General features: G+C 63.7%; 39 protein-coding genes and 1 pseudogene (2 of these 40 only partly in view). 17 read left to right on the top strand and 23 right to left on the bottom strand.

What is annotated here, in order from left to right; translation table 11 throughout:
* Positions 1–335, top strand: the 3' end of a protein-coding gene (locus X730_RS152200) for a M23 family metallopeptidase (RefSeq protein WP_023686664.1). Its footprint begins 1,636 nt before the window's first position; only the last 335 of its 1,971 coding nucleotides appear in the window; its start codon lies beyond the left edge, outside the window; its stop codon occupies positions 333–335.
* Between the two features lie 172 nt (positions 336–507).
* Here X730_RS152200 and X730_RS152205 read toward each other — a convergent pair whose 3' ends face one another.
* The 9 genes from X730_RS152205 to X730_RS152245 all read right to left on the bottom strand — a co-directional run bounded on the left by X730_RS152205 (position 508) and on the right by X730_RS152245 (position 14,088).
* Positions 508–2,067, bottom strand: a complete 1,560-nt coding sequence (locus X730_RS152205; protein ID WP_023686665.1) for an MFS transporter — start codon at positions 2,065–2,067, stop codon at positions 508–510.
* Positions 2,068–2,168: 101 nt separating this feature from the next.
* The gene (locus X730_RS152210; protein ID WP_023701438.1) at positions 2,169–3,686 is read right to left on the bottom strand and encodes a L,D-transpeptidase family protein; all 1,518 of its coding nucleotides are present in this window, start codon (positions 3,684–3,686) and stop codon (positions 2,169–2,171) included.
* Positions 3,687–3,978: 292 nt separating this feature from the next.
* Positions 3,979–4,335, bottom strand: a complete 357-nt coding sequence (locus tag X730_RS152215) for an MmcQ/YjbR family DNA-binding protein (RefSeq protein WP_023685771.1) — start codon at positions 4,333–4,335, stop codon at positions 3,979–3,981.
* A 71-nt stretch (positions 4,336–4,406) separates the two neighbouring features.
* The gene (clpB, locus tag X730_RS152220; RefSeq protein WP_023672968.1) at positions 4,407–7,013 is read right to left on the bottom strand and encodes an ATP-dependent chaperone ClpB; all 2,607 of its coding nucleotides are present in this window, start codon (positions 7,011–7,013) and stop codon (positions 4,407–4,409) included.
* 208 nt (positions 7,014–7,221) lie between these two features.
* Entirely contained in the window at positions 7,222–8,217 is a 996-nt protein-coding gene (locus X730_RS152225; protein WP_023672969.1) for a DUF4167 domain-containing protein, read from the bottom strand.
* 304 nt (positions 8,218–8,521) lie between these two features.
* On the bottom strand, positions 8,522–9,400 hold the full coding sequence (gene prmC, locus X730_RS152230; protein WP_023826292.1) for a peptide chain release factor N(5)-glutamine methyltransferase: 879 nt from the start codon (positions 9,398–9,400) through the stop codon (positions 8,522–8,524).
* Positions 9,393–10,472 (bottom strand): peptide chain release factor 1, encoded by a 1,080-nt coding sequence (prfA, locus tag X730_RS152235; protein ID WP_023672971.1) that lies wholly within the window; start codon positions 10,470–10,472, stop codon positions 9,393–9,395. Before prfA ends, prmC begins: the two co-directional genes overlap by 8 nt.
* Before the next feature lie 8 nt (positions 10,473–10,480).
* A complete protein-coding gene (gene ptsP, locus X730_RS152240) occupies positions 10,481–12,751 on the bottom strand; it encodes a phosphoenolpyruvate--protein phosphotransferase (RefSeq protein WP_023672972.1) in 2,271 nt (756 codons plus the stop codon).
* 83 nt (positions 12,752–12,834) lie between these two features.
* Positions 12,835–14,088, bottom strand: coding sequence for an aspartate kinase (locus tag X730_RS152245; RefSeq protein ID WP_023685777.1), 1,254 nt, complete (start codon positions 14,086–14,088; stop codon positions 12,835–12,837).
* A gap of 245 nt (positions 14,089–14,333) precedes the next feature.
* Here X730_RS152245 and X730_RS152250 point away from each other — a divergent pair, with 245 nt between their 5' ends.
* From X730_RS152250 to X730_RS152265, 4 genes are all read left to right on the top strand, one after another.
* Positions 14,334–16,175, top strand: coding sequence for a CHASE3 domain-containing protein (locus X730_RS152250; protein WP_023751718.1), 1,842 nt, complete (start codon positions 14,334–14,336; stop codon positions 16,173–16,175).
* Positions 16,172–16,471, top strand: a complete 300-nt coding sequence (locus X730_RS152255) for an antibiotic biosynthesis monooxygenase (protein ID WP_023685779.1) — start codon at positions 16,172–16,174, stop codon at positions 16,469–16,471. The genes X730_RS152250 and X730_RS152255 overlap by 4 nt, the downstream gene beginning before the upstream one ends.
* Before the next feature lie 84 nt (positions 16,472–16,555).
* Positions 16,556–17,305: a bifunctional 2-polyprenyl-6-hydroxyphenol methylase/3-demethylubiquinol 3-O-methyltransferase UbiG gene (gene ubiG, locus X730_RS152260; protein WP_023672976.1), complete on the top strand. Its 750-nt coding sequence runs from the start codon at positions 16,556–16,558 to the stop codon at positions 17,303–17,305.
* 23 nt (positions 17,306–17,328) lie between these two features.
* A complete protein-coding gene (locus X730_RS152265) occupies positions 17,329–17,661 on the top strand; it encodes an MmcQ/YjbR family DNA-binding protein (protein ID WP_023685781.1) in 333 nt (110 codons plus the stop codon).
* Between the two features lie 87 nt (positions 17,662–17,748).
* Here the strand turns inward: X730_RS152265 and X730_RS152270 are convergent, their stop codons facing one another.
* The gene (locus X730_RS152270; RefSeq protein WP_023826291.1) at positions 17,749–18,639 is read right to left on the bottom strand and encodes a DMT family transporter; all 891 of its coding nucleotides are present in this window, start codon (positions 18,637–18,639) and stop codon (positions 17,749–17,751) included.
* 101 nt (positions 18,640–18,740) lie between these two features.
* On the opposite strand from X730_RS152270, the gene X730_RS152275 reads away from it, so the two are divergent.
* Positions 18,741–19,226, top strand: a complete 486-nt coding sequence (locus tag X730_RS152275; RefSeq protein WP_023672979.1) for a MarR family transcriptional regulator — start codon at positions 18,741–18,743, stop codon at positions 19,224–19,226.
* Positions 19,227–19,230: 4 nt separating this feature from the next.
* Here the strand turns inward: X730_RS152275 and X730_RS152280 are convergent, their stop codons facing one another.
* From X730_RS152280 to X730_RS152295, 4 genes are all read right to left on the bottom strand, one after another.
* Complete coding sequence (locus X730_RS152280; RefSeq protein WP_023685783.1) at positions 19,231–19,656, bottom strand: DUF1178 family protein; 426 nt, start codon at positions 19,654–19,656, stop codon at positions 19,231–19,233.
* Positions 19,653–20,519 (bottom strand): carbon-nitrogen hydrolase family protein, encoded by an 867-nt coding sequence (locus tag X730_RS152285; RefSeq protein ID WP_023804565.1) that lies wholly within the window; start codon positions 20,517–20,519, stop codon positions 19,653–19,655. Before X730_RS152285 ends, X730_RS152280 begins: the two co-directional genes overlap by 4 nt.
* Before the next feature lie 86 nt (positions 20,520–20,605).
* On the bottom strand, positions 20,606–20,887 hold the full coding sequence (gene grxC, locus X730_RS152290; RefSeq protein ID WP_023804564.1) for a glutaredoxin 3: 282 nt from the start codon (positions 20,885–20,887) through the stop codon (positions 20,606–20,608).
* Between the two features lie 22 nt (positions 20,888–20,909).
* Positions 20,910–21,668: a ComF family protein gene (locus X730_RS152295; protein WP_245261357.1), complete on the bottom strand. Its 759-nt coding sequence runs from the start codon at positions 21,666–21,668 to the stop codon at positions 20,910–20,912.
* Between the two features lie 99 nt (positions 21,669–21,767).
* Between X730_RS152295 and X730_RS01000000164425 the strand changes: the two are divergent.
* A pseudogene (locus tag X730_RS01000000164425) lies at positions 21,768–22,642 on the top strand (methyltransferase domain-containing protein).
* A 12-nt stretch (positions 22,643–22,654) separates the two neighbouring features.
* Here the strand turns inward: X730_RS01000000164425 and X730_RS152300 are convergent.
* The 5 genes from X730_RS152300 to argJ form a co-directional block, all read right to left on the bottom strand.
* A complete protein-coding gene (locus X730_RS152300) occupies positions 22,655–22,837 on the bottom strand; it encodes a Flp family type IVb pilin (protein WP_023672984.1) in 183 nt (60 codons plus the stop codon).
* 127 nt (positions 22,838–22,964) lie between these two features.
* The gene (locus X730_RS152305) at positions 22,965–23,273 is read right to left on the bottom strand and encodes a hypothetical protein (protein ID WP_023826289.1); all 309 of its coding nucleotides are present in this window, start codon (positions 23,271–23,273) and stop codon (positions 22,965–22,967) included.
* Between the two features lie 97 nt (positions 23,274–23,370).
* The gene (mutT, locus tag X730_RS152310; RefSeq protein ID WP_023685791.1) at positions 23,371–23,787 is read right to left on the bottom strand and encodes an 8-oxo-dGTP diphosphatase MutT; all 417 of its coding nucleotides are present in this window, start codon (positions 23,785–23,787) and stop codon (positions 23,371–23,373) included.
* On the bottom strand, positions 23,784–24,533 hold the full coding sequence (locus X730_RS152315; protein ID WP_023713717.1) for a GNAT family N-acetyltransferase: 750 nt from the start codon (positions 24,531–24,533) through the stop codon (positions 23,784–23,786). Before X730_RS152315 ends, mutT begins: the two co-directional genes overlap by 4 nt.
* Positions 24,534–24,562: 29 nt before the next feature.
* Complete coding sequence (argJ, locus tag X730_RS152320) at positions 24,563–25,804, bottom strand: bifunctional glutamate N-acetyltransferase/amino-acid acetyltransferase ArgJ (RefSeq protein ID WP_023704293.1); 1,242 nt, start codon at positions 25,802–25,804, stop codon at positions 24,563–24,565.
* A 169-nt stretch (positions 25,805–25,973) separates the two neighbouring features.
* Between argJ and X730_RS152325 the strand changes: the two genes are divergently transcribed.
* Both X730_RS152325 and X730_RS152330 read left to right on the top strand, forming a co-directional pair.
* Positions 25,974–27,203 (top strand): caspase domain-containing protein, encoded by a 1,230-nt coding sequence (locus X730_RS152325; RefSeq protein WP_023714959.1) that lies wholly within the window; start codon positions 25,974–25,976, stop codon positions 27,201–27,203.
* 139 nt (positions 27,204–27,342) lie between these two features.
* Positions 27,343–27,930 (top strand): TetR/AcrR family transcriptional regulator, encoded by a 588-nt coding sequence (locus X730_RS152330; RefSeq protein WP_023714960.1) that lies wholly within the window; start codon positions 27,343–27,345, stop codon positions 27,928–27,930.
* Positions 27,931–27,974: 44 nt separating this feature from the next.
* On the opposite strand, the gene X730_RS152335 is transcribed toward X730_RS152330, so the two are convergent.
* Complete coding sequence (locus tag X730_RS152335; RefSeq protein ID WP_023686683.1) at positions 27,975–28,895, bottom strand: peptidylprolyl isomerase; 921 nt, start codon at positions 28,893–28,895, stop codon at positions 27,975–27,977.
* 244 nt (positions 28,896–29,139) lie between these two features.
* Between X730_RS152335 and secA the strand changes: the two genes are divergently transcribed.
* Positions 29,140–31,872, top strand: a complete 2,733-nt coding sequence (gene secA / locus X730_RS152340) for a preprotein translocase subunit SecA (protein WP_023714961.1) — start codon at positions 29,140–29,142, stop codon at positions 31,870–31,872.
* A 222-nt stretch (positions 31,873–32,094) separates the two neighbouring features.
* On the opposite strand, the gene X730_RS1000000168635 is transcribed toward secA, so the two are convergent.
* Together X730_RS1000000168635 and X730_RS1000000168630 are read right to left on the bottom strand one after the other, a co-directional pair.
* Positions 32,095–32,265 (bottom strand): LuxR C-terminal-related transcriptional regulator, encoded by a 171-nt coding sequence (locus X730_RS1000000168635; protein ID WP_245261356.1) that lies wholly within the window; start codon positions 32,263–32,265, stop codon positions 32,095–32,097.
* A gap of 1,520 nt (positions 32,266–33,785) precedes the next feature.
* Positions 33,786–34,622, bottom strand: coding sequence for an AAA family ATPase (locus tag X730_RS1000000168630; RefSeq protein WP_245261349.1), 837 nt, complete (start codon positions 34,620–34,622; stop codon positions 33,786–33,788).
* 244 nt (positions 34,623–34,866) lie between these two features.
* Here X730_RS1000000168630 and X730_RS152345 point away from each other — a divergent pair, with 244 nt between their 5' ends.
* The 7 genes from X730_RS152345 to X730_RS152380 all read left to right on the top strand — a co-directional run bounded on the left by X730_RS152345 (position 34,867) and on the right by X730_RS152380 (position 46,538).
* Complete coding sequence (locus X730_RS152345) at positions 34,867–35,139, top strand: DUF4242 domain-containing protein (RefSeq protein WP_023685308.1); 273 nt, start codon at positions 34,867–34,869, stop codon at positions 35,137–35,139.
* A 435-nt stretch (positions 35,140–35,574) separates the two neighbouring features.
* The gene (locus X730_RS152355) at positions 35,575–36,078 is read left to right on the top strand and encodes a hypothetical protein (RefSeq protein WP_023686685.1); all 504 of its coding nucleotides are present in this window, start codon (positions 35,575–35,577) and stop codon (positions 36,076–36,078) included.
* Positions 36,079–36,341: 263 nt separating this feature from the next.
* Positions 36,342–37,745 (top strand): lipopolysaccharide biosynthesis protein, encoded by a 1,404-nt coding sequence (locus X730_RS152360; protein WP_023698692.1) that lies wholly within the window; start codon positions 36,342–36,344, stop codon positions 37,743–37,745.
* Positions 37,745–39,025, top strand: coding sequence for a GNAT family N-acetyltransferase (locus X730_RS152365; protein WP_023698693.1), 1,281 nt, complete (start codon positions 37,745–37,747; stop codon positions 39,023–39,025). Before X730_RS152360 ends, X730_RS152365 begins: the two co-directional genes overlap by 1 nt.
* A 75-nt stretch (positions 39,026–39,100) precedes the next feature.
* Entirely contained in the window at positions 39,101–40,252 is a 1,152-nt protein-coding gene (locus X730_RS152370) for a YncE family protein (protein ID WP_023826287.1), read from the top strand.
* Between the two features lie 139 nt (positions 40,253–40,391).
* A complete protein-coding gene (locus X730_RS152375; protein ID WP_023673757.1) occupies positions 40,392–40,967 on the top strand; it encodes a cation transporter in 576 nt (191 codons plus the stop codon).
* A gap of 411 nt (positions 40,968–41,378) precedes the next feature.
* Positions 41,379–46,538, top strand: coding sequence for a hypothetical protein (locus tag X730_RS152380; protein ID WP_023826286.1), 5,160 nt, complete (start codon positions 41,379–41,381; stop codon positions 46,536–46,538).
* A 955-nt stretch (positions 46,539–47,493) separates the two neighbouring features.
* On the opposite strand, the gene X730_RS1000000168165 is transcribed toward X730_RS152380, so the two are convergent.
* Positions 47,494–48,377 carry the 3' portion of a hypothetical protein gene (locus X730_RS1000000168165; protein WP_196814820.1) on the bottom strand. It continues 43 nt past the right edge of the window, so 884 of the gene's 927 nt are visible here — the last part of the coding sequence; its start codon lies beyond the right edge, outside the window — the gene reads right to left on this strand; it ends in the stop codon at positions 47,494–47,496.

Genomic DNA, 48,377 nt, shown 5'->3' with positions numbered 1-48,377 from the left:
AACAGATCATCATCCGCCATGCCAATGGCTACGAGACCTCCTACAATCACCAGAGCGCCTTTGCCAAAGGCATCGAACCGGGCGTTCATGTCCGCCAGGGCCAGACCATCGGCTTCCTCGGTCAGACCGGCCTCTCCACCGGTCCGCATCTTCACTACGAGCTGATCGTCAACGGCACCAAGGTCGACCCGATGCGCGTGCGTCTGCCGGTCGGCAAGGTGCTGAAGGGCGACGACCTGGTCGCTTTCAAGCGCGAGCGCGAGCGCATCGATGAACTGCTCAAGCAGGAAGACAGCAATCCGCTGAAGGTCGCGAGCGCCAAGATCGAAGGCTAATGCATGTCGCCCAGAAGTGTGCCGCGGCTCTGGGACAAGGACATGTGTCAAAACAAAGACTTAAAGCGCGTCGTATGATCCGTTTCAGCGCGACGCGCTTTAAGCCGTCACACTCGACGCCGGCGAATCATAATCGCCCCATCAGAGCATTCCGAATCGGGTCGGCTCCGAATCAGGTCGACTGCTCCTCTTCGGCTCGTGACCAAGGCAGCTTTTGCCCCGAAACGGTGGCCCAGGCGATAATAGCGGCAAGGAGGCAAAGCACGGCCGTCACTGTCGACACGGCCGCGAACGCCGCATCGCTGGCGGCGAGCCGTGTTGCATCAAGGTCTGACGCCAGGCCGGCCAATGCCGGTTCTCCGAACCCCGGAATGCCCGGCCTGACGCTGGTATCGAGCATCGTCGAATAGACCCAGGCCGCGAGCGAGCCCATCGCCGCCACAGCAATCAGCCCGCCAATGCGCGAAACCGCATTGTTGATGCCGGAAGCGGCGCCGGTATCCTTGTCCTCGACCGCGGTCATGACCGCCGTCGACAGCGGCGACACCACCAGCGCCATGCCGAGCCCCATCACCGCCATCAGTGGAAAGATACCGGTCCAGAAATTGTGCATGCCGGCATGAGTGAGCAAAGCCAGCCCGGCAAAGGCGATGGCGACCACCAGGCAGCCGCTGGCGATCGGAAAACGCGGACCGATGCGATCCGACCACTGGCCGACGAGACCCGACAGCAGCGCGATCAACGCCGACAGCGGCAGGAAGATGAAACCGACCTCTTTGGTGCTCAGCCCCCATCCGGCGATCAACAGCATCGGCAGGTAGAACAGATTGGCCGACAGCGCGAAATACAGGAAGAAGGTGGCGAGGTTGGCGCCGGCGAAGGCGCCGATCCGAAACAGCTTGAGATCGATCATCGGCTCGCGCTGCCGAAGCTCGAAGACGATGAAGATGATAAGCAGCACGGCGCCTGCGGCGATGCTCGGCCCCGACATCAGCCCGCTGCCTTCGGCGCTCATCGAGGTCAGTCCGTAGGCAAGCGCCCCGAAGGCAAGCGTGGCGAGAGCGGCGCCGCCGAGATCGAGGCTTCGCTTCTCCGTCGGCGCGTCGGCGGGAATCTTGGCCAGCAGGAGATAGATCGAGATCAGCCCGAGCGGCAGGTTGACGGCGAAGATCGCCCGCCAGATACCGCCGCCAAAGGCCGACAGGACGAAGCCACCGAGCACTGGACCGAGCGCCGTCGTCAGCGCCGAGGCGGCGGCCCAGATGCCGATCGCCCGGCCGCGCTCCTTCTTCGGATAGGCCTTGGCGATGATGGCGAGGCTGCCCGGCACCATGATCGCCGCACCAAGGCCCTGAATGGCGCGAAAGGCGATGAGCACCAGCGCATTCGGCGCCACCGCGCAGGCCAGCGAAGCGACGATGAACAACGCAATGCCGGCAACGAAGGCGCGCCTGAGGCCAAACCGGTCGCCGGCGGCGCCGCCGGCCAGAATCAGCGCCGACAGCGTCAGCGCATAGGCGTTGGAAATCCACTGGACCTCGGCCAGGCTGGCGCCGAGGTCGACGCGCATTGCCGGCATGGCAATGGCCAGGATCGACCCGTCGATGAAGCCGAGCGCTGACGCAAGGATCGCCGCAACCAGCACGAACTTGCGCTGCGACTGCGGGCAAAATGTACCGTTGGAAAGCGACCTGGTCAGGGGAACGGCTGCGGCTTCACTCGGAGACTTCATCAGCGCCTGCTTAGACTTGTTGCGGGCCGGCAACAACCAGCCAGCGCCCTGCGCTCATGAATCCAGCTTAGATGTCGGCCTGCCTTATGGGCAGGCCGACATCACTGCGCTGGAGCGCTCACTTGCTCCGCAACATCATCGGCCGAGGGACCGCCGACGAACTCGACGGTGACGCCCGGCGACACCAGCTTGGCCAGTTCACGCGCATCCCAGTTGGTCAGGCGCACGCAGCCATGGCTTTCGGTCTTGCCGATCTTGGAGGGATCGGGCGTGCCGTGAATGCCATAGGTCGGCTTGTCCAGCGCAATCCACACCGAGCCGACCGGGCCGTTCGGACCCGGCGGGATGGTCAGGATCTTATCGTTCTGGCCCTGCTTGAAATTGATGCTGGGGTTGTAGGTGTAGTTCGGATCGAGCGCGACGCGCGACACCGTATGGGTGCCGGTCGGCGAGGGCGTGTCGGCTGAACCGATGGTGGCCGGATAGGCCGCGACCAGCTTGCCACCGGCGTCATAGGCGAACACCTGCTTCTTGTCCTTGTCGGCGACGATGCGGGCAACCGGCGTCGCCACCAACCTGCCGAAATTGGCGACCTTGATGATGGTGCCGGGACGGCTGAAGTCGGCCTCGGGATTGAGCCCCTTCAGGTAGTTCTCGTCCATGTGGAACCGTTCGGCCAAGGCTTCGGTGACGGAGGTGTAAGCCATGCGGTCGAGCTGCGCCTTCTGGCTGTAATCCTCCGGTATCGAGGCGACATAAGGCCCGGCCGCGTCCTCGGGCGTGATCGTATAATTGGCGAAAGCATCGCCACCGGTTTGCGCCAGCGCAGCCTGGATGCCGACCGCGTCGGTCGAGCGCAGATTGCTGCCGGTGATCTGGTTATAGGCGGCAAGCGCCTTGTCGACATTGGAGCCGAAGCGCCCGTCGACGACGCCGGGTGAAGCGCCGGCGCGGTCGAGCAGCACCTGCAAGGCGGCTACATCCTGGCGTGCGCCGAGTGAAAGCGAGGGATCGACCACGGTCTTGCCACCGGCTTTCGGCGGCAGCGCGGCCTGGTCGGCGGGCGCCGCCGGTTCGGCGGGATCGATAGAGGCTTCGTTCAGCGGCTGCCGCTTGACGGGCCGCGGTTCAGCGGATTTCGGCGCTTCCGGATAGGTGTCGCTGTCATTGGCATCATCCTGCGGAGCGGCCCCGAGGAATCTGTCGCTTTCAGGATCGTATTCATCAACCGGCGGGCCGGGGATTCGTCCCTGATCGTCCAGTTGCCTGCGGCGGAAACGCGCCATGTCTTCGGGATCGTCGAGATAGTAGCGGTCGTCGTCTTCGACCGGTGCGCGTCCAAGCTCACGTGCCCGCATTTCCCGGCGCAGCGCGCGGCGGTCGAGCCTGGTCTGCGGCGGCTGGATGGCGATGACCTTGCCGGTCTCGGCATCGACGATGACGCGGTTGCCCCTGGCGTCGTAATAGATGTCGAGATTGCCGTCCTGGGCAAGCACAATGCCGCCGCTATCGGCGGCGCGGACGGCCGGCAGTGCGTTGTCCACAGTCGGCGATGCCATGGCGCTGGACGTGAGCAGCCCGGCGGCGAGCACCGAAAAGGCAAGGATCGTGCGGAACATGGTGGTCAAACTCTCCGGTACTTACAGCGCCGCGCGTCCGTTTGGACGCGCAAAGGACGCTGTAACACTTCATGTCTGCGCATGATCCTTTCCGAAAATCGAATTTCGATTTTCGGGGTCATGCGTAATTGCCGCCGCCCGGCAGTGTTCCCACCAGAACGTTCTCGCCACCATTTGGATGCGCAAGGAACGCCCTGATCGTCAAAAGCCTGCAGGCAAACCCCTTCGCCAGCAAACCACAACATAAGCTTTCCAACATGAACCGGGCATGAAGATGGCGGATTACTGGTTGCTACAGGCCCAATTCCTTGCGCGTCTGCTTCGTCAGCTTGAGGACGACGAGGCGGTGGCTTTCGCCGAGATAGTCCTTCAGCGCATCATCATCCATGCTCTGGCTTGTCTGACGCTGGATCCATTTCATGCCGCGCGAGGCGAGATAGGGCGCCGGCCGGCAGCCGGGCTGATCCTTCAGCACGTCATAAGCCATTTCAGAGCATTTGAAGGTGACGAAGACGCCACCCTCCCGGTCATGGCCGGCGATGGTGAAGACCTTGCCACCGACTTTCCAGACATCGGCCCCGCCCCACTGCACGACGTGCGTCGTCTGCGGCAGCGAGGCGCAGAAGCTGTTGTAGTCGTCCAGCGTCACCTGCACCCCCGTCAAAGGATTGTTGTTTCATAACAAAACGCCGCGCGTCCGGTCGGACGCGCGGCGTTGGATCAGGCTGCCGCGTCGGTCGGCACCACAGTGGGCCTGGACCGGAAATTCAACCGGTCGGAGCCGGCGGTGACCTTGACGGTCGAGCCGTCGAGTATCTCGCCAAGCAGGATTTTTTCCGCCAGCGGATCTTGCAGGTCCTTCTGCATCACCCGCTTCAGCGGCCGCGCACCATAGGCCGGGTCGTAGCCCTTCGCCGCCAGCCAGTCGATCGAATCCTGGTCGAGCGACAGTGTGATCTTGCGGTCGGCGAGCAGGCTTTCCAGCCGCTTGAGCTGGATCTCGACGATGCGGCCCATATCCTGCCGGCGCAGCCGGTGGAACAGGATCACCTCGTCGACGCGGTTGAGGAACTCCGGCCTGAACGAGGCTCTCACCACGCTCATAACCTCGTCGCGCACGGCATCGACGTCCTGCTCTTCGCCGAGATTGACCAGATATTCGGCGCCGAGGTTCGACGTCATGACGATCAGCGTGTTGCGGAAGTCGACCGTGCGGCCCTGCCCGTCGGTCAGCCGCCCGTCGTCGAGCACCTGCAACAGCACGTTGAAGACATCCGGATGCGCCTTCTCGATCTCGTCGAACAGCACGACCTGATAGGGCCGGCGCCGCACCGCTTCGGTCAGCGCACCGCCTTCCTCATAGCCGACATAACCGGGAGGCGCTCCGATCAGCCGGGCGACCGAGTGCTTCTCCATGTATTCCGACATGTCGATGCGCACCATGGCGCTCTCGTCGTCGAACAGGAAATTGGCCAGCGCCTTGGTCAGTTCGGTCTTGCCGACGCCGGTCGGTCCGAGGAACATGAACGAGCCGATCGGCCGGTTCGGATCCTGCAGCCCGGCCCGGGCACGACGCACGGCCTTGGACACCGCCTGTACCGCTTCGCCCTGGCCGACGACTCGCTTGCCGATCTCGTCTTCCATGCGCAGCAGCTTGTCGCGCTCGCCCTGCAGCATCTTGTCGACTGGAATGCCGGTCCAACGCGACACGATATGGGCGACGTGGTCGGGCGTGACCACCTCTTCGACCATGCCGGCCTTGCCGTCCTGGGCTTCGGCTTCCTTCAGCTTCTTTTCCAGTTCCGGGATCTTGCCATAGGCAAGCTCGCCGGCGCGCTGGAATTCACCCTTGCGCTGGGCAATGGCGAGGTCGTTGCGGGCCGCGTCGAGCTGCTTCTTGAGGTCAGCGGCGAGGCCAAGCTTCTGCTTCTCCGACTGCCATTTGGCGGTGATCTCGGTCGATTCCTCCTCGAGGCCGACGAGTTCCTTTTCGAGACGCGCGAGCCGGTCCTTTGACGCCTCGTCCTTCTCGACCTTCAGTGCCTCGCGCTCGATCTTGAGCTGCATGATGCGGCGATCGATCTCGTCCAGCGCCTCGGGCTTGGAATCGACCTGCATCCTCAGCCGCGACGCGGCCTCGTCGACAAGGTCGATCGCCTTGTCCGGCAGGAAACGGTCGGCGATGTAGCGGTTGGACAAGGTCGCCGCCGCGACCAGCGCCGAATCCGAGATGCGCACCTTGTGGTGCTGCTCGTACTTCTCCTTGAGGCCACGCAGGATCGACACGGTATCTTCCACCGATGGCTCGTTGACGAAGACCGGCTGGAACCGGCGGGCAAGGGCCGCGTCCTTCTCGACATGCTTCCTGTATTCATCGAGCGTGGTCGCGCCGACGCAGTGCAGTTCGCCGCGCGCCAGCGCCGGCTTCAACAGGTTCGAAGCGTCCATGGCGCCATCGGCCTTGCCGGCGCCGACCAGCGTGTGCATCTCGTCGATGAACAGGATGATGCCGCCGGCCGCCGAGGTGACTTCGTTGAGCACGGCCTTCAGCCGCTCCTCGAACTCGCCGCGATATTTGGCGCCGGCAATCAGCGCGCCCATGTCGAGCGCCATCAACTGCTTGTCCTTCAGCGATTCCGGCACGTCGCCATTGACGATGCGCAGCGCCAGACCTTCGGCGATCGCCGTTTTGCCGACGCCCGGCTCGCCGATCAGCACCGGGTTGTTCTTGGTACGCCGCGACAGCACCTGGATGGTGCGGCGGATCTCGTCGTCACGGCCAATCACAGGGTCGAGCTTGCCGGCGCGGGCATCGGCGGTAAGGTCGCGCGCGTATTTCTTCAGCGCGTCATAGCCCTGCTCGGCGCTCGCCGAATCGGCGGTACGGCCCTTGCGGACGTCGTTGATCACCTGGTTCAGCGCCTGCGCTGTGACGCCGGCCTTGGACAGGATATCGGCCGTCTTGGCCGACTTCTCCATGGCCAGAGCCTGCAAAAGCCGTTCAACCGTGACAAAGCTGTCGCCGGCTTTCTTGGCCAATTCCTCGGCGGTCGAAAACACCTTGGCCAGCGGCTGCGCGAGATAAAGCTGGCCGTTGCCGCCTTCCACCTTGGGCATGGCCTCAAGGGCGGTCTCGACGCCAAGCTTGACGTCGCGCACGTTGCCGCCGGCGCGCTCGATCAGCGAGGCGGCCAGCCCCTCATCGTCATCGACGAGGACCTTCAGCATATGTTCGGGAGTGAATTGCTGGTGATTGCGCGAGAGCGCCATGGTCTGGGCGGACTGAATGAATCCGCGGACGCGCTCGGAGTATTTCTCGAGGTTCATATCTGTCTCCTTCCATCACCGGCCCGCTTTGCGGCACCGGATCAGATTGCGGTGACGGACCCGCTCATCCGAGCCGGGTCCAGTTCACGCCAGATATGGGGCGCAAGCCATTGCCGCTCAAGACGTCCGGCTGATGATATTGCATCGCCGAGCAAACGAAAACGGCGGAGATTTCTCTCCGCCGTTTCATCGACTTATGTCTTGTGGGTCAGTTGTTGGCGTCGACGGCGAACGGGTCGCCGGCAGGGCTTTCGGCCGGCGCCGCATCAACCACGTCAACAGCGGCAGCGGTCTCGCCGGCGCCATCCACCACCTTGCCACCACCAGACTGTTCGTCACCGACCTGATCGGCATTGTTGCGCGGGCGGCGCGGACGCCGCGGGCGACGGGCAGCGCCGCTCTCGGCGGCTGCCTCATTGAGTTCGGCCCGGGCGGCAAGAGCCGCCGGCGACAGGTTTTCGTACAGCGGCGCCGGCTCGGAGAAACCGCTCTCGGCTTCGGGCTCAACGGCGGAAACGGTTTCCGCCTGTGCCGGGGTTTCGGTGAAGCGCTGCTGGTCGCCGCGCTGGCCGTTCTGCTCGCCACGCTGGGCAAAGTCGCCACGCTGGTCGTTCTGGCCATAGCCGCCATTGGGGCGGCGGTCACGGTTACGGCCATTGTTGTCGCGGCCGTTGTTGTTGCGGCCATTATTGTCACGGCCATTATTATCACGGCCACTGTTGTTCTCGCGGCCGTTTTCCTGGCCGTATGCGAGTTCGGCCGGCGTGCCCTCAATCGTCGGCTGCGGACCGTTGCCGTGGTTCGCCATCGGCGCTTGCGTCTCGCCGCCATTGCCGCTGCCGGCATTGTCAAAATCGTCGCGATCTTCATCGTCGTCGAATTCGTCGCGGTTCTGCGGGGCATTCTGGATCGGCATCTGCGCCTGTGCGGCGGCAATGATGCGGTTGTAGTGCTCGGCGTGCTGGAGGTAATTTTCCGCCATAACCCGGTCGCCGGAGCTTTGCGCATCACGGGCCAGAGTGGCGTATTTTTCGGCGATCTGCTGAGCCGATCCACGGATTTTCACGTCCGGGCCGTTGCTCTCGTAGTTGCGCGTCAGGGGATTTGGGCCCTTGCGGTTGTTGTTGTTGTTATTGTTGTTGCCACCGCCGCCGCCATTGTTGTTGCGACCGCGCATGCGCCTGTTCTGCTGTTGTGGCCTCATAAGACTCTCTTCATTTTGAAATTTTCGAAAAACGTTTCACGAACGGAGGCGCTCATGCAGCCAGCCGTTTCGTTTCTTCACCGGCGTTCGCCCGCATCAATTGCGTTGGCGCCACGTGTCATCCTGTTCCGGTTACATCACTTGCCGGACGATTCCCGCACGAAGCTTGGGCGTCGTTTGCGCAAGAAGGCAGCTATTTCCGAGGAAAACCGAATCGCTAAGAGCACTGCCTGCTTCGTCTCATCCGGTTAGGGCGGACCCTAGCCGCATTCCCCGGCATTGCCAAGCGCTTTTTTGCACTGCGTCAAGGCTTTCCCTGTTCAAACATAAGAACCCTGTCGTTTCCGCCAAGGTCGACAAATGCCCCGGCCAGCCTGTAGCCGGCTGCCGCGAATATGTCTTTGACCTCATTGCGCTGCGTGTGGCCGATCTCGACCGCTATCTTGCCTTGTGCTTCCAGAAACTTTGCCGCCTCGGCGGCGATGATCCTGTAGGGGCCAAGACCGTCCACACCGCCATCAAGGGCTCTGTGCGGATCGAAATCGCGGACCTCGTCCTGCAGATTTCCAATGTCTCCAGACGGTATATAGGGAGGGTTTGCGGCAATTACATGGTATCGGCCCGAAACTTTTTCGAACCAGTCGGACTGCAGCCCCACGAACCGGCCGGCGAGTCCAAGTTGCTCGGCATTGCGTATCGCGGTTGCCAGCGCGTCGTGCGAAATATCGACCCCGGTGGCGGTCGCGGCCGGAACCGCGCTGAGCAGCGCCAGCGCTATCGCGCCGGTACCGGTGCCGAGATCGAGGATACGGCATTCCCCCAGCCTTTCGGCCGTCGCTCCGGCAAAAGGCAGGATCGCCTCGACCAGCGTTTCGGTGTCCGGCCGCGGCTCCAGCGTTTCCGGCGACAGCGACAGCCGCAGGCCGTAAAACTCGCGAAACCCGAGGATGCGGTGCACCGGTTCGCCGGCCATGCGGCGCTGCAGAGCAGCGCCGATTGCGGCAACCGCACCCGCATCGACCGTCCATTGCGGGTCGGCGATCGCCTGCGTCCGGTCCGTGCCGGAAAAATGTTCGACGATCAGCCTGGCATCCAGCGCCGAGTCGGAAAGGCCGGCCGCGGCAAGCCGCTCCCGCGCCACCCGCAACAACGGCCCGAGCGCGCCGGGCAACATGTCAGCCATCGAGGCCAATATCGGCGAGCAGCTTCGACTGATGGTCGGCAATCAGCGCATTGATGACCTCATCGAGCTCGCCCATCATCACCCGGTCGAGCTTGTAGAGCGTCAGGTTGATACGATGGTCGGTAAGGCGGCCCTGCGGGAAATTGTAGGTGCGGATGCGCTCCGAACGGTCGCCCGAACCAACCTGCGATTTGCGTGACTCCGAGCGCTCCTCGTCCGCCTTGCTGCGCTCGAGGTCGTAAAGCCGCGCACGCAGAATCTGCATGGCTTTCGCCCGGTTCTGATGCTGCGACTTCTCCGCCTGCACCACCATGATACCGGTCGGCAAATGGGTGATGCGCACGGCCGAATCGGTGGTGTTGACGTGCTGGCCACCCGAACCCGAGGCGCGCATCGTGTCGATGCGGATGTCTTCGGCGCGGATGTCGATGTCGACCTCTTCGGCTTCCGGCAGAACGGCCACCGTCGCCGCCGAGGTGTGGATGCGCCCGCTGGCCTCGGTCGCCGGCACGCGCTGCACGCGGTGCACGCCGGATTCGAATTTCAGATGGGCAAAGACGCCCCTACCGGAAATGGTGGCGATGATTTCCTTGAAGCCGCCGGCATCGCCGTCGCTGGCCGACACCGTCTCGAAGCGCCAGCCGCGTTCGGCGGCATAGCGCTCATACATGCGAAACAGGTCGCCGGCGAACAATGCCGCCTCATCGCCGCCGGTGCCGGCGCGGATTTCAAGGATGGCGTTCTTGTCGTCGGCCGCGTCCTTGGGCAACAGCAGGATCTGGATGTCCTTCTGCAGCTCTTCGATACGCGCTTCGACGCCCGGCAAATCTGCCTCCGCCAAGGCCCGCATCTCTGCGTCGGTGCCCTTGTCGGCAAGCATCGCCTCGAGGTCGGCTTGCTCGCGCTCGACTGAGCGCAGTTCCCTGACCTTGGCCACCATGTCCTGCAGCTCGGCATATTCGGAAGCCATCTTCACATAGGCATCGGCCGCCGGGCCGGCCGACATCTGCGCTTCGAGCATCTCGAAACGCTTGACGACCTGATCCATACGCTCGCGGGGAAGATTGACCATGGCTAATGCTATAGCGGGATGGAGCGGTCGTCGGCGAAGGCCTGCAGCAGCGCCCGCATCGGCAGCCCTTGAGCTGGCGCCATCAGATTGTCGGCAAAGAAAGCCTCCAATTCCTCCAGTGGCAGTTCGGTCAACATCGCCTTGACCGGGCCGATCGAGGCTGGAGACATCGAGATCGAGCGGTAGCCGAGGCCGATCAGCGCCATGGCGGAAATGGGTTTTCCGGCAAGCTCGCCGCACAGCGTCACCGGCGTGTGGTTGCGAACCCCGGCGTCGGCGATCTGCTTCAGAACCCGCAGGAACGGCGTCGACAGCGTGTCGAAGCGGTCGGAGAGCTGCGTGTTCCCCCGATCGACCGCCATGACGAACTGGAACAGGTCGTTGGAGCCGACCGAGACGAAATCGACCGCCTTCATCAACTCGTCGAGCTGGAACAGCAGCGACGGCACTTCCAGCATGGCGCCCACCTTGAGGCTGGTCGGCAGATGGTGGGCAAAGCGGGAGAGATGCCGCACTTCGCGGTCGATGATCTCGCGCGCCTGGGCGATTTCGCCGAGCTCGGTCACCATCGGCAGCATCAGCTTCAGTTCGCGCCCGCCGCAGGCCTTCAGCAGAGCGCGGATCTGGGTCCTGAGCAGACCCGGCCGGTCGAGCGTCAGCCGGATCGCGCGCCAGCCGAGCGCAGGGTTTTCTTCCTGGACAGCGCCCTTGAAGTAGGGCAGCACCTTGTCGCCGCCGATGTCGATGGTGCGGAAGGTGACCGGCTTGCCACGCGCCGCGTCCAGCACGTCGCGGTAGAGCCGCTCCTGCGCCTCGGCGCGCGGGAAGGTCGAGGCGACCATGAACTGCAATTCGGTGCGGAACAGGCCGATGCCGGCCGCACCCGCCTCGGCCAGCTGCGGCAGGTCGACGGCCAGGCCCGCATTCATCAGCAGGTCGACCTGGACGCCGTCCTTGGTCACCGACGGCTTCTTGCGCAGTTCCCGGTAGACTTCCTGCCGGCGCGCCCGGAAGCGCACTTTTTCGGCATAGGCAGCTTCGAGGTCGGGCTGCGGCCGCAGATGGATGGTGCCTTCCTCGCCGTCGACGATGATGGCATCGCCGTTTTCCGCCATGGAAACGGCGCCCTTCATCTGGCCGGCGACCGGAATGCCCATGGCGCGCGCTACGATGACGACATGGCTGGTGGCAGCGCCGTCTTCCAGCACCACGCCGCGCAGCTTGTCCCTGGGATAATCAAGCAGTTCGGCCGCGCCCATCGAGCGCGCGACCAGGATGGCATCCTTCGGCAGTGACGCCGCGACGTCGTCAGGCCCGCGCCCCATCAGCTGGCGCAGCAGCCGGTTGGCGAGATCGTCGAAGTCGCTCATCCTCTCGCGCAAATAAGGATCGGTCATGTGCAGCATGCGGGCGCGCATGTCGCTTTGGACCTTTTCCACCGCCGCTTCCGCTGTCAGGCCGTTGCGGATCGCCTCTTCCAGCCGGCGCACCCAGCCGCGGTCGTTGGCAAACATGCGATACGCTTCGAGCACCTCGCGATGTTCGCCCTCGAAGGCGACATCGCGCCGCTCCAGCATGTCGTCGATAGAAAGCCTGAGCGAACCGAGCGACGTCTCCAGCCGGCGCACCTCTTCCTCACTGTCCTCGTTGAACAGATTGGTGACGACGATGCGTGGCTCATGCAGCACGACATGGCCGAGGCCGACGCCCTCGTTGAAGGACAGGCCGGTAAAGCTGACGGGACGGCGCAGATCGAGTTCGAGGCCGGGCCGGGTCAGGCGAGCGAGATCGCCGGTGGCGATCATCTCGGCGATCACCATGGCGGTCGTTTCCAGCGCCTCGACCTCGTCGTCGCGGTAGTGGCGCATGGTCTTGTTCTGCACCACCAGCACGCCCAGCGTGCGCCCTGCCCTTAGTACCGGCACGCCGAGGAAGGAATTGTAGATCTCTTCGCCCGTCTCCGGCAGGTAGGCGAAGGCCGGATGTTCCTGTGCATTGGAGAGGTTGAGCGGCCGCGCGCTCGCGGCAATGGTGCCGACGAGGCCCTGCCCCAGCCGCAGTTGCGCCAAATGGACGGCGTTCGGGTTCAGACCTTCGGTGGCATAGAGTTCGAGCACCGAATCGGCGCGCAGCACATAGAGCGAGCAGACCTCGGCGACCATGTTGGAGGCGATGTCGCGCACGATCCGGTCGAGCCGCTCCTGCGGCTCCAGCGGCTCCTGCATGAGCTCGCGGAGCCGTTTCAGCAGAACGCGCGGGCCGCTGGCCGTATCACGCATCGCGGCTTCTTCTCCAATGGGCATTTTGCCCGCCGCAGTTTCCACTGCGACCGGCGCACACGCAACAACTCAAATCGCTCTCGCTACTGCTTATCCAGACCGTACACGGAATGCAAAGTACGAACCGCGAGTTCCGTGTAGGGACCGTCAATCAGTATCGAAATCTTGATCTCGGAGGTAGTGATGGCGCGGATGTTGATCGCCTTGTCGGCCAGCGCCTTGAAAGCGGTGGCGGCCACACCGGCATGGCTGCGCATGCCGATGCCGATGACCGAAACCTTCGACATGCCGGCTTCCGACTGCACCACGTCATAGCCGATCGAAGCCTTCAGACGCTCCAGCACGGCCAACGCCTTGTCCACGTCGCCGGACGGCACGGTGAAGGTCATGTCGGTGAACTTGCCGTCCTCGGAGATGTTCTGGACGATCATGTCGACATTGATGTTGGCCTCGGCCAGCGGGCCGAAAATGCCGGCGGCAACGCCCGGGCGGTCGCCGACGCGGCGCAGAGAAATCTGCGCTTCGTCCTTGGCGTAGGCAATTCCGGTGACGACCTGCTGTTCCACGATCTCTTCCTCGTCGCAAATGAGCGTTCCCGGAGGATTGAGCAAATCCCCCATTCCGGGCGCATCGGGATCGTCGAAGGACGACCGCACGAACGTACGCACCCTGTGCACCATGGCAAGCTCGACCGAGCGCACCTGCAAGACCTTGGCGCCGAGCGAGGCCATTTCGAGCATTTCCTCGAACGAAATCTTGTTGAGCCGCCGCGCCTTCGGCTCGATGCGCGGATCGGTGGTGTAGACGCCGTCGACATCGGTGTAGATGTCGCAGCGATCGGCCTTGACCGCCGCGGCAATGGCCACCGCGCTTGTGTCGGAGCCGCCGCGGCCGAGCGTGGCGATGCGGTTGTCCGGGCCGATGCCCTGGAAGCCGGCGACGACAGCCACCTGGCCCTCGCCGAAGCGCTTGATCAGGAACGCGCCGTCAATGTCGAGGATGCGCGCCGCGCCATGCGCGTTGTCGGTCTTGATCGGGATCTGCCAGCCCTGCCATGAGCGGGCGTGCACGCCCATATTCTGCAGTGTGATCGCCAGCAGGCCGGCAGTCACCTGCTCGCCCGAGGCGACCACGGCGTCATACTCGCGCGCGTCGTGCATGGGCGAGGCTTCGCGCGTCCAGCCAACCAGTTCATTGGTCTTGCCCGCCATCGCCGAAACCACGACAGCGACCTCATGGCCGGCATCGACCTCGCGTTTGACGTGACGCGCCACATTGCGGATGCGGGCGATGTCGGCGACGGAGGTTCCGCCGAATTTCATCACGATGCGCGCCATGGAAGCGAAATGCCTTTGACTGAAGCCGGCCCAGGACCGAAAGGGGAAGTAAGCGCTCGACAGAAGCCGGCCGCTGAATGCGCGCCTCCTTAGCCAAATGATCACGGTTTCGCAAGGCTGGCGGCGGATGCCGGCTTCAGGATCGCGGCATATTGCGTTCGGCCCCGCCGCCGCTTACCAAATGCTGCCCGCGGGAAACTCCTTTTGGTCCGGCATATCGAATGATTGTTCGCCTTCGACCCGCCATGCGGTGGCAATCGCTGCCGCTGTTCATCGGCTTCGCCGTGCTGGCATTGATCGTCGGCACACGCGCCGTGCTGGTCGAGACCCAGAGAGCCAATCGTGAGGCCGCGCGCGAGGCGGTCGAGTATCAGGAATTGCTTTCCGGTTTGCTTGCGATGGCTCAGGAGGCCGAGACCAGCCAGCGCGGCTATCTCCTGACCGGCGAGAAATCCTACCTCCAGCCTTATCGGCAGGCGGTCGACGCCATTCCGGGCCAGCTTGCCCGCATCGACGGCATGACCGCGCCGGACGACGAACTCGTGCAGCAGATCAACCACGTCAAGGACGCGCTTTCACAAAACCAGGCCGAATTGGCTGAGACGATTGCACTCTACGATCGCGGCGATGCGGCAAAAGCTCTGGAACTGGTCCGCAGCGGCCAGGGCAAGGCCGCCATGGACCAGATCCGGGCCAGCATGGACACGATCCGGCGCATTGGCGGCGCAGCCATCGCCGCGCGCGACGCTCATACCGACCGGGTCGAAAACTGGCTGCGAATCGGCTCGATAGCGGCGCTGCTGGCGATCTTCCTGCTTGGCGCCTACACGGTTCGCCTTTCGCGCCGCCGGTTCCGCGCAGTGGCGATCGCCCAGGAAGAGCTGATGCGCAAGAACATCGAGCTCGGCAACGAAATCCAGACGCGTGAAAAGGCCGAATCGCAGATCCGCCAGATGCAGAAGATGGAGGCTGTGGGCCAGCTGACCGGCGGTATCGCCCACGATTTCAACAACATGCTGGCGGTGATCATCAGCGCCATGAACCTCGCCCAGCGCAAGCTGACGCGGGGCGAGCACGACATCATGAAATTCATCGAAGCGGCGACCGATGCGGCGACCCGGGCCGCAAACTTGACGTCACGGCTGCTTGCCTTCTCGCGCCAGCAGCCGCTCGCGCCTCAGGTTGTAGACGCCAATCGTCTGGTCGCCGGCATGTCGGACCTGCTTCGGCGGGCGCTTGGCGAAACCCTCCGCATAGAAACCGTGCTGGCTGGCGGCCTGTGGAAGACCCATGCCGATCCGAGCCAGCTCGAAAATGCCATTCTCAACCTGGCGGTCAATGCGCGCGACGCAATGGGCGAGGACGGCAAGATGACCATCGAGACCGCCAACAGCCACCTCGACGAGGGCTACGCCGCCACCCATGCCGAGGTCAAAGCCGGCCAGTATGTAATGATTGCGGTCAGCGACACCGGCGCCGGCATGCCGGCGGACGTCATGGAGCGGGCTTTCGAGCCATTTTTCACCACCAAGCCAGTCGACAAGGGCACCGGCCTCGGGCTGAGCCAAGTGTTCGGCTTCGTCAAACAGTCCGGCGGACACGTCAAGATTTACTCGGAACCCGGCCAAGGCACCACGATCAGGATCTACCTGCCGCGCTTCTTCGGCCCGGAAGAGGCCGCCATATCTTCGGAACGAGCCGGAAATCCTGCCGTGCCGGTCACCGAAACCATCCTTGTCGTGGAGGACGATCCACGCGTGCGGGCTTCCACCACGGATGCCATGCGCGAACTCGGCTACACCGTCATTCATGCCGCAAGCGGCCAGGAAGCGCTGGAAAAGCTGGGCGACAACCCTGGTGTGGCGCTCATGTTCACCGATATCGTCATGCCGGTGATGAATGGGCGCAAGCTCGCCGAGGAGGCGCTGGCGCGCATGCCGAAGCTGAAGGTGATCTTCACCACCGGCTTCACCAGGAACGCCGTCGTCCACAATGGCGTGCTCGACCATGACGTGCATTTCCTGGCCAAGCCCTTCACCATCGAGCAGCTGGCGGCGAAATTGCGCGACGTGCTGGACGCAAGATGACCGAGACCCTGGAAATCGTCACCTTTCGCCTCAAGCCTGGAGCGGAAGCGGCCTTTGCCGCCGCCAACAACCTGGTCGCCGACTGGCTGGCGCGGCAACCTGGTTTCGTAAACCGCTGCCTGGCGCGGCGGGACGATGGCGGATGGGTCGATGTGGTGCGCTGGCGAAGTCGCGAGCAGGCTCTCGCCGCCGCGGGCCGCATCATGGCCGAGATCGGCGATTGCGAAGCGATGCGGGCCATCGATCCCGCAAGTGTTGCGATGGAACATTCGGCAATTGTGATCTCGAGGCCATAGGTCGACTAGCCAGCAGTCGCAAAAACCGTCCTTGACTTTCTTGCCCCGGCACCCGACTTCCTAGCGTCCGAGGAGACCCGCCCCATGCCAGAGGCCCGACGATCGACAATCGATGCCGGAGAAGTGGAACGCTTTTCCGCGCTTGCCGCCGAATGGTGGAACCCGAACGGCAAATTCCGTCCGCTGCACAAATTCAACCCGGTCCGGCTTGCCTATATCCGGGACCAGGTGGCGGCGCGCTTTGGCCGCGATCCGCGGGCGGCGCGGCCGTTCGAAGGCCTGCGTTTCCTCGATATCGGCTGCGGCGGTGGGTTATTGTGCGAGCCGATGGCAAGGCTTGGCGCCGAAGTGGTCGGCGCCGACGCCTCGGCAACCAACATCGAGGTGGCGAAGCTGCACGCGGCCGAAGGCGGCGTGACGGTGGATTATCGCGCTACGACCGCTGAGGATTTGGCCGATTCCGGCGAGAAATTCGACGTCGTCCTCAACATGGAAGTTGTCGAGCATGTTGCCGATGTCGACCTGTTCATCGGCAAGTGCGGCGAGATGGTCAAGCCCGGCGGCATCATGTTCGTGGCTACCATCAACCGCACGCTGAAGGCACTGGGCCTGGCCATCATCGGCGCCGAATATGTGCTGCGGTGGCTGCCGCGCGGCACCCACCAGTTCGGCAAGCTGGTGCGGCCCGAAGAGCTTGAAAAGGCGCTCGGCAGCGCCGCCATGACCATCATCGACCGTACCGGCGTGACCTACAATCCTCTCGCCGACCGCTGGGCACGCTCCAAGGACATGGACGTCAACTATATGGTGCTGGCGGAAAAACGATCGGTCTGAACGAAGGGGCGGCCGTGGACACTATGAGGGCCCGAGAGCTGGCGCTCGATCTGCCCGAAACGGTCGAGCAATCGCATTTCGGCAAGGCTGACTTCCGCGTCCGCAACCGTATCTTCGTCTCGCTGCCCGAAGCCGACCGTGCTGTCGTCAAGCTCGACCGCGACCAGCAAGAGATGATGGCCGCGGCTGAGCCATCGGTTTTCAGGCCCGTGACAGGCGGCTGGGGCCAAAAGGGATGGACGTCGATTATGCTCGAAGCCTGCGACGAACAGACATTCCGCAGCGCAGTTCGGACGGCCTGGCGAAACGTCGCCCCGCCGGCGCTACGGAAGCGCCTCGACGCGAGCCAAATTTGAGCCTGAGCAGTTCGAGCAAAGTGTGAAGCGGTTTTCCCGGGAAAAGCGCATAGCGCTTTGCCTAGGGAATTGCGTAAACCAAAGACCCTATGCCTTCTGGCTCTGCGCCTTGGTGGTGATGATCACGCCGATGGTGATGATCACCGCGCCGGCCCAAGTCAGCAACTGGTAGTGCTCGCCGAGGAAGATGGTTCCGGCAAACAGGCCGACGGCCGCCGCCACATAGCCGATCTGGCTGAGATAGACCGGACCGCCCACGGCCTGCAGCCGGAAGAAGAAGGCAAACATCGCCGAGGCCGAAGCGACTTGCGCCACGACAACCAGCGGCACGGCCCTGAGCCGGGCGAAAGCGCCAACGCCGAACAGCGTGAGAATGCCGATCAGCAGCAGCGTCGCCGAGGCCAGGTGGCTGCCGACGGCCAGTTCGATCGGACCGGTGCCTTCGGGCCAGTCGACGGTGCGATAGATATTGCCGGCGGCAAGGCTGACCGGGATCAAAAGTCCGACCAGTACCCAGAAGAAATCGGCCGGCTGGCCGGCCTCGCCGCGAGTCACCGCCACCATGACCGCGCCGATGAAGCCGACGGCGATACCGATACTGCCGAGCATATTTGGCCGTCGAACGCCGAGCAGGATCGAAAACACCAGTGTGATGACCGGCGACAGCGTGAACATGATGCCGGTATAGCCGGCGCCGAGATGCGGGATAGCCGAAAACATCAGCAGATTGGGCACGGCGTAGGACACGGCGGCGGTGATGAAGAAATAGCGCAGTCTGTGCGAGGTGAGCCGCATGCGCTCGCCGTTCGCGAGCAACGCGCACAGCAGCACGCCCCCGGCGCCGAACGAGATAACGAAGGCCCAGACCATGGCCGGAACGCCGGCAGCCGTCGCCAGCTTGCCGAACGGCAGGGTCAGGCCGAGCAGGCCGCCGGTGACGACCAGCAGGCCAAGCGCCGATTCCCAGAGAAATTTCATCGGATGGTCCCGTCACTCACTTGCGGCACTGGGTCGAAACTGTATCTTGAGGTAGCATACCACAAAGATTCTTAACGTCAAGATACTTAGCGGTGAGACAGATGGATCGCGCGGCAAAGGCGGTGGAGCAATGGAAGCGGGAACGGCCGGACCTGGAGGTGTCGCCAATGCTGGTGCTTGGGCGGCTGAACGAAGCCTCGTCGCTAATCGCCCGCGAGCGCCTCGCCCCGCTGTTTGCCCGTTTCGGGCTGCAGGCCGGCGAATTCGATGTGCTGGCGACGCTGCGCCGCTCCGGCCAGCCCTACGCGCTGACACCGACCGCTCTATACGAGGCGACGATGGTGACCTCTGGGGCCATGACCAACCGGCTCGACCGGCTGGAGAAGGCCGGACTGATCCTGCGCGGCCCGCACCCCAACGACCGGCGTGGCATTGTCGTGCAACTGACCGAAAAAGGTCTGGCCTTGATCGACGAAGCCCTGACCGCCCACGTCGCCAACGAGCATGAAATCCTCGCCGGGCTCACCGGCACGGAGCGGGGGGCACTGGCTCAGTTGCTTGGCAAATTGATCGATAGCGCCAGCTGATCGCTCAATTGCGCTCCTCGGGAAAACTCGGGATCGGCATGAAATCGATGCCATCCTCGGCCAAGCTCTTGGCTTCGTCCAACGTCGCCTCGCCATAGATGCCGCGCGCATCGCTCTCGCCGAAATGGATCTTGCGCGCTTCTTCGGCAAACTTGTCGCCGACATAGTCGGCATTCTCGCGCACCTTCTCGGCCATCGCCTTCAGTTGCGCCAAAGCCTGCTTCTGGGTTTCGCCCATGGCCAGCGCAATTGTTTCCTGCTTCCGCGCGGTGGAGACGGCTGGCGCCATCAGCGCCTTTTGCACCTTGTGCGAGCCGCAGCTCGGGCAATCGACGAAGCCGCGCTTCCTCTGCGTGTCGAAATCGTCATTGCTGCGAAACCAGCCCTCGAATTCGTGCTCGTGCTCGCAGATCAGGGCAAAGCGGATCACGAAGCCGCGCCCCTGAGCCGCGGCACTTCAGCCGTGCCGGCATTGACGGCAAAATCGCGCGCATTCCTAAGGTTGGGGATTTTTTTGCGCGCGGCCGACGACTGTGCGGTATCGATCTCGCCGATAATCACGCCCGGCTCGGCATGGACGGCCTCGGCGATGATGCGACCCCACGGGTCGACGATCAGCGAATGGCCATAGGTCTCGCGGCCGTCCTCATGCAGGCCACCTTGTGCTGCAGCAACCACATAGGCGCCGTTCTCGATGGCGCGGGCTCGCAGCAGCACATGCCAGTGCGCTTCGCCGGTCTGGCGGGTGAAGGCGGCAGGCACCGACAAGAGGTCGGCGCCGGCCATCGCCTCGGCGCGGAACAGCTGCGGAAAGCGTAGATCGTAGCAGACGGCAAAGCCCAGCCTGGCGCCGTCGATCTCGGTGACGACCGCTTCGGTGCCCGGCTCATAGGCGGCGGATTCGCGCCAGCTTTCGCCATTGTCGAGATCGACGTCGAACATGTGGATCTTGTCATAGGTGGCGAGCGTCGCGCCATCCGGCCCAAACAGCAGCGCCCGGTTGGCGAGCTTGCCGTCGGCGCGCAGGATGGCGGTAGAGCCAATATGCAAGAAGACGCCGAGTTCGCTGGCGAGCTTGCGCGCGGTCGCCACGACGATGTCCTTGTCTTCCGAGGTGAAGGAAGCAGCCCTGGCTTCCTTGTCGCGAATCAGCGCTCCGGTCATTTCCGGGGTCTGGATGTAGGTTGCACCGAGGCCTGCCGCCTCGCGAACCAGCCGTTCGAGATCGACCGCGTTGCGCTCGGGGCTCTCGCCCGAACGCATCTGGATCGCCGCCGCCTTGAAAACACCCATCGTCACGTCCTCTTTGAGCAATTCCAGGAAAAGTGTGTACCGGTTTTCCGTCTGAAATTGCATAAAAACAAAGACATAGAGCGGCCCTACGAACCGCTCTTTGTCGTCGAGCCGTTGGCAAGCAGCCTGTCCAGCTGGCCCCGCGCCTCCAATTCGTGGAGGTCGTCGGAGCCGCCGACATGCGTGTCGCCGATGAAAATCTGCGGAAAGGTCGAGCGGCCATGCGCCCGCGAAATCATTTCCTGGCGCAATTCCGGCGAAAACGAAGCGTCATGCTCGGTGTAAGCGACGCCCTTGCGTTCGAGCAGCCGCTTGGCCGCCGCGCAATAGCCGCACATCATACGGGTGTAAATCGTCACATCGAGCATCGGTCCGTGCCTTTCCTCGACCTTATATAGTCGCGGACTCGTCGGCCCGAAAGTCCCCCGGCAGGACACGCGCAAAGGTCAGCACATCGACCGCTCCGGCGCCGCCCTTCTTCAGCGCCCTGGCGACCGCGCGTACGGTGGCGCCGGTGGTGTAGACATCGTCGACCAGAAGCACGCGGCGCCCAGTGATCTCGATTTCGGCTTCCGCAGGCACACGGAAGGCGGCGCGGACATTGGCCTCGCGCTCCTGCCGCTCCAGCCCGACCTGCTGGCGCGTGAGCTTGACGCGCCGGACCGCCGAGGGCGAGAAAGGCAGCCCGCTAAGCTGCGCAACCGCCCTTGCCAACTCCGCCGACTGGTTGAACTGCCGGCGAAAGAAGCGCCGCCAGTGCAGCGGCACCGGTACGACGACATCGGCGTCTGCAATTAGCTCAGCGCCGGCGCGCAGCATCCAGCGCGCCATCCACGGCGCCAGATCGGTGCGATCCTGGTATTTCAGACCTTGCACCATCTGGCGGGCGACACCTGAATAGGCCACGGCCGCCCGCGCCCGCTCGAACGGCGGCGGATCGGCGATCGCCTCGGCCGACAGGAATCCCTCGCCCATATCGTGCGTGAATGGCGTGCCCATCACCGCGCACCATGGCCGCTCCAGCAGCCTGAGTTTCGGCCAGCAGGCACCGCACAAAACGCCGGGTTGCGAGACGTGCCTGCGACAGCCGGCACAGACCGGCGGGAACAGCATCCGCGCCGGCCAGTCCAACATGGCCAGCTTCAACATGGTTTGAGCGAGGCTCTTGATCTCCATCACCGGATCGGCCACGTGGTTTTGTCGTCCGCGCCAGGATATCACTAGACGGACAAACAGGGATGTCTACCGTTGCAGCCGATCATCGATACTGAACTTTGGCTGGTGCGCAAGCGCAGGGCGCTGGCCCACCCCGTAGCCGGCGCGGATTTTCTGATGCGGCGGGCGGCGGAAGACCTTGCCGACCGGCTCGGCGCGGTCGAGCGGAAATTCGGCAAGGCCGCGGTGCTGTTTTGCCAGACGCCGGACGCAACGGACGTGGTCGCTGCAAGCGGCAAGGCAGCGGAGATCGTGCGCGTCGAGGCAGATCCAGCGTTTCTGGACGGCCGGCCAGGGCTGATAGCACCGCTGGAAACAGTGCCGTTCCAGCCGGAAAGCCTCGACCTCGTCGTTTCACTTCTGTCGTTGCAGGCGATGAACGACATTCCCGGCATGCTGGTGCAGATCCGCCGCGCTCTGCGGCCCGACGGGCTTTTCCTCGGCGCCTTTGCCGGCGCCGGCACGCTTTCCGAATTGCGCGAAAGCCTGCTCGCCGCCGAGACCGAACNCTCTATGGCGGCGCCAGCCCGCGTGTCATCCCCTTCACCGATGTTCGCGACGCCGGCGCACTGCTGCAGCGCGCCGGACTGGCGCTGCCGGTGGCCGACGTCGAAACGGTGACCGTCCGCTACGATACCCTCTTCGACCTCATTGCAGATCTCAGGGCGATGGGCGAAACCAGCGCGCTGACCGATCGCAGCCGGCGACCGGGAGCGCGAAAGCTTTTTACCCGTGCCGCCGAAATCTATGCCGAACGCTTTTCGGACGCTGATGGCCGCATCAGGGCAAGCTTTTCCATCGTCTGGATGTCGGGCTGGGCGCCCGATGCCTCGCAGCAAAAGCCCTTGAAACCGGGTTCGGCGAAGGTCTCGCTGAAGACGATACTGGAAAACCCCGGCGGGCGGTGACGGCGCTCCGGATCAGTGCTCGGCGAAGGCGTTTGCGAGCCTGCTGTTGTTGTCGCTGAACAGAAACTGGATCGCATTGCTGGCCTTGCCGACACCCCCGACGATGGCAAGCGACAGCACCGCAACGATCAGGCCATATTCAATGGCCGTGGCGCCTGTTTCGTCCTGCAAAAATCGGCGCAGCAATGGCTTCATGATCGTCGATCCCTCTCATCCCCGACCATATCGCCGACCTGTTAAGAAAGGTTAACGGCACAAGCTTAACAGGCTGTGAAATGGGCCTGCGTTGAGGAAGTTCTCAAGCTGGTGTCGACCTTGTTGGTCAGCAGTCGCCGCTGCGTTGGCCGTCGGCGCGGATGATGCAGACTGAGTTCGGTGAGGGCTGCAGCACGCTTCTGCGCAGCGTATAGGTGGCCCGCGAGCCGATCGAACCCGTGCTCATCGGGTCGAGACCGCCTGCAAGAGCATCGCGGCTGGACGATCGCGTGTGGTTGTCCAGCACGGGGACCGCGATCAGCGCCAGCGCCACTGCGGCCGAGCCGAACAACAGCGTGACGCGCAATAAGCCGACGCCGGCGGCGCGAAAGCTGCGATCTGGCCGGATCGAGTCCCATTCCCTGTCGAGGCTCATGCAATCGCTCCCCGCGAACCCGCTTTGCCGCAATTTTTCACGACGAGATAAATCTTCCATTAACGCTGGCTAGATCAGACCGCGAAATGGCTTTGTATCACAACAGGTCGATGAGGAACTGGATTAGCGGCGCGTCGGCCGGCGGCATGGGATAGTCGCGCATCTGCTTTGGCCGCACCCATTTCAACGCCTGCCCTTCCCTGGGCTGCGCGATGCCGCGGAAGCGGCGGCAGACGAACAGGGGCATCAGGAGATGGAAATCATCATAGGAATGGCTGGCGAAGGTGAGCGGCGCCAGGCAAGGAATGTCAGTCTCGATGCCGATTTCTTCCTGCAGTTCGCGGATCAGGCATTGTTCCGGCGTCTCGCCTGGCTCTACCTTGCCGCCGGGAAATTCCCACAGGCCGGCAAGCTGTTTGCCCTCGGGCCGCTGCGCCAAAAGCACCCGCCCATCGGTATCGACCAGCGCGCACGCGGCGACCAGCAGCAGGCGTTTGCCGGTGATCTCGCTCATGCGCCCGGCGGCCGGCGATAGTGGTAGCGATAGACTTCGTCGAAGCCCAGCGAGCGATAGAGCGCCAGCGCCGGCGCATTGCCGGCCTCGACCTGCAGCCAGGCTTCGCGAGCGCCACGCAGCCTCGCCCACTTCAGCGCCGACAGGATCAGGTTGCGGCCATGGCCCTGATTGCGCGCCGACTTGGCGGTGGCGATCTCGAACAGACCGGCAAGATCGCCGTCATGGACGCAGATCAGCACCGCCAGAGGGTCGGCCCCTTCCTCCAGCGCAAACAGCCCGACTTCGGGTTGGATAGCGCCGATGATTTCCGAAAGACCGGGCCGCAGCGATGCATCCGAGCCGCTGACCTTGAGCGACGCGCCGAGAAAGCGGCTGATATCCTTCAGCGGAATCTGGTCCATGGCCGGCGCCAGTTGCGCGTCCGCCAGCGGCAGCCGCATCACCAGGGATTCGTCGAATGTGCTCCAGCCCTCATTGTCGAGATGCTTGGCCAGGTCCGGCCCCGACAGCGGCGAGATGCGGAAGGTCAGCGGCCTGCCATAGGCGTCGAAGCGCCGGCTGGCGCGGCCGATGCGCTCGGCAATGTGCTGGGTGTCGCCGGGATCGAGCGGGTTGACCGAGTTCAGCCGCTTGGCCGGATGGCCGGCTGTCAGCCGCACCACCCAGGTGCCGTCATAATGCACGGCCGCCGCCGGCCAGGCGCGAAACCCCGCAGCCTCGTAGCGGCGCACGATGGCGAGCATGCTTGCCGGATGCCTGGAAGCCAACTCCATCAGCTCCGGTAATCGCCATTGATGGCGACATATTCCTTGGTGAGGTCGCAGGTCCACACCGTCGCCTTGCCGCGGCCGATACCGATATCGGCGCGGATGCGAATGTCGTCGCGCTTCATATAGGCCGAGGTCGCTTCCTCGGAGTAGCCCGGGTCGCGTTCGCCCTCATGCGCCAGACGGTTGTCGCCGAACCAGATCGACAGCCGGTCGCGATCGGCCGGCTCGCCGGCCTTGCCGACGGCCATGACGACGCGGCCCCAATTGGCGTCCTCGCCGGCAACCGCCGTCTTGACCAGCGGCGAATTGGCGATGGACAGCGCGATGCGCTTGGCCGAGCGCGCCGATTTGGCGCCGGTAACGGTGACTTCGACCTGCTTGCGGGCGCCCTCGCCGTCGCGCACCACTTGCAGCGCCAGCGATTTGAGCACCTTGCCCAGCGCCCGGCGGAAGGCGCCGAGACGGGCATCCTTGGGATCGCTGATGGCGGGCGCGCCGCGCTTGGCAGCGGCTCCGGTGGCGAACAACAGCAGCGTGTCGCTGGTCGAGGTGTCGCTGTCGACGGTGACGGCGTTGAAGGTCTTGGCCGTGCCGCGCGACAACAAGTCCTGCAGCACGGGGGCGGCGATCGGCGCATCGGTGGCGATGAAGGACAGCATAGTCGCCATATCGGGCGCGATCATGCCGGCGCCCTTGGAGATGCCATTGATGATGACGTCGGTGTCGCCGAGCTTGACCGTCGCTGTCGCCACTTTCGGATAGGTGTCGGTGGTCATGATGGCCTTTGCCGCCTCGGTCCACAGATCCGGCTTGCCGTCCTTGACCAGTCCGGCCAGCAAATGGCTGAATTTGGTGGTGTCGAGCGGCTCGCCGATTACCCCGGTAGAAGCGAGGAACACTTCGCCTGGCGTGCAGCCTGCGGCCTTGGCCGCGGCCTCGCCGGTCAGTTGGGTGGAGGCGCGGCCCTTCTTGCCGGTGAAGGCGTTGGCGTTGCCGGAATTGACCACAAGCACCCGCGCCTTGCCGGCGCCAAGGTTCTCGCGGCAGAAGTCGACCGGCGCCGAGGGGCATTTCGACTTCGTGAACACGCCGGCAACCGCTGTGCCGGCATCGAAGACTATGGCCAAGAGGTCGGTACGGTTCTTGTACTTGATCCCGGCCTCTGCGGTGGCGATGCGCACGCCCTCAATGGCAGGCATTTTGGGATATTTCTTCGGCGCGAGCGGCGAAATCGTTGCGTACATTGGGGACCTCGGGCGACGGAAAAACGCTAGGCGAAGGCCGGTTTGCCCGATAGCACGGCCCGGCGCAAGGGCGTTTTCTTGGCCGCCGCTGTGGGCAAGCCACCAGGGATTAAGCTTGCATTTCAAATCCGTTGGCGTCGGCGGGGCCTCTGGCGTTATGATATCGGCCATGGGCAGGCTGGTGATCTTGGCGGTGGCGTTTATGGGGCTTTTGCTCCTGAGCGCCGATGCGCAGCCGGAACGGCGCGTGGCGCTGGTCATCGGCAATGGCACCTATGCCGAAGCCGGCACGCTCACCAATCCGGTCAACGATGCGCTCGATATTGCCGGCAAGCTGCGCTCGATCGGCTTCGACGTCATCGAGGGCAACGATCTCGGCAAGCGCGAACTCGAGCGCAAGATCGGCGAATTTTCCGATGCGCTGGAAGGTGCGGGCGTCGGGCTTTTCTATTACGCCGGCCACGGCTTGCAGGTGGAAGGGCGCAACTACATCGTGCCGGTCGACGCCCGGCTCGACATGCCGGTCAAGCTGCAGCTCGAAGCCGTGCCGATCGACGAAGTCCTCGACATCATGGAGCAGCAGACCAAGGTCAGCCTGGTTTTCCTTGACGCCTGCCGCAACAATCCCTTTGCCCGCAGCCTGAGCCGCACCGCCACCACGCGCTCGGCAACGGCGCTTGCCGGTCTGGCGCAGTTCGATTCGACGCGCGGCTCCTTCATCGCCTTCTCGACGGCGCCAGGCGCTGTCGCCATGGACGGCACCGGGCGCAATTCGCCGTTCGCCGCCGCCCTGCTGCGACACATGGCCGAGCCCGGCCAGAGCATCAACGACATGATGATCGCGGTGCGCCGCGACGTGGTCTCCGAAACCCGCGAGGGACAGCGCCCATGGGAACAGGGTTCGCTGCTCGAACGGTTTGAGTTTGTGCCCGGCGGCGAAACGGTTGCACAGCCGAAGCCCGCCGTCCCCCCGGCGCCCGAAACAAAGGTTGCGGCACTCGAACGGTCTGTAGGCGACGACAAGACCGCAATCGAGAAATTCCTGCGCGACGACTATCTTGCGCCCGATGCCGCGGCGATCGGCGAGACCGTCAAGCGGCTCTATGCGCCTTCCGCCACCATCTTCGGCACGCGCTATGACAGCGACGCCGTCGTCAAGCTCAAGACGGACTGGTTCGCGCAATTTGCATCCTGGTCGTTCAGTCTCGAGCCCGGCAGCCTCAATGTGACGCGGCAGGGCGAGAACCGCGCCGAAGCCGTGTTCGCGATGAGCTACGACTATATGTCGAAAGACAAATCGGCGGCGCGCATGACCGGCAAGGCACGCGTCACGCTTGGGCTGGTGAAGAGCGACGGCCAGTGGCGGATCGCCTCGGAAACCTCGCAAGCGATGAACTGAAAATCCCCGCGCAGGGCGAACGTGAGGCCTGCTTCTACAAGCGCTGGAAACGGGCCGTTTCGTTTGCCTGCCAGCTCACCTATACTGCCGGCGAGATTGTTGGCCAGGATTGCCGGCGAGATTGTTGGCGAGGACAGACATGGGCGAGGATCCGGCGCGCAGATCGATCGGGGCGCGGCGCAACCCAGACAGCGCCGAGGCCATTCTCGAGGCCGCGGAGGCGGTGCTGGTCGAGGCCGGCTATGCCGGCTTCTCCATAGAGGCCGTGGCGCGGCGGGCGCGCGCCGGCAAACCCACGATCTATCGCTGGTGGCCGAGCAAGGCGGCCCTGCTGTTAGAGGTCTACAAGCGGCAAAAGCGTGTCGACGTCCCCGATACCGGCAGTCTCGAAGACGACCTCGTCGGTTTCCTGAGGAACCTCTTCGCGCATTGGCGCGACACATCCTCGGGCAGCGTATTCCGCTCGCTGATCGCCGAGGCCCAGTCGGACGAAGCGGCGGCCGCGGCCCTGACTGGCTATGCCGATGGGCGCGTGTCCCACACCGCTCGGATCATCGAGCGCGCCAAAGCGCGCGGCGAGGTTGCGGCCGATATCGACGCAGCGCTGGTCGCCGACCTCATCGCTTCCTATGCCTGGAAACACCTTTTGACCAACCGGCTGGACGAAGATGAGGCGACAATCCTTGCCACTGTCCGCTATGTGATGTCAGGCATCTCCCGCAATTGAAAAGGGCGCCGAACGGCGCCCTTTGCATGTTTTCGGTGCCGGCCTTACTTGCCGGCTTCCATCGTGTCGACGGCCTTCTTCAGATTGGCGTCGGGGATTTCAACCTTTGCGGCGCCGCGCAGCTGCTTGACCAGTGCGAAATACTTGTCGCGGATCACCGCCTGCTTGGCCTGGTCCTTGACGTCGTCGAAGGCCGGCGGCTGTTTGGTGCGCTTGTCCTCGAGCTTGATGACATGCCAGCCGAATTGCGTTTGCACCGGCTCCTTGGTGTATTTGCCGATTTCGAGCGCAACTGCCGCCTTGTCGAATTCCGGCACCATCTGCCCCGGGCCGAACCAGCCGAGATCGCCGCCATTGGTTTTGCCCGAGGGATCGCTGGTATGCTCGTTGGCGAGCTTCTGGAAGTCGGCACCGCCATCGAGCTGCTTGATGATCGCCTCGGCCTCTTCCTTCGTCTTCACGAGGATGTGACGGGCATGAATCTCATTGACCGGCGGCGTGCTGGCGATTTCCTGATCGTAGCGGGCGCGCACCTCGGCATCGGTAACCTTGTCGACGACGCCCTTCTCGACCATCTCGCCATGCAGCGCGCGCTGCTGCAGGAACGCCATGCGGCGCTGGAATTCGGGATCCTTGTCGAGCCCAGTAGCGACCGCCTGGGCGGCCATGACGCGGATTTCGATGGCCGCCGAAAGGGCGGCGGCGCGGCGCTGCTCGGGTGGCAACTGCGAGAACTGCTGCGACAGCTCGCCCTCGGCAAGCCCAAGGTCCGCCTCGGTCAGCTTCTGGCCATTGACGGTAGCGATAACGGCGTTCGGATCGACGGGGGCTGCCGCCGGCGCTGCTGCGGCATCGGCCGGGGCGGGAGCGGCTTCCTGGGCCATCAGCGGAGACAGCGACAGGGCCGACAGGCCGAAAGCCAAGCCAAGGCTGGCGAGCGACGCACGGCGAAACAGTAAGGACATCAAGATTAACTCCAAGGGGGGATTGGTAGGGCTTGCAGATCAGCCGGATTGTGGCGGAATTTGGCGCTGCCCATAGGGCTAACGCGGCGTTGACATCAGTTGAGCCCCCTCTTATCTGTCCAACGACTTTGCGTCCAGAACCGTTTTCCGGGCGCTTTTTGTGTTTGTCCGCGTTTCACGCGGAATTGATGGGGCCGGCCGGCGCTCATCTCAAAATTGAGAATTCTATCGAAAGGACCATCGGATGGTCAGTCTCGGCGGTCTCGCCCGTAAGGTTTTCGGTTCCTCCAACGATCGTCGCGTAAAATCGACCCGGCCGCGTGTCGAGGCGATCAACGCCATGGAAAACGAGATGCGGGCGCTGTCCGACGCCGAGCTTCAGGCCCGCACGGAAAAATTCCGCCAGGATATCGCCAACGGCGCCACGCTCGATGACCTGCTGGTGCCGGCCTTCGCCACCGTCCGCGAGGCATCCCGCCGCGTGCTCGGCATGCGCCCGTTCGACGTGCAGCTGATCGGCGGCATGGTGCTGCACAATGGCGGCATCGCCGAAATGCGTACCGGCGAGGGCAAGACCCTGGTCGCCACCCTGCCCGTTTATCTCAACGCGCTTGCCGGCAAGGGCGTCCATGTCGTCACCGTAAACGACTACCTTGCCACCCGCGACTCCGAATGGATGGGCCGCGTCTACAAATTCCTCGGCCTCTCGGTCGGCGTCATCGTCCATGGCCTGTCCGACGAGGAACGCCGCGTCGCCTACGCGTCCGATGTTACCTATGCCACCAACAACGAGCTCGGCTTCGACTATTTGCGCGACAACATGAAGTATGAGCGCGCGCAGATGGTGCAGCGCGGCCACAATTACGCGATCGTCGACGAAGTCGATTCCATCCTGGTCGACGAGGCGCGCACGCCGCTGATCATTTCCGGTCCGCTCGAGGACCGTTCGGAAATGTACAACACCATCGATGCCTTCATGCTGCAGCTCGGCCCAGCCGACTACGAGATCGACGAGAAGCAGAAGACCTCGATCTTCACCGAGGAAGGCACCGAGAAGCTGGAAAACCTGCTGCGCGCGGCCGGCCTGCTCAAGGGCGAGTCGCTCTATGACGTCGAGAACGTCGCCATCGTCCACCACGTCAACAACGCGCTGAAGGCGCACCGGCTGTTCCAGAAGGACAAGGACTACATCGTCCGCAACGACGAGATCGTCATCATCGACGAATTCACCGGCCGCATGATGCCGGGCCGCCGCTATTCGGAAGGCCTGCACCAGGCGCTCGAAGCCAAGGAGCATGTGGCGATCCAGCCGGAAAACCAGACGCTGGCATCCGTCACCTTCCAGAACTATTTCCGTCTCTACAAGAAACTGTCCGGCATGACCGGCACGGCGCTGACCGAGGCCGAGGAGTTCGGCAACATTTACGGCCTCGAAGTCACCGAGATCCCGACCAATCTGCCGGTCATCCGCAAGGACGAGGACGACGAGGTCTACCGGACGGTCGAGGAGAAGTACAAGGCGATCGTCAAGGAGATCAAGGAAGCGCGCGCCAAGGGCCAGCCGACGCTGGTCGGCACCACCTCCATTGAAAAATCCGAGCAGCTGGCCGAGCGCCTGCGCAAGGAAGGGTTCAAGGATTTCGAGGTGTTGAACGCCCGCCACCACGAGCGCGAGGCCGCCATCGTCGCCCAGGCCGGCAAACCCGGCGCCATCACCATCGCCACCAACATGGCGGGACGCGGCACCGACATCAAGCTCGGCGGCAACGCCGAGATGCGCATCGAGGACGAACTGGGCGACATGCCTGCTGGTCCCGAGCGAGAGGCGCGCGAAAAGGAAATCATTGCCGATGTCGAGCGCCTGAAGGAAAAGGCGCTAGCCGCCGGCGGCCTCTACGTGCTCGCCACCGAGCGCCATGAATCGCGCCGCATCGACAACCAGCTCCGCGGCCGCTCCGGCCGCCAGGGCGACCCCGGCCGTTCGAAATTCTTCCTGTCGCTGCAGGACGATCTGATGCGCATCTTCGGCTCCGAGCGCATGGACGGCATGCTGCAGAAGCTTGGCCTCAAGGAAGACGAGGCCATCATCCATCCGTGGATCAACAAGGCGCTGGAAAAGGCGCAGAAGAAGGTCGAAGCGCGCAACTTCGACATCCGCAAGAACCTGTTGAAATACGACGACGTCTCGAACGACCAGCGCAAGGTGGTGTTCGAGCAGCGCATCGAATTGATGGACGGCGAAGGCCTGTCCGAGACGATCGCCGAGATGCGCGAAGGCGTCATCGAGGAGATCGTCACCAAGAACATCCCCGAAAACGCCTATGCCGAGCAGTGGAACGTCGCCGGCCTCAAGGCCGAGGTCGCCGAATTCCTCAATCTCGACCTGCCGGTCGAGGACTGGGTCAAGGAAGAAGGCATTGCCGAGGACGACATCCGCGAGCGCCTGACCAAGGCCGCCGACGACGCCGCCAAGGAGCGCGCCGAGCGCTTCGGCCCAGACGTGATGAGCTATGTCGAACGCTCGGTGGTGTTGCAGACGCTCGATCATCTGTGGCGCGAGCACATCGTCAACCTCGACCATCTGCGTTCGGTCGTCGGCTTCCGCGGCTACGCCCAGCGCGACCCGCTGCAGGAATACAAGAGCGAGGCGTTCGAGCTGTTTCAGGCGCTGCTCGGCAATCTGCGCCAGGCCGTCACCGCGCAATTGATGCGCGTCGAACTGGTCCGCCAGGCCGCCGAAGCGCCGCCGCCCGAAGCGCCTGAAATGTTCGGCAGCCACATTGACGGCACCACGGGCGAGGACGATTTCGAGGGTGGCGAGACCGCACTTCTGGTCCGCCAGGAGAGCAACGCCATCGTCGCTCCCGAAGACCGCGATCCGAACAACCAGGCGACCTGGGGCAAGATCGGCCGCAACGAAGCCTGCCCCTGCGGCTCCGGCAAGAAATACAAGCACTGCCACGGCGCGTTTGCCTGATTTCGAAGGCTAGGTCGGCGGGACAGCACCCCCCTCTGGCCTGCCGGCCATCTCCCCCTCAAGGGGGGAGATCAGCAGCTTCGGCGCCGTAACTTCTTTCAATTTCGACAATTGGCGAAAGCCACAGTGACAGCCAATCTCCCCCCTTCAGGGGGAGATGTCCGGCAGGACAGAGGGGGGTGCGAAGGATCGCGACCTCTCGGTCCAACCCTCGTCAAAACCTCACAACAACCCCGAATCGCGCGCGGTCGCTGTCGCCTCGCCGCGCGACACCGCATCCAGCTTGCCCAGCACCGCCGAGACATGGTGATCGACCGTCTTTGGCGAAATCGTCAATTGCTCGGCGATCCGCTTGTTGGAGAGGCCGCGTTCGATCAGCTGCAGCACCTGCATCTGGCGCAAGGTGAGGCCGGCGAGGTTGGCGCGCGTCGAGCGGCGCGGGCCGCGGGCGATGCCGCCAACGCCGTTCTTGCGCATGATATCGCGCAGGCGCTGGGCTGCCGGCCTTGCCCCCAGGCCGTCGAAAATATCCAATGCCAGCCGCTGCCCCTCGTCGTCGCCGAGGATGAGCGCCAGTCCGCGCTCGTATGGCGCATTCAATTCGGACCAGAGTGCCGAAGCCGAACGCCAGTCGCCGGTCAGGAGCAGCCGGTATGGTGTCGCCATCTCGGCGGTGTCGCCGGCCGGCATATCGGGAGAGAGCAATGTTCGCCACAGAGCCAGCTCACCGACATGGGCACGCGAGCGCACCGGCGTTTCGGCGCGGGTGATCAGCGCCAGCGCCTCTTGCCTGTCGGCCAGGCCCAGCCATGCCTGCTCCGCCATCAGCGCCGCGTAAGAGCTCAGCATCTGCAGGTCGCCGCCGCTTCCGACCAGACGCGCCATTTCGGCGAACAGCGGCTCGGCCGAGGGATCGCCGCGCCTCAGGCGCAGTTTCGCCAGTGCCAGCAGCGCCGGAAACCGGCCCACGGTGGTTGTCCGCTCATTGTCGATGACATCGCTTGCCGTCGCGGCGGCCTCATCCCATTGGCCCTGACGCAGCTGCACATCGGCCAGCATGCCCCTGAGATAGTCGCGCCAGGTGCCGAGGTCGTTCTCGGTGCAATAGTGGATGCCGCTCTCGAGCACCGGACGTGCCGCGTCGTAGCTCATCTGGGTGATCTCGAAACAGGCGCGGTTGGTGAAGGCGCGCGCGGCATGCTCCTGGAAATTGCCCTGGAGCGCAATTTCAAGGCTTTGGTCGAGGCGCAGGCGTCCCGCATCCGGATTGAGCCACTGCTCGACGCAGCCGACATTGTTGAGGGCATGCGAGGCGATGTCGGGACGGTTCATGCGCGCAGCCAGCGCCGCTGCCTTCTCGCCATAGAACAGCGTGTCTTCCACCCTCTCCGACAGCATCGCCAGATGTGAGAGGTTCGAATAGGCCATGGCGAGTTCGGGACCGGCGGGAGCCGCTTCCAGCATCGCCACAGCCTCGGCGCCGAAGGCGGCCGCCGCCTCGCGGTCATCGCCCATTTCGCTCAGCCGGGAGAGCCATCTCAGGCTGTCGCCCTCCTTCAGCCTGTTGCCGTCTGCCTGATGCAGTCGGCGCGCCTCGCCCTGCGCCGCAAGCGCGTCGTCGATCTTGCCGATGAGATGACACTCGAACGCATGGCTTTCGTAGAGTACCGCATGTTCCGTGGCCGGCAGGCTGTCGGCCTGCTGCAAGGCGATTTCGTAATAGCCGGCGGCATCGCGATGGGCGCCGACACGCGACGCTTCGCGCGCGGCGATTGGCGCAAGTTCGCGCACCGCCGCCAGATTGTGCGCCTCGACCGCATGATGCACCAGGCGGCCTGTGGAGACGTCGCCATTTTCGAGCAGTGCCGCCAGCGCACGCTGGTTGAACTGCCGCCTGTGCGACGTCGTCAGCATCATTTCGATGGCGCGTCGCGCGATGTCGTGGCGGAAGGCGTAGCCGTCGCCCAGATCGTCAAGCAGGCCGTTTGCGACACACTCGGCCAACTGGCCGGCGCTGGCGACGCCGCACAGGCCTTGCAAGGCCCAGGCGTCGGCGCGGCGCGGAAACACCGACACCGCGTCGAGCATGGCCCGGGCGCCAACCGACAGCCGCTCGGCCCGCGCCAGCACCGCGTCGCGCACGCTTGCCGGCAGCGCNAGATGGCGTCGCCATCGCGGCCGGCCGCATCGGCGAGCGACAGCACGGCCGCCTCGCTGAGCAGCGGCACGTCGATGCGCGCCACGCTGCCGGCCGGGATTTCGCCCAGGGCGCGGCGCACCCGCATCTGTCCTTCGCTGCGGTCGGTGCGGGCCGTCAGCAACAGCAGGATGTGGGTGTTGACGATACGCCGGCCGAGGAAGCGCACGAAATCGAGCGTGGCATCATCGGCCCAGTGCAGGTCTTCGATCACCAGCAGGCTCGGTCCCTTGGCCGCAAAGGCGTCGAGCGCATCGGAAAACAGCGGCAGTCTCTGCCCATGCCGGGCGTCGATTGCGCGCGGCAGCGCCCATTGCGCCTCACGGGCCAGATCGTAAAGCGGCCCCAGCGGATCGGGGATCGACAGATCCTCGCAAGCGCTGCGCAACATTGCCGCGCTCTGCCCGACACGGGCCGCGAACGCCTCGACAATCGCCGTCTTGCCGGCGCCGGCCTCCCCCGCCAGCACCGCGACTCGGCCATGGCCGCCTATTGCATCGCCAAGCAGTGTCTCGAGCTGCTGCAGCTGCGTCTGCCGTTCCAGAAGCATCATTGTCATCGTCTCACAGGATCGGAGTTTTCCCACCATGGCGGGCCGCTCACGATTAGCCCGTGAAGAAAGCGACGCAATGTGACTTTGCACACATTGCCGTGCCTCTTTCCACAAAGAACGACGCCAATATAGGGAATCGTCCCGTCCAATATGGGGAATCGTTCCGATGCGCGGGCCGGGCCGGCGTGGTCAACGTCCAGCCGCGCTCCGATCGAGCGTGAACCAATGGAAAAGGAAGTCTTCCATGCCTCGCTATCTGATTGAACGCACATTTCCGGACGGCCTCAACATTCCGATGACCGACATCGGCGCCACTGCGGTCGGCGGGGTCGTCATGCGCAATGCCGAAAAGGGCGTCACCTGGATCCAGTCCTTCGTCACGCCCGACAAGAAGCACAGCTTCTGCATCTACGACGCGCCGACGCCCGAAGCTATCCGCAGCACCGCTCAGAAAAACTCGCTGCCGGTCGACAAGATCACGGAGGTGCGGGTTCTTGACCCTTACTTTTACCTCTGATCCTGCGTTCGGTCGCCACGATGATGAGCATCAAACTGTCCTTCGCGGCCGTGGCGAACTGCCTGATGGCCTGCCGCTCGGTGGAATCGGGCCTGTCCTGGGAAAGACCGGCCGGCCAACCTCCGTGCTCGGCCGTCTATGGCGGTTCGCGTCGAAGCTGCCTGCGTATCTGTCTGAAAGGCGGCGCTTGCCCCCGGAAGGCGGCTATCTGAGGCGCGACATCGGGCTATCGGAGCGGGACGTCCCGCAGGAATATTGGCAATATTACTTTTGGGATCGTTGATTTTGCACGGTTTTTAATGGCTGCGGCCAAAGCCCGGCAACGGAAGCCGCATCGCATGAACCGGGACGGACAAACCAAATCCTAAACCAACGCCGCAGGCGTTTCGGCATCGGCCGCCGTCGCCTCAAGCGTCAACAAACGAACGGAAGACCATGACCAAAATGCTTTGGACGACACGCTTCGCGGCTTTCGCCGCCATCTCGATCGCGGCGGGTGCGGCCGCCCAGGCGCACGACGCCAACCCGTTGGCCGAAAAGGTGCGCGCAGCCAACAGCCGCTTCGAAAATGTGGCAGCCGCCACCGCCGAAGGCTATGCCCCCATCCCTTGCGCCAGCGGCATCACCGGCGGCGCCATGGGCATCCACTATGTCAACGGCGCCTATCTCAAGGACGATGCCGTCGATGTCGCCAAGCCCGAAGCGGTGATGTACGAGCCGACGGCCGACGGCAGCCTGAAGCTGATAGCGGTCGAATACATCACCTCGAAAGGCCCGGCCTCGCTCGAAGGCCAGCTGTTCAACTTCAACAGCGCCCCCAACCGCTACGGCCTCGGCCCGTTCTACGAACTGCATGTCTGGGCCTGGAAACAGAACCCGACCGGCGCCTTCGCCGACATGAACCCGAACGTGTCCTGCGACGCGATGAAGGGGATGTAACGTTCCCGATGTGACATCCGGCACCGGACACACCCGATGCCTGCCTTCCCCCTTGGCGGGGGAGGGGCGAGCGAAACGCCGACCGGCTCCCCAGTCTTCCCCGGCGTTCGCTCGCCTTTTATTATGCCCCGGCATACGATGACGCACCTTGCACACGCGGCCGTCCTTGGCCCCTCGGCGCACCCGCACCTGCCCACCCTTTCTTAAGGTGTTTCGGATACATCGAAACCTTGAAAAGAGGCGGAAAACGGAGAGACATCGGGGTGCGCTTTTCCGCGGCGACGACGGCCGGGCGGTTCTTGCCGCAGCGTTTGGCGCTGCGCATGGGGCCTCTGCTTGACCGCATCGATGCGGTGCTGTTCACCGCCGACGAGCGCGGCGAAGCCGGCCGCATGTCGCTGATCGCCTTTGCCATCCGCATCGTCAGCGCCGTCATCGCCTTCATCAGCCAGGTGCTGATGGCGCGCTGGATGGGCTCGTTCGAATACGGCATCTTCGTCCTCGTCTGGGTGACGATGGTCATCGTCGGCAACCTTGCTTGCCTCGGCTTCCACACCTCGGTCATCCGCTTCATCCCCGAATACCGCGAACGCAACATGCTGGCCGAGCTGCGCGGCATCGTGGTCGCCAGCCGCCTGTTCGTGCTGATTGCCTCGACCGCAATCGCCGGACTAGGCGCACTGGGCGTCTGGCTGTGCGCGAACTGGATCGAGAGCTACTATGTCATGCCCTTCATCCTCGGCCTGTTCTGCCTGCCGATGATCGCCATGGGCGACCTGCTGCAAGGCCAGTCACGCGCCAATTCCTGGGCGCTGTTTGCGCTGTCGCCGACCTATCTGGTGCGGCCGGTGCTGATCCTGGCGCTGATGGCGCTGATGCTGGCAATGGGCTATGCGCCCGACGCCAGGACAGCGATCTTCGCTTCGATCGCCGCCACCTACGCCACCACGCTCGGCCAGCTCATCGGCGTGACCACGCGCATGGGCAGGAATATCCCGGCCGGGCCGATGAAGGTGCATTTCAGCGAGTGGTTCATCGTCTCGCTGCCGATCTTCCTGGTCGAAAGCTTCTTCTTCCTGCTCACCAACGCCGACGTGCTGATGGTCGGCGCCTATCTTCAGCCCAACGACGTCGCCGTCTATTTCGCCACCGTCAAGACGCTGGCGCTGGTGCATTTCGTCTATTTCTCCGTCAAGGCCGGCGTTGCCCAGCGCTATGCGCAGTTCACCCATGGCGAGCCGGAAAAGCTCGCCGCCTTCGCCCGCGAGACGGTGTCATGGACGTTCTGGCCGTCGCTGCTGATGGCGCTGCTGGTGCTGGCGCTCGGCGAACCGATGCTGGTGCTGTTCGGCCCCGAATTCACCGCCGGCTATCCGCTGCTGTTCCTGCTGGTGTTCGGCGTCGTGGCGCGCGCCGCCGTCGGCCCGTGCGAAAGCCTGTTGACGATGAGCGGCAACCAGAACATCTGCGCCGCCGTCTATGCCATGACGCTGGCCTTCAACATCGGCCTCAACGTGGTGCTGATCCCGCTCTTTGGCCTGTGGGGGGCGGCGATCGCCACCAGCCTCGCCATGGTCTTCGAGGCCAGCGCCCTGTCCTTCACCGTCTGGCGCAAGCTCGGCATCGTCATGCTGATCTTCGTGCCCGCTGCCGAGGGAGCCGCCTGATGGCCGCCATCCCGCTGATCGAGGAAACCAGCGGCGGTCCGGCCGGCGCCATGGTGTCCGGCCTTGCCGGCCTGGCGCGCGACGCCGATCCGGCGCATCTCGAGATCCTCGCCAACAACCGGCCGCTGCGCAAGCTGGCGATCTATCCGGCTTCGGCCGGCTTCGAACTGGTCGAGGAACTCGACTATCTGTGCACCCGCACGATCGAGCCCAACGTCTTCTTCAACCCGCGCTTTCTGGCGCCGGCCATGCCCCGGCTGGAAGATCGCGAGGTCAAGCTGGCGGTGATCCGCGACGGCGACGAATACCGCAACCGGCTGCGCCTGCTGGTGCCGTTCTCGGTCGAAAGGCCGGCCGTGCCGCTCGGCGTTCCGGTGATGCGCACCTGGTCGAGCCCGTTCGGCCCGATCGGCACACCGCTGGTCGACCACGACGACCCGATCGGCGTCGTCGAGGATTTCTTCGGCATGCTGTCGCGGCCGCATCTCAAGCTGCCGAAGGTCTTCGTGCTGCCCGACATGCGGCTCGACGGCCCATTGGCCAGCGTGCTGGCCACCGTTGCCGAGACGCGCGGCCTGACAATGGTCACCACCGGCAAGGCGGACCGGCCGGTGCTCGAAAGCACCCTCGACGGCGAGGCGTATCTGAAAGCATCGCTGCGCGCGCACCACTACCGCGAATTCCGCCGCCTGAAGCGGCGCCTGGGGGATCTCGGCAGGCTGGAGCATGTCGTGGCGCGGGGACCGGACGAAATCCGCCACGCCATCGAAAGTTTCCTGACGCTGGAGGCGGCCGGCTGGAAGGGCCGCGAGCGCACCGCCATGGCCATCGACCGCTACCGCGCCGCCTTTGCCCGCGAAGCCGTGCACCGGCTGGCCGAGCACGACATGTGCCGCATCCATTCGCTGACGCTGGACGGCCGCACGATCGCCTGCCTGGTCGTCTTCGTCGAAGCCGGCGTCGCCTACACCTGGAAGACCGCCTATGACGAGACGCTGGCGACCTATTCGCCGGGCACGCTGCTGATGATCGAGGTGACCAGGCAGCATCTCGACGACCCCAACATCATGATGACGGATTCCTGCGCCGTGCCCGACCACCCGGTGATGAGCCGGCTGTGGAGCGAGCGCAAGCCGATGGGCTCGCTGGTGATCGGACTGACGCCGGATGCCGACCGCCTCGCCCGCCAGGCCGCCTCGCAGCTGCATCTCTACCGCGAGACCCGCAACATGGCTCGCCTGCTGCGCAACCGCGTGAAGAGTTTGCTGGGACGGCGATAGCCACTGGATCAACGGCAAGACACCAGCTATGGCTCCGGCGGCAATTTCGGCCGGCCTTCACGACAAGCCATCCTGATGATCAGAACCTTTTTGCGTCACGCCGGTCCCCGTGCGGCCTTTTTGCTGCTTGCGCTGCTGCCTGTCCGCGCCTGGGCCGATAGCTGTCCCGAGGATTGCAGCGAGCCCGCGCCGTCCATCAACATCTACAGCCACACCGCCGCCAGCCATCTCAGCCCGGCCACGCTGGGTGCACTGCCGCGCGTCTATGTGCCGAACCGCTCCTCCAACAGCGTCACGGTGATCGACACCATGACACTCAAGGAAGTCGACAGGTTCCCGGTCGGCAGCAAACCGCAGCACGTCGTGCCGTCCTGGGACCTGAAGACGCTCTGGGTCGCCAACAATGGCACCGGCAAGAACGGCAGCCTCACGCCGATCGACCCGATGACCGGCAAGCCCGGCCCGCAGATCGCCGTGGACGATCCCTACAATTTGTATTTCATGCCGGGCGCGGCCATCGTCGTCGACGAAGCCCTGGAGCGGCTCGATTTCCGCGATCCTCACACCATGGCGCTAATGTCGAGCCTGCCGACGCCCACTTGCCCCGGCATCAACCACGCCGAATTCTCGGTCGACGGGGCCTACGCGATCTTCACCTGCGAATACGGCAATGGCGGATTGGCAAAGATCGACCTGAAGAACCAGAAGGTGCTTGGCCATCTCGACTTCTCGAAAATGGGCATGCCGCAGGACATCCGCCTCTCGCCCGACGGCAAGGTTTTTTACGTCGCCGACATGATGAATGACGGCGTGTTCCTCGTCGATGGCGACAGTTTCAAGGAGATCGGCTTCATCCCGACCGGCATCGGCGCCCATGGCTTCGTCGTCAGCCGCGACGGCAAGCGGCTCTATGTCTCGAACCGGGGCTCGCACAAGATGGAGCAGGGCAAGGCAAAGGGACCGGGCAGCGTGACGGTGATCGACTTCGCTACCCGCGCGGTCGTCACGCAATGGCCGATCCCCGGCGGCGGCAGCCCCGACATGGGCAACGTCAGCGCCGACGGCAAACAACTATGGCTGTCCGGCCGCTTCGACAGTGCCGCCTACATGATCGACACGACATCAGGCGCGGTGACCAAGTTTCGGGTTGGCTCAGAGCCGCACGGCCTGACGGTGTGGCCACAGCCGGGGCGGTATTCGCAAGGGCATACGGGGGATATGCGCTAAGTCCGTGTTCGAGGCGCGGCTCGAACGCAAAAGGTCGCAAGGGCAACCGCCCATCGGCCGGGACCCGGAACGAGCAGGGGCTTTCCTTGGAAACCGCGAAGCTGTAGCTCCACACACTGGTTTCGGATACTGCCAGAAGATGAACCTTCGCCGCATCGTCCTCATCGTCGCGCTTCTCAATCTTGCCTATTTCGGGATCGAGTTCGCTGTGGCGCTCGCCATTGGATCAGTGTCCCTGTTCGCCGACAGCATCGACTTTCTTGAAGATGCTTCCGTGAACCTCCTTATCCTGCTCGCACTTGGCTGGTCTGTGCGCTCCCGTGCGCGGGTGGGGATGGCATTGGCGCTCATCCTTCTCATGCCGGGTCTGGCAACGCTCTGGACGGCTTGGGAGAAGTTCAACGTGCCGGTGCCGCCGCAGCCCATCGCCTTGACCTTGGCGGGACTTGGCGCTCTCGCCGTCAACCTGTCCTGTGCCTACATGCTGGCCGCGCACCGGCATCGTGGCGGCAGCCTCACAAAGGCGGCCTTCCTGTCGGCCCGCAACGACGCCTTGGCCAACATCGCCATTATTGCCGCAGGGTTGGTCACGGCCTTGCTCTGGCATTCCGCGTGGCCCGATTTGGCGGTGGGATTGGGGATCGCGGTCATGAACGCCGACGCGGCCCGCGAAGTGTGGGAAGCTGCCCGTGAAGAACACCGTGCGGCGGCCTGAGAGCACGTAGAGCTTGGCTACCGGCCGCCGCTGATTGGCGCTATCGCTGTCATCCTCAGCAGCCGCGGTTGGCTCTGTGTTCGAGGCACTGTTCGAACCCGGAGGGTTCGCAAGGGCGACCGCCCGTCGGCCGGTCAGGCCGCCCCATCGGAGCCCGTGAGCGAAGCGAACTGGCGTGAGATAAAAAATGGTGCCCCTAGCCGGGGCGCAAGAATTAAACAATTTCACGCCTTGACGTTGAAAGTGGGACAGAAGGCTTACTTCACAATCCTTATGCTTTTCGTCGAGGCGGTCTCACCGCCCTGAGCCAAAGACAGAACTTCTTTGACGCCTAACCCGACAAACCGACGGCGCTCTACCGGTCATTTCTTGCTCGATAAGGGGTCGCAATTTTGAACGGTGCCGCTATAGGTGTCGGTCAGCCGCGGAGTGAACGGCCGCGTTGAAACAGCGCAGGCCAATCTCCATCTGGTTGGGAAAGAACAACTCTGCCATCAGGTCGAACATTTGCCCGTCTATGTCACCGGAGGGGGCGGCACCCACCTCGAGCCACGCATCGCAAGTCACTACCTCTCAGCGCTGATCGCGGAGGCGGGTGCCCGCGGTTTGCTCGGGATCGTGACGGCGGTGAAGACGCAGCAGTCCGAGATCGACGCGCCGCTAGACGACTTGGTCGTCGAGGGTCGGCTTCCCGACGGAACAACGACGCGGCTGGACCTGCAGATTACCACGGCGCTGGCATTCACCGAGGGCGACGATAAGTGGGTCGACACCGTCCGGCGGGGCTGGGCCACGTTCAGGCGGACGGGCTTCAACACAGCTACTGACCGCATCGGGGTCGCAGTCAGCCAGACCACAACAAAGCTAGAACGCAGCATCCATCCGCTGCTAGCCCGGGCGCGCCATGCCGCAGATGCCAGCCAGTACCGGAAGCGGCTGGAGGCCAAAAAAGGTTCGAGCCCGGACCAGCGCGACTTTCAGCGCACCCTCGACACACTCATTCGGGCCGAAGAGCCCGCTGCGACTGACGCCGACATCCTCGCCTTCCTGAAGGCACTGACGATCATCCACTTCGACCTCGACCAGGAGGAGGCGTCTCGCGACCGGCTCGGCGCTATTGATCAACTGGCGCCGGTTGTAGGTGGTGCGGTGGAGGCTCGGCGTGCCTGGAGTACGCTAGTCGCGATGGCCAGCCGCGTCATCCCGAGCGGAGGTGGCGTTGACCGTGCCACGGTCGCACGACAACTGCAGACAGACGGCTTCACCGTCGGCTCGGATCGCGTGCATGCCGCGCTCATCGAGGCGCTCAATACCGAGTCGGGTCTAGCGTTGTCAGGGATACGGGACACGATCGGTGGTCGAATGATCAACCGTGACGTACTCTACGGTACGATCCTCAATGGCCTCGTCGAGGCCCGGCTGTTGCGCGTAGTTGGCCAGCATGGTGCGGGAAAGTCGGCCGTTCTTAAGCGCCTAGCGCTGGACGAGCCTGTCGGCGCGCCGATCTTTGTGTTGCGCGATCTACGCGTCACAGGCGGCGGGTGGCCTGCGCACGCTGCAAGGTTTGGCTCTGTCAAGCCGATCGCCACTGTCCTTCGCGAGTTCGGTTTGTGTGGCTCACGCACTCTGTTCATCGACGGCGCGGATAAGATGGACCCCGCAGCCCAGGTTACCGTGAACGACCTGTTAAAGACCATTGCCGATACACCCGACTTGGACGGCTGGCGCATCGTCATGACGATGCGTGAAGAGAACGCCCAGCGGGTAGACGGTTGGCTCGACGTTGACGCCAATGCCAAGCTGCCCTCGCGAACCATCCGCGTCCAAGGCTTCGACGAAGACGAGGCGGTCGAGGCTGCGGAAGCCATCCCTTCGCTGCGCCCCCTGCTGGCCGACGCTCGCAACTTCGATGCTGTCCTTCGGCGACCGTTCTTCTTAGACGCGCTTTCGCGCTTGCCCGTTGCCGGCGGGGCCGAGGTACGCTCGGAGGTCGATCTCGTCGAGCTGTGGTGGACCCACGGCGGTGCCGACGCGGCCGACTTCGCGCCTGCGCAAGGTCGTCGTAACGTGCTTCTGAAACTGGGTGACCAACTTAGTTCAAACCCCGGCGCCCCATTGGTAATCCGCGATATCGATCCGATCGCGCTCGACCAGCTGCTCGGAGCTGGCGTGTTGCGGCACGTCGACGTAGGGAGCTCCGTTGCGTTCGCCCACGACATCTACGAGGAGTGGGTACTCGAGCGGGTACTCTCCGAGCGGCGTGCCGACATTGCGCAGGCGATCCGAGACGGCCGCCAAGACCTCCAGCTCGCGCGCCCGCTGCAGCTGCTGGCCTCCCAACTGCTCGAACGGTCAGACGATGGCTCGGACTGGGTCCAACTGCTGGATGCGTTAACCGCTGACGACCTTCGTGCGACCTGGAGCCGTGTAGTTCTCGCGGCTCCGGTACGCTCGGTTCGCAGCGATGAAATGCTCAACCGCATCGGTGACACCTTGCTGCGCGACAATGGACGGCTGCTCACGCGACTGGTGCTGTCTGTGCGCACCACCGAGACGGTGCGAGATCTGCGCTTCCTCGACGAGAGACAGTTCCCGGATTTGTCGAACGACATGCGCGAACAGTATGCCTCAGAGGCAGCTCAACCGGAATTCGTCGGTTGGCTTCGTCTTATCAACTGGCTGGTCTCACGCTTAGGTTCGCTTCCTAAATCGCTCGACGTTGAACTTATACCCTTGTTCGCAACGTGGGCGGCTTCGTTGCCGGCGCCGATTGCGAGATACGCCCATGTGCCGGATATCGCCACTTGGGCCGTAGGACGGCTGGGTGATGTGGACAAGTCAAATCAGCGCGAAAGGGGATGGACTAGAAGCCTCGACAGCGATGAGTTCCGGTCGGTCCTGCTCAAGTGCGCCAGCGGCGCGCCGGACATCGTTGGGGTCTACCTCGCCGCCATCTCGGATCGCGCGATGGTCCGGGTGCGCAGTCAAATAGCCGAGAGCAGCGGCAGTCTCGCCGTGGCCCTGCCTGACGTTACCACGGCCTTCATCCATCGCGCATACCTGCTCGACCATGGTCGCCCGCCCGCGCGTGGCTACTCGGCAATGCGCGAGCATTCGGAAATCCTCGGCTTCGACGATCAGAACGATTTCTACCCACCATCGCCGTTACGGCCGCCGTTTTTGCAGTTGCTGCGAGTGGCCCCTGGCGCCGGCCTCGAACTAATCCGTTCTATTTGCAACCACGCCATGGAGGGGTGGCGGCGCTCCTGTCGCGAGTCAGGCGAGACGCCGATCCCGCTCACGATCGACTTTGGCAGGGGTGGTTGGCCATTCTGGGGAGACGAAAGTAGCTATCTTTGGTTTCGAAGCGGTTCGCATGCCCACATCCTCGATACTGCACTGCTCGCTCTTGATGCCTGGGCGCATGAACGGCTCACGGCGGGCGATGCGCTAGACGATCTGTGTCACCTAGTGGCAGGAGGCAACCAGTGCAACGCCGTGCTCGGGATTTGTGCCGGCCTATGCCTGGCCGACCCAAGCGCGGCCCTAGCCAGCGAGACTGGTTTCGCTATCATCACCCACCCGGCGCTATGGAGTTGGGACATCAACCGACAGGTCCTCGATATCGGACCGCACCCAAGCGAAATCGCTCACTGGGGAGGGTCGACGTTTCTTGCCGGCGCGTTGCACAGGCATAACAGGCTCCCTCATCGTCAACACACGGTTCGGGACCTGTCGATCCACTTCGCCGCGTTGGCGACCGAGGAAGTGAAGGCCGCCTACGCAGCGACAATCGGCACTTTCCTCGATCGCGTACCCTACCTAACAGCCGAGGAGCGCGACGACCCTGAACGCGCCCGGCTACGCCGCAGGTCCTTCGAAGCGCTGAGTGAACAGGCCGACCCGGCCAACCTCGTCGAGGGGGAGGTTGATGGCCGGCGTTACATCACGATCGAGCCACCATACGTTGAGTCCGAAAGCCACAAGGCAATGATGGACCAGCACGCATCGCAGAACCGAGTGTTGCGCCTCTATTTGTGGGCCAATCGCGCCATCGAGAATGGCTTTCCCGGAGAAGAAATTGGTCTCAGAGAAGCGTTCGATGAGATGGTCGCGCTGGACGAGCCCGATCTATTTGACGCCGTGGCACCGATCTCGGAAATGACCCGGCACAAGGCCCAGTCGGCGGTGTCCGCCACAGCAGCCGTGCTCGCCCGCCATGCGGACGGGTCCCTCTGGACGCAGGTCTCGGCTCAAGTGGTTGATGTCACGTGGCGTGCATCCACGATGGCGGAAGCGGAAGATGGACTGTCTTATCGCGGATCGCACGTTACCGCGCACCCACCGGCGATGGCCGCATATGGTTACGCAGCGCTTCTCCGCCGTGATCCTGACAACACGGACTGGCGCACCGCGTTGTTTCAGCTTGCCGTGGATCCGATCGATAAGGTCGTCGAAGCTGTCTACGACTGTGCGACGTTGTTCGCAGACGCGGCGCCGGACATGGTCTGGCGACTTTTCTGCCTCGCCACGCAGCGGGCGGCCAGCACGGTAGAAACTGGTTGGGGCCTCCATTGGTCACCGGCCGAGGCGCAGGAACAGTCCGGGCTGGCGGAGGAAGCCGAGCGCATCATGGCGGCTGGCGAAGTGCCCATTCCCCATGCGGCCCCCACTTCACGCATCGTGCGCGGCGTTGACGAAATCTATCACTCCCATCTGCATGCGAACGGCTTTCGTCTGCCGCTCGCGCCTATGCTCGATCCGGCGACGCGCAATCTCTTGATTGACCATGTGGGGAGTGCTCTGGATTGGGCGCTCGCCTCATCCTCAGCCGAAGGCGGGCGCCACGACACGCCGTTCGAGTGGCGTTACGCGTTCAGCAGTTGGCTCGGTCGCCTACTAGCCTTCCTGTCTCCGTCGGAAATCAATACGCTGGTGATCGCGCGGGTCGATGCCGCCGGCCAGAGGGCCGCAGCCGAGGTCATGGAGACGGCCATTCAGAGCTTCATGATTGACCGCATGCTCCGCAAGGAGCTGCTCAACACTGCGACCCTGGAGAGCTGGGAGTTCCTGATAAACTGGGCGATCGCTCGGCCGATCTGGAGCAGCAATCCGACCGACGCCCGCCGGCACGAAAGCAGCATGGCGGTATCGGCACTGTTCTGCGCCATAGACCGTGGGGTGGTTTGCGGCATCGACGCCCACTGGCCAAACTTAGACACGGTCCTTCCAATACTCGACCGTGCGGTCAATACATTCGCAACTGAAATGACTGCCTTCGCCGCAATTATCGCGCTTCTCCGCGCTAGACCGGATCGCCTTCTGCCGGATCCAGGTCTGGGTTGGATATCGCACGTAGCGCGCACTCGCAGGGCCGAACCGGGGTTTTGGTCTCACGCCTCAAATGGCGAACGACTTGTGCTGCTCCTCCGCGACAAGATCGCGTCAAGGTCGCCAAAGCTCAGTGAGCGAGAAATCATCGTGGAGGTCGCCGATATCCTCATTGAGCTCGGCGTGAAAGGAGCCGCCTTCCTTCTGCAGGATTTGGTCCGGCAGAAGTGCCAAAATTAGTCGTCCCAACGGGCGATGTCATAGGAGCGTATGCTCCAAGAAAACGCTGTCGTTGACGTTCGACGGCGCCACCTTCCCTCTGTCCCCAGCCAAGCATCTTAATTGTAGCGTCCACGAGTTCGACAGGTTCGTCGTAAGGCGCGGACTTGCGACCGTTCCACGCGATCGATGATGACGGCGCTACACGCAGAATTTCCTGTTCAATGCCAGCGATGTCGTAGTCGTCTGGCAGCTCAACCCAGACTGCAGCGCAATGCTGAGCGATGAAGGCGTTGCGAAGTGCCTTGGCGACTTTTCCATCCGTCGTAGTTCCGGCGTCTTTCCGATCGCGCCACATTCGACCGACATTGTACATGAAAGAGAAGTAGTGGCTCATGCCCTCTGAGCCCGTGCGATGCCGCTGATGAATGCGCTCGTAGAGGGTCTGCTCCCTCGAGCTGGTGAGCCGACGTACCGAAGGTCTCCAAGATGGTCGATCAGGCCGTAGATCCCCCGAGTTGTCTTCGGCGCTTCCGCCGTCAGGCGGGGCTTGAGGGAAAGAAGGCTTTCGAGAATGGTGTCGGGGTAAATAGGTTTTCATGATCTCCAACAAGGGGGTGTGAGGGTTAGTGAAAAAATCGGGTGCTCCGGCGCGAAACGGTGATGACCCGTTCGTCATTGTCCAGCACGAGATAGGCGTCCCGGTAGCGCTCTAGCTTTCCGCGCAGCTGCGGCATGTCTTCGAAAAGCAAGCCGAATAGCGTCCAGATTGAGTGTAACGCGTGGCCTGACTCGGAGCTCGCTCTTCGCGACGGTACCAGTAGATGGCCCTGACTATTTCCAGCGGCACGCTGCGATGGGCGCTTCGGATCCTGGCATGCAAGGTGAGCTGCATTGTTCCATCCCATGAGACAACACTGGCCCTCCTCAGGTTCTTCGCAAGGCCCAGAGTGCGATGATGATCTTGAGTGCGGACTTAGGAGAGAGGCTTCAGGCTCTTCCGGTCCACGCGACGCCACTCGACCGCGCTGACAATTCCCCAGTTGCCTTCGGAATTGGGGCGACGCCACTTCGCCACGGGCATCGCCTGCAAGGCCGCTAAAGCTTCGTCAAAGCTATCGTAATGGCGTTCGTTGCCCTTCTCGCCAACCTGATAGCGGTCGCCCCTTTCGATGTCCGGAGCAAACATGGAGCCGTCCCGAGCAACAGGAAGGAAAATCGGATCGACCCTTTCACCGACTGATGGGCCGAGGTTCGTCTCCAGCGGCTCGGTAATTGTCGGCAGGAAGCAGTCGCGGGTTTCGAGCCACGCCCGCGCTGCCTCATTCGACAGGAGCCCCGTCACATCCTTTGGCAGTTCCGGCGAACCGCCGGACATCATGTTGCGGATCCGAGTTATCTTGACGCCGCCGAGAAGCGCGAGGCCTTCCGGAACCACACCATGCCCACTATCGAGGTTCCAGCGTGCCCTTGCCATCGCAATGATCGGCAATAACGGTTCGCGGTCTGGCTCCTCGAGCCAGTGGTCGGGAGGACAATCCGTCAGCAGATCCTCCACAATTGTGATCGTCTCCGAGATGAACTCTTCCGTGCCGGAACGAAGCATGCCGAACACGGCATATGCGGAGAGGGTCGTTAGCCGCATGCCGAGCGTCGTCTCAAGATAGAATTCGGTCTCTTCTATACCCTCGCGCCAATTTGCAGGGCGAACTCCTAGTTCGGCAAATGCATTGGAAGTGCGTTCTGGTCCAATGATGCGTTCAAGGTTCAGGCCCAAGCGCCTCAGTATAGGAATGAGTGCAGTGGCGGGATCAACGTCAGCATCGAACCAGCTTGCATCCGCCTCGCTTCTCTCCTCAA

Origin of the sequence: Mesorhizobium sp. L103C131B0 (assembly GCF_000502275.1) — a bacterium.
Taxonomy (GTDB): Bacteria; Pseudomonadota; Alphaproteobacteria; order Rhizobiales; family Rhizobiaceae; genus Mesorhizobium.
The sequence above is the reverse complement of the archived record's forward strand: the minus strand, read 5'-3'. Positions and strand labels throughout refer to the sequence as shown.

What these genes read in the sequence shown, in the direction of transcription:
- X730_RS152205 (WP_023686665.1), bottom strand. Translation starts at nt 2,067, where the DNA reads ATGAAGTCTCCGAGTGAAGCCGCAGCCGTTCCCCTGACCAGGTCGCTT.
- X730_RS152210 (WP_023701438.1), bottom strand. Translation starts at nt 3,686, where the DNA reads ATGTTCCGCACGATCCTTGCCTTTTCGGTGCTCGCCGCCGGGCTGCTC.
- clpB (WP_023672968.1), bottom strand. Translation starts at nt 7,013, where the DNA reads ATGAACCTCGAGAAATACTCCGAGCGCGTCCGCGGATTCATTCAGTCC.
- X730_RS152225 (WP_023672969.1), bottom strand. Translation starts at nt 8,217, where the DNA reads ATGAGGCCACAACAGCAGAACAGGCGCATGCGCGGTCGCAACAACAAT.
- prmC (WP_023826292.1), bottom strand. Translation starts at nt 9,400, where the DNA reads ATGGCTGACATGTTGCCCGGCGCGCTCGGGCCGTTGTTGCGGGTGGCG.
- prfA (WP_023672971.1), bottom strand. Translation starts at nt 10,472, where the DNA reads ATGGTCAATCTTCCCCGCGAGCGTATGGATCAGGTCGTCAAGCGTTTC.
- ptsP (WP_023672972.1), bottom strand. Translation starts at nt 12,751, where the DNA reads ATGCGTGATACGGCCAGCGGCCCGCGCGTTCTGCTGAAACGGCTCCGC.
- X730_RS152245 (WP_023685777.1), bottom strand. Translation starts at nt 14,088, where the DNA reads ATGGCGCGCATCGTGATGAAATTCGGCGGAACCTCCGTCGCCGACATC.
- X730_RS152250 (WP_023751718.1), top strand. Translation starts at nt 14,334, where the DNA reads ATGCGGTGGCAATCGCTGCCGCTGTTCATCGGCTTCGCCGTGCTGGCA.
- X730_RS152255 (WP_023685779.1), top strand. Translation starts at nt 16,172, where the DNA reads ATGACCGAGACCCTGGAAATCGTCACCTTTCGCCTCAAGCCTGGAGCG.
- ubiG (WP_023672976.1), top strand. Translation starts at nt 16,556, where the DNA reads ATGCCAGAGGCCCGACGATCGACAATCGATGCCGGAGAAGTGGAACGC.
- X730_RS152265 (WP_023685781.1), top strand. Translation starts at nt 17,329, where the DNA reads ATGAGGGCCCGAGAGCTGGCGCTCGATCTGCCCGAAACGGTCGAGCAA.
- X730_RS152270 (WP_023826291.1), bottom strand. Translation starts at nt 18,639, where the DNA reads ATGAAATTTCTCTGGGAATCGGCGCTTGGCCTGCTGGTCGTCACCGGC.
- X730_RS152275 (WP_023672979.1), top strand. Translation starts at nt 18,741, where the DNA reads ATGGATCGCGCGGCAAAGGCGGTGGAGCAATGGAAGCGGGAACGGCCG.
- X730_RS152285 (WP_023804565.1), bottom strand. Translation starts at nt 20,519, where the DNA reads ATGGGTGTTTTCAAGGCGGCGGCGATCCAGATGCGTTCGGGCGAGAGC.
- grxC (WP_023804564.1), bottom strand. Translation starts at nt 20,887, where the DNA reads ATGCTCGATGTGACGATTTACACCCGTATGATGTGCGGCTATTGCGCG.
- X730_RS152295 (WP_245261357.1), bottom strand. Translation starts at nt 21,668, where the DNA reads ATGTTGAAGCTGGCCATGTTGGACTGGCCGGCGCGGATGCTGTTCCCG.
- X730_RS152300 (WP_023672984.1), bottom strand. Translation starts at nt 22,837, where the DNA reads ATGAAGCCATTGCTGCGCCGATTTTTGCAGGACGAAACAGGCGCCACG.
- X730_RS152305 (WP_023826289.1), bottom strand. Translation starts at nt 23,273, where the DNA reads ATGAGCCTCGACAGGGAATGGGACTCGATCCGGCCAGATCGCAGCTTT.
- mutT (WP_023685791.1), bottom strand. Translation starts at nt 23,787, where the DNA reads ATGAGCGAGATCACCGGCAAACGCCTGCTGCTGGTCGCCGCGTGCGCG.
- X730_RS152315 (WP_023713717.1), bottom strand. Translation starts at nt 24,533, where the DNA reads ATGCTCGCCATCGTGCGCCGCTACGAGGCTGCGGGGTTTCGCGCCTGG.
- argJ (WP_023704293.1), bottom strand. Translation starts at nt 25,804, where the DNA reads ATGTACGCAACGATTTCGCCGCTCGCGCCGAAGAAATATCCCAAAATG.
- X730_RS152325 (WP_023714959.1), top strand. Translation starts at nt 25,974, where the DNA reads ATGGGCAGGCTGGTGATCTTGGCGGTGGCGTTTATGGGGCTTTTGCTC.
- X730_RS152330 (WP_023714960.1), top strand. Translation starts at nt 27,343, where the DNA reads ATGGGCGAGGATCCGGCGCGCAGATCGATCGGGGCGCGGCGCAACCCA.
- X730_RS152335 (WP_023686683.1), bottom strand. Translation starts at nt 28,895, where the DNA reads ATGTCCTTACTGTTTCGCCGTGCGTCGCTCGCCAGCCTTGGCTTGGCT.
- secA (WP_023714961.1), top strand. Translation starts at nt 29,140, where the DNA reads ATGGTCAGTCTCGGCGGTCTCGCCCGTAAGGTTTTCGGTTCCTCCAAC.
- X730_RS1000000168635 (WP_245261356.1), bottom strand. Translation starts at nt 32,265, where the DNA reads ATGCAGGTGCTGCAGCTGATCGAACGCGGCCTCTCCAACAAGCGGATC.
- X730_RS152345 (WP_023685308.1), top strand. Translation starts at nt 34,867, where the DNA reads ATGCCTCGCTATCTGATTGAACGCACATTTCCGGACGGCCTCAACATT.
- X730_RS152355 (WP_023686685.1), top strand. Translation starts at nt 35,575, where the DNA reads ATGACCAAAATGCTTTGGACGACACGCTTCGCGGCTTTCGCCGCCATC.
- X730_RS152365 (WP_023698693.1), top strand. Translation starts at nt 37,745, where the DNA reads ATGGCCGCCATCCCGCTGATCGAGGAAACCAGCGGCGGTCCGGCCGGC.
- X730_RS152370 (WP_023826287.1), top strand. Translation starts at nt 39,101, where the DNA reads ATGATCAGAACCTTTTTGCGTCACGCCGGTCCCCGTGCGGCCTTTTTG.
- X730_RS152375 (WP_023673757.1), top strand. Translation starts at nt 40,392, where the DNA reads ATGAACCTTCGCCGCATCGTCCTCATCGTCGCGCTTCTCAATCTTGCC.